Source organism: Streptomyces sp. 8N706 (genome assembly GCF_052245415.1).
GTDB lineage: Bacteria > Actinomycetota > Actinomycetes > Streptomycetales > Streptomycetaceae > Streptomyces.
Map to the genome: position 1 here is coordinate 1 of NZ_JBQQBW010000020.1, position 56,447 is coordinate 56,447.

Genomic DNA, 56,447 nt, shown 5'->3' on the forward strand with positions numbered 1-56,447 from the left:
GGCGTGCACACCGTCTCCGCCACCTGCGGCGGCAGAACGATCACCGGCGGCCGCTTCCGGGTCGTGCCGCCGCGCGGCGGCGGGGCCGCGCTCCCGGGCACGGGAGCCACACCTGACCGCAGGACGGAAGGCGGCCCGGAGCGCGGCACCGGAACCGCACCCGACAGCAGCCCCGAGGCCGATCCAAGCCGCAGCGCCGCGGCCGTGGCCCCGCTCCCCAGTACCGGGACCGCTGTGCCCGGTCACAGCGGTGCACCGGACCCGGACCACGCCGCCGAAGCCGCGGCCGGCGTCGGCGCCGACCGCGAGACCTCGGTAGCGGTGGCCCTGGGTGGCGGCCTCACGGCGGCGGCCGGGGCGTACCTCGGCTACCGCTGCGTCCGCCGCCGTCCGCGCCACGACGCCTGAGCCCGCGGACGCCGACCGCACCGATGCCCGGGCGACGGTGCTGGTACCTCACCGCGCCGACGCCCCGTCGCAGCACTGGCTGAGCGCACCGACTGCCGACCGCGCCGACGCCCGGGCGGACGGCTCCCGGAGCTCAGCCGCCGGGCGAGCGCGCCGCCAGTACCGCCGGGGCGGTCGAGTGCGGAAGCAGGTCGCACGGCTGTGCAGGAGCCAGGAGCTCCACCCCCACCCCGTCGGCGAAGCGGTACGGCCGGTGGTCCAGCACTCCCGCCAGCGTCCGCCGGACCCGGGACATCTCGGCCCGCACCGTCACCGTCCGGGTCGCGTCGCCGAACAGGTCCCCGGCCAGCTGCGCCGCCGTACGACCCTCCGGGCACCGGGCGAGAAGGAACAGCAGCTCCGCGTGGCGCGGCGTCAGCTCCTGGGTCCAACTGCCCGCTCCTCCCGCCACGGAGACCGTCCACCCCCGGGGCTGCCGCAGATCGAGCACGACCCGGCTCGACTCCGGGCACTGCTCCGGGCCGTCCGATCCGGGCGCGTCGACCCGTACGAGCCAGCCGTCGGGCAGCGGCTCCACCGTGCACATGCCGAGCGAGGGGAGCCAGTTCCGGCCCGGCCGGAAGACCTTGGGCAGCGGCACGCGGTCCACCGGGGGCATCCCCGTGACAGCCGCCGTCCAGCCGTTGCGGTCGACCACGACCGCCCGCCCCCCGATCCGGCACAGCATCGGTGCGGCCACCGCGCGCAGGCGTTCGACCGAGGTCAGATGGCGTTCCCGGAGCTCGCCCTCGGCGAGCCGGGCCACGGCGGTGACCAGGGCCATGGTCGCGGGGTGGACCGTGGCGGCGGGGCCGCTCACGTCGACCACGCCGAGCAGTCGCCCGTCCCGGGGATCGTGCAGCGGCGCCGCGGCGCAGGTCCAGGACTGGTGGGAGCGGACGTAGTGCTCGGCGGAGTACACCTGGACCGGCCGGCGGGCCACCAGTGCGGTGCCCACGGCGTTGGTGCCGACCGACTCCTCGGCCCAGCAGGCTCCCGGTTCGAAGCCGATCCCGTCGGCCTTCCTCCGCACCGCCTTGTTGCCGTCCCGCCACAGCACGGTGCCGTCGGCGTCGGTGACGACCATGATGTGCTGGGCGGCGTCGGCGACCGTGACGAGGCCCTCGCGCAGGGTCGGCAGGATGGTGGAGAGCGGTGAGGACTGCCGCCGCTGCTCGATCTCGTCCAGTGCGAGTAACCGGGTGCGCGCGCCCTGCTCGGGGTCCACGCCCAGCCGCAGTGTCCGCTTCCAGGACTCGCCGATCACCGGGCGAGGGGAGGCGGGTGGCCGGAGCCCGGCCAGTGCTGCCGCGCGTACTCCACTGAGCAGACGGGCGGCCTGGCGGGCGTCCACGGCCGCGAGCTGGGCCACGTCCAGCGGTTCCTTGGTCACGGTGTCGGTCTCCGAAAGCGACTGGTCCGATGGGCCGGCCTTCCCCCATGGTGCCGTTGAAAGCCGTAGTCCAGAAGGTACTTGGCTTTATTGGTGCAACGCGCCGCAACGTTTGTCCGCGGCCGTCCGTTGGCCGCAGAGTGATGTGCACGCCGCTGGATGCGCACCCTGTGCCGCTGAGGTGGCGTTCCCGGACGAGGGTGGTGCCGTGTCGGCGCAGCACCACCCTCGGCTCGGACGGGCGTTCCCGCGGGCCTCAGACCGGTACCCGCGCACGCTCCACGATCGACGCCAGGTCCAGGGTGTGCGGGAGCGTGCCGAAGGCCCCTCCCCGGTCGCGGCCGAGCCGTGAGGCGCAGAAGGCGTCGGCGACCTCCGGCGGCGCGAACCGCAGGAGCAGCGAGCCCTGCAGGGTGAGCGCCATCCGCTCGACGAGCCGCCGGGCCCGCGCCTCGATGCCGTTCAGATCGGCGAGTTCGGTCAGCACGTCCTTGATCGCGGCGTCCAGGCGGTGATCGGCGCCCCGTCCGCGGCCGACCTCGACGAGAAAGGCGTTCAGCGCGGCCGGTTCCCGCTGGAGGGCGCGGAGGACGTCGAGTGCCTGGACATTTCCGGCGCCCTCCCAGATGGAGTTCAGCGGCGACTCGCGCAGCAGCCGGGCCATCCCCCAGTCCTCGACATAGCCATTGCCGCCCAGGCACTCCAGCGCCTCGGCCACCAGCGGCGGGCAGCGCTTCGTGACCCAGAACTTGGCGGTCGGGACCGCCAGCCGCAGCAGATTCCGCTCGTCCTCGTCGCCGCCCTCCGCCGCGTCGTACGCCGCCGCCAGCCGCAGGGCCAGCGTCGTCGCGGCCTCCGACTCCAGGGCCAGATCAGCCAGGACGTTGCGCATCAGCGGCTTGTCGATGAGCGGGCCCCCGAAGGCACTGCGGTACGCGGCGTGGTGCACGGCCTGGGCGACCGCCTGCCGCATCTGTGCCGCCGACCCCGTCACACAGTCCAGGCGGGTCGCGGCGACCATCCCGATGATGGTGGCCACACCGCGGCCCTCCTCCCCGACCCGGCGCGCCCACGTCGTCCCGTCGAACTCCACTTCGGCCGAGGCGTTGGAGCGGTTGCCGAGCTTGTTCTTGAGCCGCTGGATCAGGAACGTGTTGCGGATGCCGTCGGGGAGGACGCGGGGCAGGAGGAAGCAGGTGAGGCCCCCGCTGCCGCCTCTGGCGGCCGAGGCCTGGGCCAGGACGAGGAAGCCGTCGGACATGGGCGCCGAGCAGAACCACTTGTGCCCGGTGAGGAGGTACTCGCCCTCGGCGTCCAGCGGCTCCGCGCGGGTCGTGTTCGCCCTGACGTCCGAACCCCCTTGCTTCTCCGTCATGCCCATGCCGAACAGCGCGCCCGGTTTCTCGTCCCGAGGCAGCAGCTCCGGCTCGTACACCCGGGAGGTCAGCCGGGGCTCCCAGACGGCGGCCAGCTCGGGGTCGGCCCGAAGCGCCGGGACGGCGGCATGGGTCATCGACACCGGGCAGCCGTGCCCCGACTCGGTCTGGGTCCAGACGAGGAACCCGGCGGTGCGCCGCAGGTGACCGTACGGCCGCGTCCAGGCGTCGGTCAGCCCTGAGGAGATGGCATGGCCGAGCAGCCGGTTCCAGGCGGGGTGGAACTCCACCTCGTCGATGCGGCGGCCGTAGCGGTCGTGCGTCCGGAGCACCGGTGGATGCTCATTGGCCTGGGTGCCCCACTTCTGTCCCTGGGAGGAGCCCGCCGCGCGTCCGAGCTGGCTCAGCTCCCGCCGCACCTCCTCGAGGTGCTCGGCGCCGGTGTGGCGGGCCACGCCCTCCGAGAGAGCCCGGTCCGCGGCGAAAACGTCGTACCCGACCAGGGGCGGAGCCTGGTTGGTCACGGTGTGTGTCGAGGCTGCCATGACAGATACGTTAAGGAGGTGCCAGCAGCAGAGTCATCCCCCAAGCGGTCCACGGGCCGCCTCCGCAGGGCCCGGGCGCTCTACCCCCATGTGCCGAAGCGCAAGGTGGCCTGGCTGCTGCTCAAGGACACCGTGAACTCCTGCGTGGAGTACCGCATCGTCGGGCTGGCCGCCGAGGCGGCCTTCTTCACCCTGCTGTCGCTGCCGCCGCTGTTGCTCGCCCTGATCGGCCTCCTCGGCTACCTCGACTCCTGGATCGGCACCGAGACGATCGACAACATCCGGCAGAACATCCTCACCGCCTCGGGCACGGTGCTGTCCGACCGGGGTGTGGAGGAGATCGCCCGGCCGCTGCTCAACGACGTCACCCGCGGCGGCCGGCCCGATGTGATCTCGCTCGGCTTCGCCTTCGCCCTCTGGTCCGGCTCCCGGGCGGTGAACGTCTTCATCGACACGATCACCGTGATGTACGGGCTGGACGGCAAGCGGGGGATCGTCAAGACCCGGCTGCTGGCGTTTGTGCTGTACGTGGTCGCGCTGGTCATCGGAGCGGTGGCGCTGCCGTTGATGGTGGCGGGCCCGGACGCGGTCATGGACGTGCTGCCCTGGAGCGGGGCGCTCGTACGCATCCTGTACTGGCCGGTCGTGCTCGTGCTCTCGGTGGTTTTCCTGACCACGCTCTACCACGTGTCCGTACCGGTCCGTTCGCCGTGGGAGGAGGACATTCCGGGTGCGCTCGTCGCCCTGACGATGTGGGTGATCGGCAGCTTCCTGCTCCGCATCTACCTCATCAACACGGTGGAGGGCCCGACCATCTACGGCTCGCTGGCGGCACCCGTCGCCGTGCTGCTGTGGATCGGTGTCTCCGCCTTCGCGGTGCTGGTCGGGGCCGCGGTCAACGCCGCGCTCGACCGGGTGTGGCCATCGGTCGCGACGGCGGCGGCGCGCGAGGAGAACGCCCGGGCGCGCGAGGCGGCGGCCGCGGAACTGATAGCGGCCGCCGCCCAGCGCGCCGTCCGCACCCGCGGGGACGACGGGGACGACGGGGACGACGGGGACGACGGGGACGAGGCCGGGGAATGGGACGAGGCCGAGGACGGTCCGGACACGGAGCCGCCGTCGGAGTATCCCGAGCGGTGGGCCCAGTTCCTGCCTCTCGAGGATGTGCGCTCGCGTCTGCACCTCAAGCGGCAACGGGACGAGCGCGGCGGGGGCGGGAGGGAGCCGGGGGAGGCCGACGGCGGGCAGGAGCCCAGTGCGAACGGGCACGAGCCCGGGGAGAGCGCGGGCGGGGCGGAGCCCGCGGAGTGCGAGGACGGACACCGGGCCCGAGGCCGCCACTGAGGCCGGGCCGGGCCGCTCCTCAGAGGCCGGGCCGGCCGACCGGGAGCCGGGCCGCCGCTCACCACGGGGCGAGGCCGCCTACCACGGGGCACCGCCCCTCACCGCGGACCGCTGCCCCTCACCATGGGCCGCCGCCCTTCACCGCGGGCCCGGCCCGGAGAGACTGGACCCGCCGCTCATCGGTTCACAGCTCCGGCCGCCACGGGACGACCGTGAAGTCCCCGCTCTCCACCTTCTCGTACGGCGCGGAGCTCACGCACTTGGGCAGATCCTTCGCCTCGCGCGGGTCACCCGTGGCGGCCCAGCTGTAGCCGAGGCGGTCCTTCCTGCCCTGGTCGTGGACGGTGAAACCGACCCGCTTGCCCTTCAGTCCCCGGCAGATCGCTCCTGGTGACGATGCCGGTGGCGACCGCGACCCTGCCGCCGGATATCAGGCAGTCGATCCTTCCCTCGGCGAAGGCGCCCTGGTCCCCCAGGTAGTGGCTGAAGCGGAAGGTGCCGCGCGCGTGCTCGGGCTTCCCGTGGGCGTCGAAGGAGAAGTGGATGTCGTCCCCGGCGGACCGGTAGAGCTTCGCGGCCCCGGTCAGGCTCGGCTCCTTCAGCGGCCAGGAGGTGTCACCGGAGTCCGCGGAGGCGACCGCCGGTCCGGTGGCCACGGTGGCCATCAGCAGTGCGGCTCCCACCGCGGCGGCACGGGTACGAGCAGAGGTGAAACGGCTCATGACAGCCCCTCAGGCGTCTGAAGTGAGGTCGTTCGACCGGTGTGTCCGGACGGGAACCAGCCTCCCGTGGGACCGCGGGGGCCGCGTCGCGCCGCGGAACGATCACACTCCGCCGTTTGGCGGGAACCGTCCACCACGCGGCTGAGACCTCCGGAGTACGAACCGTGCGACCGCGGGCTGACACTCCCGTCCGGCGTGCGGCCCGGCGCGTTCGACGGCGTCGTGTACGGCGGACCGGCCCGCGTGCCCGCAGAAATGGGTTGGCACGGCAGGACACGGTCGGCTGAGGATCCGCACCATGCCAGCCGCGACAGCTGGTTGCGGGAGTTCTTCGTGAGGTGGATGGTTTCCCCTCCGAAGTGTTCCCATGAGCCTGTTGTATTCAGCAGAAGCTCACCGAGCTCTTCGGCAGGCGAGTCCGATCTGACGTTCCACCGTAGGGAGAGCCTCGGCGGCAGCTTTTATCCGCGCCGGCGCGGACTCATGGGAATACGGTGGTGAGGTTCCGGATCCGGGGGTCACCAGGCCCAGTTCGTAGGCCGCGATCACCGCTTGGGCGCGGTCGCGCAGATTCATCTTTGCAAAAAGGCGGTTGATGTGCGTCTTGACCGTGTGATCCGTGATGGTGAGCCGTTCCGTGATCTCGGCATTGGACAGGCCCTGTGCGATGAGGATCAGGACCTCCACCTCGCGGGGCGTGAGTTGCGTGATATCGGGGACGGGCACGTGGTGTCGTCGCTGATGGGCGAACTCCGCTATAAGTCGCTTGGTGATCTCGGGGGCCAGCATCGCTTTTCCCTCGGCGACCACCCGTACCGCGTCGAGCAGTTCGGGGAAGGTGGCGTCCTTGAGGAGGAAGCCGCTGGCTCCTGCGGCGAGCGCGTCGAAGACGTACTTGTCCAGATCGAAGGTAGTGAGCATCAGGGCCTTGGTGGCGCCGTCGGCCTCGGCGAGGATGGTGCGGGCAGCCTGAATTCCGTCGAGCTTGGGCATACGGATGTCCAATAGGGCTACGTCGGGGCGGTGTTCGGCCGCGAGCCTGATGGCCTCCTCGCCGTCGGCCGCCTCGCCCACCACCTCGATGTCGTCCTGCGTTGACAGCAGGTTCGCGAAACCGGCCCGCACCACTGCCTGGTCGTCGGCCACGATGGCCCGTATCGTCACTTGGCTACACCTCTCGCGCATCGTCAGGCGCCCGACGCGGCGGACGTTGCTCACCAGCATGATCTGCCAAGCCGGACGGCGTTGCCTGCACCGGGAGATCCGCCTCGATGAGAAAACCGCCGTCCGGGCCGGGCCCGCTGGTCAGCCGGCCGCCGAGCACGGTCGCGCGTTCCCGCATGCCCCCCAGACCGTGTCCCGTTCCGTTCGCCGCGCCGGCTGGGCCCGGGCCGTCGTCGAGAATCCGCAGGCCGACCCGGTCCTGCCGGTAGGCGAGGTCCACGACCACACATGCGCCCGGCGCGTGGCGGCGGGCGTTGGTCAGCGCCTCCTGGACAATGCGGTAGACGGACAGCTCCACGGACGACGACAGGGCGGGGCGGGGCCCCTCGGTGCGCAATTCCACCTTTCCGCCGGTGGAACGGTGTGTTTCCAGAAGATCGTCAAGTGAGCCCAGCGTGGGCTGCGGCGCGACCGAGGCTTCCTCGTTCGCGTCCTTGCGCAGGACGTTGAGCAGATGTCGCAGCTCGGTCAGGGCCGAGCGGGCGGAGCCGGCGATCTGCTGAAAGCTCTCACGGGCCTGCGGGGACAGGCCGGGTGTGGTGTACGTGGCGCTCTCGGCCTGAACGGCCATCACCGACACCGCATGGGCCACGATGTCGTGCAGCTCACGCGCTATGGCAACCCGCTCCGCCTCCACCGCCTGCCGACGCTCCATGGCGATCAACTGCCGCTGCGCGGCTTCCCGCTCGCGCCGTGACTCCTCGCGGCTGCGCACCGCGTCGCCCGAACAGACTGTCGCTACGACCGCGACCGACACCACGAACGCCTCGGTGAAGTACGACAGCGATCCGTCGGAGCCGATGGCGGGTGCGCTGCCACCGAGGTCGTACACGCCGAGGGCGATGTGCCCGACGTTGACCAGCAAGGACCCGACGACCCCGGCGGCCGCGAGGAGTACGGGGTGCATCACGCGGTGACGGGCCAGCCCATACATGCCGACGATCCCTGCGACGGCCACAGAAAGCAGCAGTTCGGAGCGGAAGAGGAAGTTCAGCAGCGCGGCCGCGACGACGATCAGGCCGAGCCACGGATACCTGTGGCGCCACACAACGGGGACGACCACGACGGGGAGGGTGGCCAGGACCGTCGCGGAGGTGATCCGGGTGCTGATGACCTCGGAGGCAGCAATGCACACCAGTGCCACACCACTGACGTACGGGTAGGCGGGCGAGCGGAGCCATGGGGGACGCATGCTCTCAATTGTTCGCCCAAACGAGTCCTGCTCACGTCACCGCAGGGGTTGATACCGGGTCCTCCTCTCATACCAGTGGTTGACCCCGGTCATCGCAGCCACGTTTGACGACCCCGTGTATCTCCCTTCGCAGACTGCTGAGTGTCACGACGCGTGGGGGGATCGCATGAATGGACAGGGGCTGCTCGAAGCGGCATCGGCTGTGGACGCCATCACTCGGCGGCGCCGGTCGCCGGTGAGGCGCACATCGCCACGGTGGGCGGCCATCGGTTGGACCGCGTGCTCGACGTTCGCGCTCCTCCTGGCCATCGTCTCGACACTCGGCCCGCACCGGGTGTGGGGGGCGACGGCGGCTGTCGGATACGGCGTTGCCGCGCTCCTGGCGTACCGACGGCCTCGCTCCTGGGACAGTGCAAGCGCGTTCGCGGCCGTCGCCGGATCGGTCGCAGCGCCCTTGTTCCTCCTCGTGGCCCAGGGAGCGGCACAACTTGAGGTCGACGTCGTCGAGCGCTCCGGTGAGCTGCTGCTGGAGGCGGGGAGCCCGTATGTCGAAGTTCCCCTGGGCCTCGAGGACTACAACCCCTACCTGCCCGGCATGGCGATCTTCGGCGTGCCGTATGCGCTCTGGGGTGACGGAGCACTCACCGATGCGCGCCCGTGGTTCGCCGCGGTCTTCCTGGTATCCATGGCCGCCGCGGCCCGTATCGAGGGTCCCCGGCGGCCGCGATCCTCGGCCCGAAGCCATGGCCTGCTGAGGCTCGCCGCTTTTCCGGCGGTAGCCCTGCCCCTGGCGGTCGGCGGTATCGACCTGCCGGTGATCGGCCTGATGTGCTTGGGCCTGGCGCTCGCCTGCCGGGGCTCGGCGGGGCGCGCGGGGCTGGCCGTGGGCGCCGCGGCTGCGCTGAAGTGGACGGCCTGGCCACTGCTGCCAGTGGTCCTGGTCCTGGTGGCGGCGACCCGGGGCGGGCGGTGCGCCTTGCGCAGCGCCGGAGCGGCCGCCGCCGTGCTTGTCCTGGCCGTGATGCCGGTCCTTGCGGCCCACCCCCACGCCTTCGTCGAGCACCTCGTCCTCTTCCCGCTGGGTGAGGGCGACGCCCCCTCCCCGTCGGCGAGCCCGCTGCCGGGACACCTGCTGGCCACTTACGTTCCCGGTGGCTCGGCGCTCGCTCTGGCGGCGCTGGCCGCCGCGGCCCTCGCGATGGGCATCACCGTGCTCGTACACCCGCCGAGGACCGTCATCGCGGCCGCGGACCGGCTGGCCCTGGGACTGGGCCTCGCCATGTGCCTGGCTCCCGCCACGCGCTTCGGATACGTCGTCTACCCGCTACTGCTGGCCGGTTGGTTCCGTCTGACCCATCGCCACCTGTCCGAGCCGGGAGGTTCGATGCACACCTCGTCGCGATACCGGACGGGGACGGTGCCCACACCCGCCTGACCGGGCTGCTGGGGGGCGGGTGATGCGCCCGGGCCGCGGTGGCTGGCGTGTGGCGTGGCCACCGCGGCGCCGGCGGATCGAACCGCCGTCCTCAGCGCGATGTCATGGTCGGAGCTCGCAGCCGCCAGCGCCGGAGAACGTCGCGTCCGATTTCCGCCGGTCGCCGGTCCCGTGATGCCGGAGACTGGAGGGGTGATGGACGAGGACACCAGGTACGAGGCGGTGCGCGGCCGCGATGCCCGCTTCGACGGGGAGTTCTTCTTCGCCGTGGCGACCACCGGCATCTACTGCCGTCCGAGCTGCCCCGCGGTGACCCCGAAGCGTCGGAACGTTCGCTTCTTCCCCACGGCGGCCGCCGCACAGCGCTCCGGCTTCCGGGCCTGCCGGCGGTGCCGCCCGGACGCGGTGCCGGGCTCCGCCGAGTGGAACGTACGAGCCGACCTGGTCGGGCGCGCCGTACGGCTCATCGGCGACGGCGTCGTCGACCGCGAGGGGGTGGCGGGTCTGGCCGTACGGCTCGGTTACAGCGCCCACCAGCTTAAGAGGCAGCTCACGGCCGAGCTGGGCGCGGGGCCGATTGCCCTGGCACGCGCCCAGCGGGCCCACACCGCCCGCGTGCTGCTCGAGACCACCGACCTCCCGGTCACGGAGATCGCCTTCGCTGCGGGCTTCGCCAGCGTCCGGCAGTTCAACGAAACGATCCGCGACATCTACGCGGCCTCCCCCAGCCGGCTGAGGAAGGCGTCCGGCCGCGCCCCCGCACGCGGCACGACACCGCTCAGGACGAAGCCGTACGGGGGCAGCGCGCCCGCCCCCGCGGAGTCCCGGGTGGGGCCGTCCGCCGGTGGCGGACCTGCCACCGAGCAGGCCGGGGCCGAGTCGTACGGGGGCCACGGGCCCGCTCCCGCGCCCGGCCGGGCATCGCCGTGTGCGGGTGGCGGACCCGCCGCCGAGCGGCGCGCTCGGGCGGCGGCCGACCACGCCGCCCAGCTGGGTATCCCGCTGCGGCTCGCCCACCGCGGGCCCTATGCCGCGCGGGAGATCTTCGAATTTCTGTCCGCGCGGACGGTCCCGGGCGTCGAGGAGATGCTGGGCGAGCCCGGAAACCGCCTCTACCGCCGTACGCTCGCCCTCCCGCACGGCGTCGGCATCGCCGAAGTCGCCGAGCGGGCCGGACCGGGGGACCGGCGGTCCGGCCGCCGGACCGCCGGCTCGGACCGGGCGGGCGGCAGCAGGGACGCCGTACGACGCCGATCGGAGGACGACGCGCCGCGGGACGCCTCCCGCGGGCCGTCCGCCGACGGGGGCTGGCTGGAGTGCCGGCTCCAGCTGGGCGATCCGCGCGACCTCACCACAGCCGTGCAGCGGCTGCGGCGGCTGTTCGATCTCGACGCCGACCCCTACGCCGTCACCGAGCGCCTCGGCGGCGACCCCGTCCTCGGGCCGCTCGTACGGGCGCGCCCGGGACTGCGGTCACCGGGGGCTGCCGATCCGCACGAGATGGCCGTACGGACGGTGCTCGGGGAGCGGCCGTGGCCGGACGGGGAAGGGAGGCGGGCCACGGGCGCGCTCGTCGAGTCGTACGGAAAGCCGCTCGCCGCTCCCGACGGAGGGCTCACCCATCTCTTCCCCCGGGCCGAGCAGCTCGCCGGGGCGCCCCTCGACGAGCTCGGAGTGTCCGGCCCCCGCCGCCGCGCGCTGCGTACTCTCGCCGCCGCGCTCGCGGACCGTAGCATCCGGCTCGACCCGGGGGCGGACCGCGACGCCGCCGAACAGTCCCTGCTCGCCCTGCCCGGGATCGGCGCGGCGACAGCGGCGCTCATCAGGATGCGGGCGCTCGGCGACCCGGATGTCCTGGTGCCGCACGGGATCGCCGTAGCATCCGAGCCGTCCGGGTCACCCCAGCCGTACGGGCCACCTGGACCGTACGAGCCACCTGGACCGTACGAGCCACCTGGACCGTACGGGCCACCCGCGCCGTACGGGCTGCCCGGAGCGTCCGGGCCCGACCGCCGCGGCGGGGTGGATCCCCGCGCCGCCGAGAGCTGGCGGCCCTGGCGCTCCTACGCCCTGCACCATCTGCTGCTCGCCGCCGCCCCGACCACGGAGACCGATGGACCATGACGCTCTACACCACACTGGACAGCCCGCTCGGTGAACTGCTGCTGACCGGTGAGGAGTCGGTCACCGCGCCCGGCGGCACCGCACTCGCTTCGCTGACCGTGCCGGGGCAGAAGGGCGGCGCCGGGCCCGGCCCGGACCGGCGGCGCGAGCCTGCCGCGTTCGCGGAGGCCGAGCGGCAGCTGAAGGCCTACTTCGCCGGTCAACTCCGCTCCTTCGAGCTGGAGCTCAGCGCTCGGGGTACCCCTTTCCGCGAGCGGGGGTGGGCGGCGCTCGACTCCGTCCCGTACGGCACCACCACCAGCTACGGCAGCATCGCCGCGCGGATCGGGGCCCCGCGTGCCGCCGTCCGGGCGATCGGCGGGGCCATCGGGGCGAACCCGCTGCTGATCGTCCGCCCCTGCCACCGTGTCATCGGGGCCGACGGGACGCTCACCGGCTACGCGGGCGGCCTCGACCGTAAGCGGACGCTGCTCGCTCTCGAAGGGGCGCCGGCGTTGTAGCCGCTGTCACGCCGCGTCGAGGCCCCAGCTGAGGATCTTGCGCGGGTGGATCCTGATGACCTGCTCGCTCACGAACGCGCCGAGGTCGTGCGGCTCGGTGAGAAGCTCGGCGTCGCCCCGGATGTCCACCCCGCGCACCACCCAGGGGTCGATGCCGGCGATATCGTCGACGACCAGGGCGACCTTGGGGTTCGACTGCAGATTGCGCCACTTCTTGGAGGTGCCGAGGGAGTATCCGCCGATCAGGATCGTGCCGTCGTCCTGCGGGAAGAACCCCACGGGATTGGCCTGCGGCTGCCCCTTCGGGTCGACGGTGGCGAGCCGCCCGATGCGCTGGGTCCGCAGGTAGGCGCGCTCGGCTTCGCTGAATTCGGTCATGAGTCCAGCGTGACACCGCTGTCTCCCCGACCGCATCGTGCGAGGGGCCTACGAGGGACTACGAGGGAACCAGCCCGAGGTGTACGGGTTCTCAGCCTCCGGGCTCCGGCGTGCGCGCCCCGGGGGAGCGAGCCCGGCCCCGCACGGCAGCTCCCGCCCGCGGCCGGGGGCTCAGCCGGAGATGACGGCACCCGTCCAGGCGCCCACCACCAGCAGGCAGGCGAAGAGTTCGATCAGTACGCCCAGGCCGATCGCCCGCATCGCCGTACGGGTCGAGGCCCATGCGGCGCCATGGCTGCCGAGCCGGATGCGTTCGGCACCGTAGACGCCGGCCACGAAACCGAGGGGTGCGCCCAGCACCGGCACCACGAAGAAGCCGGCGACCCCCGCGGTGCCGCCGATGTAGAGGGTGCGCCAGGGCACCCCGGAGTCCTTCATATGACGGGCGGGGAGCAGCAACTTGAGCGTCTGGTTGAGCAGCAGCAGGGCTGTCGCTCCCATCAGCAGCCACCAGGCAACGGCCGTCTTCTCGGTGAGCGACCACCACAGCACTCCCGACCAGACGACCGGCGGCCCCGGTGCCCCGGGGACCAGCACGCCCAGCAGGCCGAGCAGCATCAGCAGCCCGACCGCGACCAGCTGCCAGGTCCCCATGGGCCCAGAGTGCCGGAAGCCACGCCGGTGCGCTTCCCGGTGGTGCCCTCCGCGGTGGCGGTGGCCTGCTGACCTGGGTCGCAGCAGGTCAGCGGGAGCGCGGGGCCGGAGCGGGCCGGGTCGGCAAGGCCGGCTGGGCCGACTGCCGCACCGGGTCCCGGCCCGCCCCCGCGCGGCTGCCGGGCTGTCGTCGCCGGACACCCGGCCGCGTACGAATGCCGGGCGGCCGTCAGGGGGTCACGAAGGCGGGCCCGACCGGGGTCTGTGCCAAGTTGCCTTCCCGAACGGGCGTGCACGTGGACAATTGAGGGATGAGTCAGCCCGGGGAGCGGTACGGCCACGAGGACGACTGGTGGCGGGAGTTGTACGACGAGGATCCACCGGATACGGGCCCCGCTCCCGCCGGGGACTCGCTGGACGACCGCTTCGACTCGGCGTCCCGCACGGTCGGCTCGCCGCCGGGCGGCCCCGTGCCGGACCCCTCGGAGCGCGGCCCGTACGCGGCCGGTTCCGCGGATCTCCCGCAGCGTGCCGCGGAGGAGGGCGAGTGGTGGCAGGGCTCCCCGTCGTTGCCCGATGCCGGCAAGCCTGCCGGACCGGCCCCCGAGGAGTGGCCGGAACCGACCTGGCCGCCACCGGGCGGCAGGGCTCCGGCCGGCGACGCCGGCCGGCCCCGGCCCGGACAGGAGCGATTCCCCTCGCCCCCGCCGTCCGCCGGACCGCGTCCGTCACCGGACGAGTCGTGGCCGACCGCCGGGCCGGAGTCACCACCGCACGGGCCCCCGCACTCCGCCCGGCCGGAGCCACCACTGCATGGACCCCTGCCCTCCGCCCGATCGCGGCAGGCCCCGGATGAGCCGTCGCCTGCCCGGCCCTCGGCGCCCGCCCGGCCCTCACCGCCCGGGCGCGGTCCTGACGACGATGAGCCGGCGTCGGTGTACGCGGACGAGCCCACGGCGCTGCCTGCGGCCGATCCGGGTGATCTCGACGACCTCGTACCGGACACCGTGCTCGACGGCGCCCGGTACGGCTCCCTCGCGCTGCGGGCCGTCTCCACCCGGGGTCAGTCCGCCCGCCATCGCGGTGAGCCCCGCCGCGACGCCCTGCTCACCGCCCGGTTCGGGAGCGGTGACCGGGCGCTGCTGCTGGTCGCCGTCGCCACGGGTACCCGGGCCGCCGAGGGCGCGCACCGAGCCGCGGGCGACGCCTGCCGCTGGATCGGTGCCGCCGTCGGCCGCAGTCACGCCCGGCTCGCCGAGGACATACGGGCCGGGCGGCGCGGCGCCCTGAAGGCGGGGCTGCACCGGCTCACCGACCGGTCGTACGGCCGCCTCCGCGCCCGCGCCGGCGAGTTGGGGCTCGCCCCGGCCGACTACAGCGCGACCCTGCGCTGTCTGCTGCTCCCGGCCGACCCCGCGTGCCGTGTCCGGGTGTTCTTCGGGGTGGGCGAGGGCGGGCTGTTCCGGCTGCGGGAAGGCGCCTGGCAGGACATCGAGCCCGCCGTACGGGAGGCGGACACCCGCGGCGGCCCCGTCGTCGGCTACGGATCCGCCGCGCCCGAGCAGCCCGACGCCGGGGACCGGCTCACCGTCGATCTGGGCGTGGTGGCCTCACCGCCGTCCGGCGGACCGGCCCCGGGAGAGCCCGCACCGGCTGCGGAGCCGTTCCGTTTCCGGGCCTCCGTCGCCTGCCCGGGGGACACCCTCCTGCTCTGCAGCGCGGGTCTGGCCGCTCCGCTGCGCGGTGAGCCCGCGCTCGCCGGGCTGCTGGCCGAACGGTGGGCTCCGGACTGCCCGCCCGGCCTGCCGGCCTTCCTCGCCGACCTCCAGCTGCGGGCCCAGGGGTACGGCGACGATCGCACGGCTGCCGCCGTCTGGGAGGCGTAACCGCTCCGCCCGTGCATTGATGGGACGAGGGCTGGACGAGGACCCCCGACCGGACGCGAAGGGTGTGCGCAGACATGGCCAAGCAGACTGTGGCGGAGCAACTCGTCGACATCCTCGCGAGAGCCGGGGTGCGCAGGCTCTACGGCATCGTCGGTGACAGCCTCAACCCGGTCGTGGACGCCGTCCGCCGGCACCCCGCCGTCGACTGGATCCAGGTCCGCCACGAGGAGACCGCGGCCTTCGCCGCCGGTGCCGAGGCTCAGCTCACCGGCAGGCTCGCCGCCTGCGCCGGGTCCAGCGGCCCGGGAAACCTGCACCTCATCAACGGTCTCTACGACGCGCACCGTTCGATGGCTCCCGTGCTCGCCATCGCCTCGCACATCCCCAGTACCGAGATCGGCACGAGTTACTTCCAGGAGACCCACCCCGACCACCTCTTCCGCGACTGCAGCCACTACTGCGAGCTGATCTCCAACGTCCAACAGATGCCCCGTGTGGTGCAGACGGCGGTCCAGCACGCGATCGGGCGCAGCGGCGTCAGCGTGCTCTCCCTCCCCGGTGACATCGCCGGCCGGCAGGCCCCGGACAGGCCGATCGAGCACGCCCTGGTCACCTCGCGGCCGACCGTACGCCCCGGTGACGCGGAGATCGACGAGCTGGCCCGGATGGTGGACGACGCGAAGACCGTCACGCTGTTCTGCGGCAGCGGGACGGCCGGTGCCCACGCCGAGGTCATGCGGTTCGCGGAGCGGGTGAAGTCCCCGGTGGGCCACGCACTGCGTGGCAAGGAGTGGATCCAGTTCGACAACCCGTACGACGTCGGGATGAGCGGGCTGCTGGGCTACGGGGCGGCGTACGAGGCCACCAACGAGTGCGATCTGCTGATGCTGCTGGGCACCGACTTCCCCTACAACGCCTTCCTGCCGACGGACAAGAAGATCGTGCAGGTGGACGTGCGGCCCGAGCATCTCGGCCGGCGTTCCCAGCTCGACCTCGCGGTCTGGGGCGACGTCCGGGAGACGCTGCGCAGTCTCACCCCGAAGGTGACGGTGAAGACGGACCGCAGGTTCCTCGACAGGATGCTCAAGAAGCATGCCGACGCACTCGAAGGGGTCGTCAAGGCCTACACCCGCAAGGTGGAGAAGCACGTCCCGATCCATCCCGAGTACGTGGCCTCGGTGCTGGACGACGAGGCCGCCCCGGACGCGGTCTTCACCGTGGACACGGGGATGAACAACGTCTGGGCGGCGCGCTATCTCACCCCCAACGGCACCCGTCGGGTGATCGGTTCCTTCACCCACGGCTCGATGGCCAACGCCCTGCCGCAGGCGATCGGCGCGCAGTTCCTCGACCGCAGGCGCCAGGTCATCGCGATGGCGGGCGACGGCGGGTTCTCGATGCTGATGGGCGACTTCCTCACCCTGGTGCAGTACGACCTGCCGGTGAAGGTCGTACTGTTCAACAACTCCGCGCTCAGCATGGTGGAGCTGGAGATGATGGTGGCCGGCCTCCCCGCGTACGGCACCGGCAACCGCAATCCGGACTTCGCCGGGGTGGCGAACGCCGCGGGGGCGTACGGCATCCGTGTCGAGAAACCGAAGCAGCTCCACGGCGCGCTCAGGGATGCCTTCAAGCACAAGGGCCCGGCGCTGGTGGACATCGTCACGGATCCGAACGCACTCTCCATCCCGCCGAAGATCAGCGCGGAGATGGTGGCGGGCTTCGCGGTCTCGGCCAGCAAGATCGTGCTCGAGGGCGGGGTCGGCCGGATGGCGCAGATGGCCCGCTCCAACCTGCGGAACATTCCCCGACCCTGACGGCCCGGCGGCGGGACGCTGCGCCGTACGGGTGGAACACGTGCCCGAGTGGAATGCCCGCTCGCCCGCCACGGAATGTCCCACCGTGTCGACTGTTGCGCCGCGGGGGACCGCGGCGACCGTCCTCCCCTGATGCCCGGCACCGTTCTCCCGGCGGTGCCGGGCGTTGCCTCGTGGTGGCCCACTTCGCCCCGCACCGCCCGATGAGGTCCGTCGGTCCGACTCAGCCGAACTGCTGCTCGAGGTCCTTGAGTTTCCGCTCCAGGGAGTCGAGCCGGGGGAGCGCCAGGGTGTCGTCCTCGGCGGTGAGATCGACCGTCCGCGGGCGGGCGGAACGGCCGCCGGCCTCGCCCTCACCGCCGTTCATGGCCTGCAGGGACGGACGTGAGTGCACGGGCAGCGTCACCTGCTCGACTATGGCAGGTTCCGCGATCTGAGGGGCGGCCGCGGCCGTGCCCCGCGCCTCCACCTGGCGTCCGCCGCGGCTCCGGATGCTCAGCCGCTGCTGCCGGCTGATCGCCCGGTAGTGCGCCCGCTCCCGCTTCTCCTGCTCGCGCCGCCGCCTGCGGTTCTCCTCCTTCTGCCGACGGTCCTCGCGGACCTCCTCCACCGCCTCGTCCAGGGTCCGTACCCCCTCCAGCAGCATCAGCGACCAGGCACCGAAGGTCTCCCGGGGGGCCCGCAGCCAGCGGACGATACGGATCTGCGGCAGCGGCCGCGGTACGAGTCCCTGCTCGCGCAGTGCCGCCCTGCGCGTCTGCTTCAGCGCCCGGTCGAAGAGGACCGCCGCGGACAGGGACATCCCGGCGAAGAAGTGCGGGGCGCCCGCATGGTCGATACCGCGGGGCGCGTGCACCCAGTTGAACCAGGCGGCGGCACCCGCGAACGTCCACACCAGCAGCCGGGAGCCGAGCGCCGCGTCGCCGTGGCTCGCCTCGCGGACGGCGAGGACGGAGCAGAACATCGCCGCGCCGTCGAGCCCGAACGGGACGAGGTACTCCCAGCCGCCGGAGAGATTGAGGTTCTCCTGCCCGAAGCCGACCAGCCCGTGGAAGGAGAGCGCGGCGGCGACGGCCGCGCAGCAGAACAGCAGGACGTAGGAGGCGGTGCCGTACACCGCCTCCTTGCGGCGGCGGCGCTCCTCGCTGCGCTCCCAGCTGTCGGCCGGCGCCGTGCTGTCCTTGCCGGCGAGCCGGCCGCGGGTGACGACCACCACCGCCCCCAGCATGCCGACGAGCAGCAGCGCGCCCGGAAGCAGCCAGCTCAGCGATATGTCGGTCATTCTCATCAGGGGCCCCTTGCCTCGCTCCCGCCACTCCCGTGCCGTGCGGCACGTATCGGCGCCATCTTGGCGGAATCCGCCCTTGCCCCAAGAGGTTTCGGGCCAAGAGGGCGCCAATGGAGGCCCGTGGCATACGGATAGGGCGAAACAGCTCGAACTCCCTTACGGAGAAGGGGTGTTACGTTCGAGAGCGAGCCCCGGACGAGTGCTTCGGATCCCGTCAGCTTGCGGTGAGCCGGGCGACACGATCCGCGTCACAGGTGCGCGGGCACGTCACGCAGGTGTCCTCGGGCCGCAGCGTGTAGAAGAGGCAGCAGCTCGCCCGGTCACGGGTCGTCAGCGCCTCGCCGCACGGGCCGGTCAGCTTCCGGAACGCCGAACCCCCGGTGTACGGCAGGGTGGAGCCGGGCAGCAGCCGCTCCAGCTCGCTCATCGCCCGTGGCTCCTCGCCGAGGAGATGGCCGACGTACCACAGGCCTTCGACGATCTCATCGGTCGCCATGGCCCACAGGGCCCGCCGGCCGCGGCGCATCCGCGGCCGGAAGCCGTCGAGCACCGGAGCCAGGTGCTCGGCCACCGCTTCGCGCACCTCCGCGCGCAGGGCCGCCTCGTCGGGCACGACCCGGGCGTTCGGCAGTGCGGCCGCCGGGTCGTCCGGCAGACAGGCGAAGTCCCGGACCCGGACGGTCATCCGGCCCGCGGTGCGCTGGTAGGACACCTGGCCCACCGGCACCCGGGGCACGCGGCGGAGCAGGAACCAGGGCACGGTGAACAGAAGACAGGCCGGCCAGGCGTACCGGTGCAGCCCGAAGCCGGCGACGACATCGGGGCGGGCCCGCTGTCCGTAGTCCCGGCGGACCTGGGTGTCGTCCCAGGCGAGGAAGGTGTCGAGGGCCGGTCCGCCGGCGGCGAGCTCGGTGGCCGTGACCCAGCCGCCGCCGGAGCGTGGTGGCTCCTCGGTCACGCGCAGCCCGGGGAACACCTCGGCCAGCCGGGCGTAGGCCGTGGCGACGGGGGAGGAGGCAAGGGCCGGTACAGCCGGTGCGACGGACATGCGGGGACCACCGAATCGCGATCGTTAGCAGGTAAGCCTTACCTTACCCGATCTCAACGAGGTGTGACCGTGGCCCCGTCCCGCCTATGGTTCTCGGAAACGTCAGGAGGACCCTTATGGAGCAGGCCGGAGCCGAGGCCGCCGCGCCGCGCCTGCGTGAGCGCGCGGCGGAGCCGGAATTCCCGCTGCCCAGGGCGGGTTCACCCGTCCGTGCGCCCGGGGGACCCGCCGGGAGGCAGGCGGCCCGGGGTGAGCACGGTCACAGTGAGCCCCCGGCGCCGGGGTGCTCCCCGCCGCGCCGGCTCCCGCAGCGCCACTCCGTACGCGGTCAGGTCCTCGACGCGCTGCGCGGCGCGCTGGTGAGTGGCGAGCTGGTCCCCGGCGAGGTGTACTCCGCGCCCGCCCTCGCCGAGCGGTTCGGTGTGTCGGCGACCCCCGTACGGGAGGCGATGCAGCAGCTCGTCGCCGAGGGCGCCGTCGAGACCGTCCCCAACCGCGGTTTCCGGGTGGCCCGGCGCAGCGCGCGCGACCTCGCCGAGCTCGCCGAGGTCCGGGCCCTGCTGGAGGTGCCGGTCATGCTCGCGCTGGCCCGTACGACACCGCCGGAGATCTGGGAGGGGCTGCGTCCGCTCGCGGCCGAGACCGTCGCCGCCGCGGCGCGCGGTGACCGCGTCGGCTACGCCGAGTCCGACCGCGCCTTCCACCACGCCCTGCTCTCCCTGACCGGCAACCGCCAACTCGCCCTGGTGGGCGACGAACTGCACCGCCGGGCGCAGGGACCGGTGGGGGACGGTTCGATCGTCCGCACGGCAGATCTGCCGGCCGACGCGGCCGAGCACACCGCGCTGCTCGACGCGCTGGCCGCCCAGGACCTCGCCGTCGTCGAGCAACTGGTCCGCGAGCACTCGGCCGGGGCGCGCCGCAGGCGCTGATGCCGCCCTGCACCCTCTCCCGTGGGGAGCGGTCGGCGCTTGCTGATTCAACTGTCGGATCGGCCAATGGCCGTAGTTCTTCTTGTACGAATCCGATGTTGCTCGATCTTTTGCAGTCCCCCAGGATCCCCGAAACCCCGCCGACGGGCGGGGTGCGACGGGATCCTCAGGAGGAGCCATGGGTCGAATGGCCGATAGGCCGCCGACCTCACCAGCATGGGCACGCTCACGGTGCGGGGACCTGCCGCGTATGGGGGCATTCCCGTCCCGCCGTCCCTGACTGGCCTGCGGCACGGCTTTGCGGATATCCTCAAAACTGGAATGGATATCCAGGAGGTGCGTGTGACCAAGACCTTGATCGACGTGGATGAGCAGCTGCTGGCCGACGCCGCCGAGGTACTGGGTACCACCACGAAGAAGGACACGGTCAACACCGCGCTGCGAGAAATACTGGCCGCCAAGCGCAGGGCTCTGGCTCTCGCCGGACTGGCGGCCAGGGCCGACGCGGGAGAGTTCGACGAACTGCTCGACAAGAAGACCTACCGCCGGTGAACGCGGCGCGCTACCTGATCGACACCAGCGCACTCGTGCGAGTCCTGAAGCAACCGGCGCGCGACCAGTGGGAGAAACCCCTCTCCGAGGCCCTCATCGCCGTGTGTCCCGTCACCGAGCTCGAATTCCTCTACAGCGCGCGCTCCGCGGAGGACCGCGAGGAGATCGTCGAGGACCTCAGGGCACTGTTCGGCTGGGTCCCCGTGGACGACCGGGCTTACACCAGGGCCTGGGCAGTGCAGCGGGAGTTGACTGCTCTGGGCCGCCACCGCTCCGCCGGGCCTGTCGATCTCGTCGTCGCCGCGACCGCCGAGCTCCAGGGCCTCACCCTGCTCCACTACGACCGGGACTTCGAGACGATTTCCGGGGCCACGGGCCAGGCGACCCAGTGGCTGATGCCTTCGGGGTCGCTCTAAGGCCTGTCGTCAAACGGCCTCCTACCGCGGGAGGCCCACCATGCGTGACGTACCTTGACTTCTGCTGTGATGGTCAGGGCACGCAGGGGCCAAGTCTCAGGGGGACGCGTGGCGGTCGGACAGGTGGTCCGTCGAGGTGTTCGGCTCGGCGTGCGCATCGGACTTGTGCCGGCGATCATCTTCGGCTCCGTATGGCTCATTGCCGCCGCGATGTGGCTCATCACCGGAACGCACCAAGGTGCCCTGCAGGGTCTCATGCATGGCATGACCGCGGTAGGTGGAAGTATGGGGGTCGGCGTCCTGCTCGGTGCCGTGACCGGTGGTGCACTTGCGCTGTCACCGGAGTGGCTTGCCGCTCGGGCCCCGCTGCGGGGACTGCTTGCCGGAGCCATCGCAAGCACGATGTTTTCCACGGACATGCAGAACTCGACTACGCCCAGGGCCTGCTCTACACCGAGGCAGGCCACCACAAGGCGGCTGTGCCGTTCCTACGCGCCGCCCTCGCCCATCAGGACCGCACGTACGGCCGGAACCGTGCCCTGTACCGCCTCACCCTCGCTCGCAGCCTGGTGCAGGCGGGAGAGGCAGACGAGGGTGCCTGCGAGGCAGTCGGCAGCCTTGAGCACTTGACCGAGGTGGAGTCCGGCCGAGTCGTGCGCCGCCTGGTCGAGGTGCGCGGGCTGCTCGAGGGCATCGACGCTGCGAGCGCTCGGGAGTCCGTAGACGCACTGACCGAGTACGTCCGATGAAAGGCAGGTCCATGGCCGAGGTGACGTATCAGCGATGGGACAGGGCCGGAGCGGGCGAGCAGCTCGAGGTGTTTCTCCCGGCCTACGAGGAGGTGTACGTCGACCCGCCGCGCTCCGCCCGGCACCTCGCCTCAGATGCGGGCGGAGAGTCCTGCGGATGCGATCACCCTGTCCGACCCGCGTCCACGGCGCGGCTGAAACGCGGAGGGCTCCTGCCGAATTCAGCAGGAGCCCTTTTCTGTACGGGTGCTGAACGCGCTGCCGTTACCAGCTGCCGTCACCAGCTCTCTCGGTCTCGAACGGCTCCGGCCCGGCCGGGGAATTCAGCCGGTGGCGCGACCACCGTCTCAGAGGATGAGGCGGACAGTGAGCTGCGTGTCCGTCGGGTTGAGGAGTTCGGCGTGGATATCGCCGCGAGCCGTCCGGTAGGCCTTCGTGCCTCCGGTGATCGCCAGATTGATGTCGCCGGGGCCGGCATTGGTGACGGAGATCAGCCCCTGCGCGGTGAGCTGTCCCCGGGGCAAGGTGAGGGTGACCACACACTGTTGGTCGAACTCGTCATTCGGGGCGGTCCGGGTCAGTGTGCAGACCCCGCCCTCGGTGCCGACCTTGGTGCTCCCACGGTAGAGGTCCGCGCTGGTGACGAACTCGTCCCCCTGGCTGGGGCCGGGGTCGCCCACGTCGACGTAGGAAAACTGAGTCTGTTTCGCGACCAGCTGGAAGATGAATGTGCTGGCTTTCGTGGACGGTGTCGCGGCCGGTGCCGAGGAGGCACCTGCGAGAACGGCGGCGAGAGCGGTGGCCGTGCCCAGGCCGAGAAGTTTGAGATGGCGCATGGTGTGTCTCCGAATCAAGTGTCCGGTAGCCCCTGCCAGTTCGGGGGCCGATCCTCACCCAGGATGAGGTGGCTTACGCAATTCAGTGACCGCCATCCAGGTGAATATGGTGAATCATCACCTTCGCGAGTGAATGGTTCACTTGACGACGAGACCTCCCACTCGATATTGAGCCAATTGGCCGGTTGCTGAACCGCCGCGCGCAGTCGGCGCGGCGGATTCAGGCCCGTCGCGGTGGCCGAGGAGGCAGGGGGAACAGCCCGGCTGCCATGTCCCGGGAGTCAAGGAGGGCAGGCCCGTGACCGGGGTTGCCGGTCGGGGATGCTGTGCGGCGTGCCAGCAGGTCGCTGCGGCGATGTGGCCCGCGGCTCAGATCGATGTCCGCCCAGCTGCCCCGACGGAGGCCGGTCTTCCCGGCAGCGGCACGGCATCCGCAGCCGCAGTCGCAGCCGGTTGGCGGGCCCCGGGCGTTACGCCGCCGGTTCGGCGGCCAGTTGGGCGGCCAGCCAGGTCGGGACGCCGCCCAGCAGGCGGACCAGGCGGGCCGCCTCCGCGCGCAGGCGGGTGGCCTCCGGTTCCGGTTCGGCGTCCGCCAGGGCCGCCAGCGCCGGGGCCGTGCCGATCAGATAGCCGAGCTCCTCCCGGATACGGAGCGACTCGGAGAAGCCGTGCCGGGCCTCGGCCAGATCACCGTCGCGCAGCGCCAGCCCGGCCAGATGCCGCCAGGTGAAGGAGCACAGCAGCAGGTCACCGCCCGCGGTGGCGCCCGCGTGGGCGCGGCGGTAGGCCGCGCGGGCGGACTGCGGGCTGTCGGCGATGTGCTCGGCGATCAGTCCGCGCCGGAAGTCCAGCAGCGGGCGCCCCGGGGCGTTCGGAGCCAGCAGTGCCGCGGCGCGCCCGAGTGCCGCACGTGCCTCGTCGGCCCGGTCGCGCACCCCGAGCACCGTCGCCGCGTACGCCAGATGCCCTCGCTCGCAGGCCGCCGCGCCCCGCTCGTCGTCGCTGCTCACGACCGCTTCCGCGGCCCGTAGCGCCTCCTCGGCCGCGGCCCAGCCGGACGCGGTGAACATGCACCGTTCGACCAGGAGGACGGCGCGCTGGAGCGCCGCGGACGGGTCGTCGGCGGCGTACGGGGCGAGCAGCGCCGCGGCGTCGTCCCAGCAGCCGCGCGACCGGAGCCGCCACACCGCCACCCGGCGGGGGTCGTGGAGGTCCTCCGCCCCGGCCGACTCCGGCCGTTCCGAATGTGACATGGCGGTATCCGCCACATTCCCTCCCCTTGCGCGCCGTCGAGCCGGAAGCCGTTGCCGCATCTCAGCACGGATTCCGGTGCCGAGCCAAGAGGGGCGGGTGAACGGATTCACAAACGGCCCGGGAGGAAGCGGGGTTTCAGCTGAATCCCGCAGCGTGGGGTTCAGCCCGTCCGCAGGGTGGGTTCAGCTCATCCGCAGGGCCAGGAAGAAGTCCAGCTTGTCCTCCAGCCGGGCCAGGTCACGGCCCGTCAGCTGTTCGATCCTCCCCACCCGGTACCGCAGCGTGTTGACATGCAGATGCAGCCGTGCGGCGCAGCGGGTCCACGAGCCGTCGCAGTCCAGGAACGCCTCCAGCGTCGGGATCAGCTCGGCGCGGTGCCGGCGGTCGTAGTCGTGCAACGGATCCAGCAGCCGCGCGGTGAAGGCCCGGCGTACGTCGTCGGGCACGAAGGGCAGCAGCAGGACGTGCGAGGCCAGCTCGTGATGGCCCGCCGCGCACACCCGTCCCGCCCGCGCCGCCGCAACCCGGCGGGCGTGCCGGGCCTCCTCCAGCGCGCCGCGCAGGCCCTCGGCGGAGTGCACGGCCGCGCTGAAGCCCATCGTCAGCCGCCCGTCGCCGTCCAGGCCGCGGGAGAGCGGCTCGTCGACCGCCGCCAGCAGCTCGTCGGCGTGGATCCCGGCCACCGTCCCCTCGCTCCCGCCCTCGCCCTCGCTCTCGGCGACGGGCGGCAGCGGCACCAGCGCGATCGCCTCGTCACCGGTGTGCGCCACCGCGATCCGGTCCGACGGCTCGGTGCTGTCCGCCCGCGGATCGACGAGTATCTCCTCCAGCAGCGCCTGGGCGACCGGCCCGCCCTCGATGCCGGCGCCGTCCCACTCGACCCGGCCCACCACCACCTGCCAGTGCGGTGCGCTGCCCAGCCCCGGCAGCAGTACGGGCGCGGCGACCCGCAGCCGGGCCGCGACCTCGGCCGGCGGGGCGCCCGCCTGCACCAGCTCCAGCACCTCCTGGGCCAGCCTGCGCCGTACCGTACGGGCCGCGTCCCGGCGGTCCCGCTCGACCGCGATCAGCTGGGTGACACCGTGCAGCAGGTCGAGCCGCTCGGCCGGCCAGTCCCCGGCGTCCGCCTCCACGGCCAGCAGCCAGTCCGAGAGCACGGTCTCGCGTACGTCCCGGGGGCGCGCCGCGCCGCGACCCGCTCCGGCGGCAGGGCGGTCCCCTCCGCTGCGGATGGGGAAGAGCGAGTACGTCGCGCCCTGGGCGAGCAGCCGGTGGGGACCGCGCCGGCCGCCGCGCGTGGCCGCCAGATGCTCGCCCGCCAGTGAGGCGCACACCGAGGCCGGCAGCCCCGGGCCGGCGCCGTCCCGGCCGGAGCCGGCGATCCGCCGCCCGGTGGGGGAGAGCACCCACGCGCGTAGATCGAGATCGCTGCCGAGCAGATCGAGCACCACCTCGGGGCCGCCGCCCGAGGGCCCGGAGGTCATCAGCCGACGGTGCCGGTCCACCACCGCCGCCAGGTCGCCGGCGCGCTCACCGGAGACCTGCCGCACCACATGCTCGGTGATGACGGCGAAGGCCACCTCCTCGTCCACCGCGAACAGCGGCAGCCGGTGGCGGGCACAGGCCGCCACCAGGTCCTCGGGGACGGACCCCAGCTCGGCCTCGCCCGCCGCGAGCCCCGCGACTCCGGCCTGGACGAGGATGCGTACGAAGCGCTCGGAGTCCTCCGGCCCACGGCGCCAGGCGAGGCCGGTGAGCACCAGTTCACCGCCGGACAGATAGCGGCTCGGGTCCCGCAGATCGGTGGTCATCACACCGCGCACCGTGCGGTCCAGTTCCCTCTCACCGCCGAGCAGCCGCAGGCCGAGGGTGCCGGTCTCCAGCAGTGCGCGCAGCCGCATCGTCGCCGCCGTTCCGTTTCTGAGCCCGTCTTTCGTTCGAATCTACAAGACGCGTCCCCTGGCCAGCCAACTGCTTCATGTTTTCGGTGACTGCACCCATCGGGGCGTACCTCGGTGTACTGGGTCCGAGGCGCGTGAACAGGACATGGGGGAAGCCGGCGAGCCCGCGGACCTCTCCGCCGGGCCGTCGACCGATTCCGGGAAGAGAGCCGCTCATGGACTTCCTTCGCCCCGCCGGCTGGGAGGAGGCGCTCGCCGCCAAGGCCGAGCACCCTGCCGCCGTGCCCATCGCGGGCGGCACCGACGTGATGGTCGAGATCAACTTCGACCAGCGCCGGCCCGAGCAACTGCTCGACCTCGCCCGCATCCCGGAGCTGCGGGAGTGGGAGGTCGGCGAGGAGACCGTCCGGCTCGGCGCCTCCGTCCCGTACACCATGATCATGGAGCATCTGCGGGCCGAGCTCCCGGGCCTGGCCCTCGCCTCCCACACCGTCGGCTCGCCGCAGATCCGCAACCGCGGCAGCGTCGGCGGCAACCTGGGCGCTGCGTCCCCGGCCGGTGACGCACACCCGGCGCTGCTCGCCGCCGGAGCCGAGGTCGAGGCCGTGTCGGTCCGCGGCACCCGCCTCATCCCGGTGGAGGAGTTCTACACCGGCGTCAAGCGCAACGCCCTCGCACCGGACGAGCTCATCAGGGCCGTCCACATCAAGAAGGCCGACGGCCCGCAGCAGTTCTCCAAGGTCGGCACGCGCAACGCGATGGTCATCGCGGTCTGCGCCTTCGGCCTCGCCCTGCACCCGGCGACCCGCACCGTGAAGACCGGTATCGGCTCCGCCGCACCCACCCCGGTACGCGCCCGCGCGGCCGAGGACTTCCTCAACGCGGCGCTCGCCGAGGACGGCCTCTGGGAGAGCGGCGGGGCCATCACCCCCGCCATCGCCCGGGAGTTCGCCGAGCTGTGCTCCGGCGCCTGCAACCCCATCGACGATGTGCGCGGCAGCGCCGCGTACCGGCGTCACGCGGTCGGCGTCATGGCCCGCCGCACGCTCGGCTGGACCTGGGACGCCTATCGCGGCGTCTCCCGCGGCGACGAAGGAGGCACACCGTGCGCGTGAACCTCACGGTCAACGGCCGTCCCCAGAAGGCCGACGACGTCTGGGAGGGCGAGTCGCTGCTGTACGTCCTGCGGGAGCGGCTGGGCCTTCCCGGCTCCAAGAACGCGTGCGAGCAGGGTGAGTGCGGCTCCTGCACGGTCCGCCTCGACGGCGTCCCCGTCTGCGCCTGCCTCGTCGCCGCCGGCCAGGCCGAGGGCCGCGAGGTCGTCACCGTCGAGGGCCTCGCCGACCACGCCCGGCAGCGCGCTGCCGCCCCTGAGGCACCGGCCGGACTCGCCCCCGTCCAGCAGGCGTTCATCGACGCGGGAGCGGTCCAGTGCGGCTTCTGCACCCCGGGCCTGCTGGTCGCCGCCGACGAGCTGCTGGAGCGCAACGCCGAGCCCTCCGACGCGGACATCCGCGAGGCGCTGTCGGGCAATCTCTGCCGCTGCACGGGCTACGAGAAGATCCTCGACGCGGTACGCCTCGCGGCCGCCCGCGGCGCGGCCGTGCCGTCCGGGGAGGGGGCCTGAGATGGGCTCCCGGACGACCAGGACATCCGTACCCTCGCGTACTCCCACCACGCTCACCCAGGGCAGCACCACCAAGGGCGGCATCACCGAGTCCACGCTGCGCCCCGACGGGACGCTCAAGGTGAACGGCGAGTTCGCGTACGCATCGGACCTGTGGCACGAGGACATGCTGTGGGGCGTCACCCTCCGCAGCCCGCACGCCCACGCCGAGATCCGCTCGGTCGATGTCTCCGAGGCCCTGGCGCAGGCCGGCGTTCACGCCGTGCTCACCTACGACGACCTCCCCACCGCCGTCCGGCACTACGGCCTGGAGATCCGGGATACCCCCGTACTGGCCCACGGCCGGGTCCGCCACCACGGCGAGCCGGTGGCCGTCGTCGCCGCCGACCACCCGGAGACCGCGCGCCGCGCCGCCGCCAAGATCAAGGTCGACTACGTCCTCCTGCCGGTCGTCACCGACGAGGCGAGCGCTACGGCCGAGGACGCGCCCGTGCTGCACCCCGGCCGCGACGACAACCACGCCCGCCACGTCCCGCACCCCAACGTGCTCCACCGGCAGCCGATCGTCCGCGGCGACGTGGCGGCGGCCCGGGCCCGGGCGGATGTGATCGTCACCGGCGAGTACGAGGTCGGCATGCAGGACCAGGCCTTCCTCGGACCGGAGTCCGGCCTCGCCGTGCCCGCCGAGGACGGCGGTGTCGACCTCTACATCGCCACCCAGTGGCTCCACGCCGATCTGCGGCAGATCGCCCCCGTCCTCGGCCTGCCCGAGGACAAGGTGCGGATGACGCTCTCCGGCGTCGGCGGCGCCTTCGGCGGCCGTGAGGATCTGTCGATGCAGATCCACTCCTGCCTGCTGGCGCTGCGCACCGGCAGACCGGTCAAGATCGTCTACAACCGCTTCGAGTCGTTCTTCGGGCACGTCCACCGCCACCCCGCCAAGCTCCGCTACGAGCACGGCGCCACCCGTGACGGCAAGCTCACCCATATGACCTGCCGGATCGTGCTGGACGGCGGTGCGTACGCCTCCTCGTCCCCGGCCGTCGTCGGGAACGCCTCCTCCCTGTCCGCCGGCCCGTATGTGATCGACAACGTCGACATCGAGGCCCTCGCCCTCTACACCAACAACCCGCCCTGCGGGGCGATGCGCGGCTTCGGCGCGGTCCAGGCCTGCTTCGCCTACGAGGCCCAGATGGACCGGCTCGCGGCGGAGCTGGACATGGACCCGGTCCGGTTCCGCCGGCTCAATGCGATGTCACAGGGCACGATCATGCCGACCGGCCAGCCGGTCGACTCCCCGGCACCCGTCGCCGAACTCCTGCGCCGCGTCCAGGCGATGCCGATGCCCCCGGAGAGGCAGTGGGAGTCCGCGGGCCCGGGCGGTTCCGCCACGGACGTCCGGGCGCTGCCCGGCGGCCTGTCCAACACCACCCACGGCGAGGGCGTCGTCCGGGGCGTCGGCTACGCCGTCGGCATCAAGAACGTCGGCTTCTCCGAGGGCTTCGACGACTACTCCACGGCGCGGGTGCGCCTGGAGGTCGTGGCAGGCGAGCCGGTCGCCCTGGTGCACACCGCGATGGCCGAGGTCGGCCAGGGCGGCGTCACCGTGCACGCCCAGATCGCCCGGACCGAGCTCGGCGTCACCCAGGTGACCATCCACCCGGCCGACACCCGGGTCGGGTCCGCCGGCTCCACCTCCGCCTCCCGCCAGACCTACGTCACGGGCGGCGCGGTCAAGCACGCCTGCGAGGCCGTCCGCGAACGCGTGCTGGAGCTCGGCCGGCGGAAGTTCGGCTCGTACCACCCCGCCTGGGCCACCGCCGAACTCCTGCTGGAGGGCGGCAAGGTCGTCACCGACGGAGGAGAGGCCCTCGCCGCCCTCGCCGATGTCCTGGAGGGCGAGATCATCGACATCGAACGGGAATGGCGCCACCGCCCGACCGAGCCGTTCGACCCGCACACCGGCCAGGGCAACGGCCACGTCCAGTACTCCTTCGCCGCCCACCGCGCCGTCGTCGAGGTCGACACCGAACTGGGACTGGTCAAGGTCGTCGAGCTGGCCTGCGCCCAGGATGTCGGCAAGGCGCTCAACCCCCTGTCGGTGGTCGGCCAGATCCAGGGCGGTACGACCCAGGGCCTCGGCCTCGCCGTCATGGAGGAGATCGTCGTGTCCGACGACGGGCGCGTACGCAACCCGTCCTTCACCGACTATCTGATCCCGACCATCCTCGACACCCCGACCATCCCGGTCGACGTCCTCGAACTGGCCGACGACCACGCGCCGTACGGTCTCCGGGGCGCCGGCGAGGCGCCGACCCTGTCCTCCACCCCGGCCGTGGTGGCCGCCATCCGCCAGGCCACCGGTCTGGCCCTGACCCGCGTACCGGTACGCCCCGAGCACCTCACCGGTAGCTGACCGGCACCCTGAAGGAGAGGTGATCGCCATGCTGGACCTCGCCGAAGAGCTCAGCCGGTGGTGCGAGCGGGGGTGCGACTTCGCCGTCGCCACCGTCGTGGCCACGCACGGCAGCGCGCCACGGCAGCCCGGCGCCTCCCTCGCGGTCGGCGCCGACTCCACGGCGATCGGCTCCGTCTCCGGTGGCTGCGTGGAGGGCGCGGTCTACGACCTGTGCCAACGGGCCCTGGAGACGGGCGAGTCCGTGCTCGAGCGCTTCGGCCACAGCGACGAGGACGCCTTCGCCGTGGGCCTGACCTGCGGGGGCGTCATCGACATCCTCATCACCCCCGTCCGGGCGACGGGCTCCCCGGCGGCCGGCACCGACCGGGAGACCCTCGCCGCCGCGCTGGCCGCCGCGGCGGCAGGCGAGGCGACGGCGGTCGTGCGCCTCGTCGAGGGCCCCGCGGAGCTGACGGGCCGATGGCTGCACGTACGGCCGGGCGGCTCGTACTCCGGCACCCTGGGCGGCCCCCCGGAGCTGGACCGTACGGCCGCCGCCGAGGCCGGTGCGCTCCTCGGCGCGGGCCGCACCGGGACGGTCGCACTCGGCGCCGACGGCAGCCGCTGCGGACAGCCGGTGCTCCTGCTCGTCGAGTCCAGCGTCCCGCCGCCGCGAATGATCGTCTTCGGCGCGGTCGACTTCGCCGCCGCCCTGGTCCGGATGGGCAAACTCCTCGGCTACCACGTCAGCGTGTGCGACGCGCGCCCCGTCTTCGCCACCGCGCGGCGCTTCCCCGAGGCCGACGAGGTCGTCGCGGACTGGCCGCACCGCTACCTCGACGCGCAGGAGCTGGACGGCCGGACGGTCCTGTGCGTGCTCACCCACGACGCGAAGTTCGACGTACCCCTCCTCGCACGGGCCCTGAAGCTCCCCGTCGCCTACATCGGCGCCATGGGCTCCCGCCGCACGCACCTCGACCGCCTCGACCGGCTCCGCCATGCCGGTGTCACCGACGCCGAACTGGCCCGGCTCCGCTCGCCGATCGGCCTCGACCTCGGCGCCCGTACACCCGAGGAGACGGCGCTGTCGATCGCCGCGGAGATCGTCGCCGACCTCCACGGCGGCACGGGCGCACCCCTCACGGGGGCGGACACCCCGATCCACCGTGACGCGCCGCCGCCGGTGGGCCGTATCGGCTCGGTGGCATAGCCAGGTGACGATCCGACGCGGGAGCCGGCATGGGCCCGGTGACCGCCCGCGTCGTCAACCGCGGGCGCTACGGCCCCCGTCCGACGCCCGCAGGGCGATGGCGGTGACGAGCAGCCCGTCCCGGGCCAGCCAGCGGCCGGTGAAGCCCGTCAGCGGCGTGCCGTCGGGGCGGGCTCCCGGACGCAGGAGCCGCGCCGAGAACGTGCCCGATGACTCGGTGTCGTCGTCGAAAGCGATCTCCGCGTCATGGAAGTCGATCTCCTGCCAGGTCATCGGGAACCACGCCTTGTAGACGGACTCCTTGGCGCTGAACAGCAGCCGGCCCCGGTGCACCGGGCCGTCCGCCGCCGGGTCCTGCACCCACAGGGACTCGGGCGGCAGCGCGATCGCCTCCAGGACCCCCTCGGGCAGCGGCCCGTTGGGCTCCGCGTCGATACCTATCGCCAGGACGTCGTCCGCCCGGGCCAGCGCCGCCGCACGATACCCCTTGCAGTGGGTCATGCTCCCCACCACGCCCGCGGGCCACTGGGGCACATTGCGCACCCCCGGCAGCACGGGCGCGGCCGGGAGCCCGAGCCCGGCGAGCGCGCGCCGCGCACACGCCCGTACGGTCGCGAACTCCGCCCTGCGCGTCTGCACCGCGGACGCCACCAGGGCCGCCTCCTGCGGATACAGCTCCGCCTCCGCCTCGTCGTCGAACGCCTCGGCGCAGACGACGGCCTCCGGGACCAACTCGCCGATCACGCGCGGTCCGTCCTGCGGGCCGGGACGCCCTCCTCGACGGGGGGCTCTTCCGTGAACGGCGCGATCAGCCGCAACAGGCCCCGAGGATGGCCGCGTTTGCGCCACTCGCGCGGATAGCCGATCGAGACCTCCTCGAAGCGGACCCCGTCGTACCAGGTGGTGCGCGGGATGTGCAGATGCCCGTAGACGACCGCCGCGGTGTTGAACCGGGTGTGCCAGTCGGCCGTCAGCTCGGTGCCGCACCACTGGGCGAACTCCGGATACCACAGGATCTGCGTGGGCTCCCGCACCAGGGGGAAGTGGTTGACGAGCACGAGCGGCACCGCCGGGTCGTGCGCGGCCAGCCGGCGTTCGGTCTCCGCCACCCGGGCCCGGCACCAGGCGGCCCGGCCGGGGTGGGGGTCGGGGTGCAGCAGGAACTCATCCGTGCACACCACGCCCGCCTCGTACGCACGCGCCAGTGACTCCTCCTCCGTCGAGGTGCCGGGCGCCCGGAAGGTGTAGTCGTAGAGCACGAAGAGCGGAGCGACGGCGACCGGGCCGCCCGGGCCGTCCCATACGGGGTACGGGTCCTCCGGTGTCACCACGCCCAGGCTCCGGCACAGCTCCACCAGATGCCGGTAGCGCTCCTCGCCGCGCAGCTGGACGGGATCCTCGCGCGGGGTCCACAACTCGTGGTTGCCGGGCGCCCAGATCACCTTGGCGAACCGATCGGCCAGAAGGCGCAGCGCGCGCTCGATGTCCTCGGTCTGTTCGGCCACGTCCCCGGCCACGATCAGCCAGTCGCCGTCGGTTCCGGGCCGCAGCGACTCCGTGATGGGCCAGTTCTCGGCCACCCCGACGTGCAGGTCGCTCACCGCGAGCAGCCGGCGCTCGTCAGCCCCGGGCGGCGCGGGTCCGGGGTCGGACGTGGAGGGTTCAGGTGCAATCGGCGACATCGACGTCCCAACTGGTCGGCGGGTCCTGACGGTGACGGATCGTGCGTTCGGTCCACCCGTGGGGGGTGCTGTTCGACGGTGCTGAGCGTGATACTGCGGTGGACCCACCGGAGCGGTGTCCGCGGCGCGCTGCCGGCCTGCCGGAAGAGGCCGCGGCCCGTGGTGGCGCCGGGCCGCTGCCGTCATCAGACCAGAAATGACGTGCCGTTCCCCGCCAATAGGGTAATTGTGTGGGCGGATTGGGTCGCGGACGGTCCCCGGCCGCACCGCATCACCGGGCCCCGCCGCACCGCATCACCGGTCGCCGGCCGCGACCCGCGCGCCGCTGAGGGCGGTCCCCGGGCCCTCAGCACGGGGCACCGGCCCAGGGACCGGTGTGGGGCCGGGCATCACGGGAGCTGCTCGCCCCACCAGCGGCCTGCTGACCAGGCGAGCGCGTAGCCCGCGCTGTTGAGGGCGCAGTGCAGTGCCACGGGTGGGATCAGGCTGCCGGAGCGGCGGCGGAGTTCGCAGAAGAGCACGCCGACGAGGGCGGTACCTGCGACCGCCGCCGTGACGGACAGGGCGACACCGGTGGAACCGGTGCCGAAGGCGGCCTCGGCGGCCGCGTTCGAGCTGGTGAGCCCGCGAGCCGGCACCACGTGCCAGAGCCCGAACAGTACGGAGGAGACGGCGGTGGCCCAGACGTGGCCCCGCCGTCGCTCGACCAGGGCCCACAGCACACCGCGGAACGCGATCTCCTCGAGCAGCACGGTGCCCAGCGGCACGCGGACCAGCACGCGGAACACCAGCTCTCCCGGGGACAGGTTGGCGGCACGCTCGTCCAGGAAGGCCTCCCGGGTGACCGGCACGGCCAGCCCCACCAGGTAGACCGCCAGGACGGCTGCGGCCAGGACCAGTCCCCACCGCAGACCGCGGCGGGCCGCGGCCGCACCGAGTCCCAGGTCGGCCCAGGTGAGTCCGGACCGCCGGGCGATCAGCAGGAGGACGGCGGCGGTGGCGGCACAGAGGGGCACGTAAGCGCCGGCCGGGAGCCGGTTGACCAGTACCTGCACGGCCGCGAGCACCGCGATGACCAGAGTGATCCGCATGATCCCTCCAGCATCGCCGACCCGGGAGGCCGGTCGGCCGCACAACGCGCCCGGCGGTGGTGCGCCGACTCCCCTGGAGGCCGGTGGCGAGCCCCGCCCAAGGAGCGAGGCTTTGAGTCCTCCGCGCACCGGCTGCTCAGAGCCAGTCGCGGTGTTTGAAGATGACGTACAGGCTCACACAGACCACGGCCATCAGCATGAGCGCGAAGGGGTAGCCGAACACCCAGTGCAGTTCCGGCATGTGGTCGAAGTTCATGCCGTAGATCGTGCCGACCAGGGTCGGGGCGAAGAGGATGGCCGCCCAGGCCGAGATCTTCTTGATCTCTTCGTTCTGTTCGAAGCCCGCTTCCGCGAGGGCTCGCATCTCGGCGTTCTGCTGCTGTCCGACCAGGGTGGCGTTGACCGTCAGGATGTCCGCCAGGGCCTGGCGGAAGCTGTCCACGCGCTCGCTGGTGTGGGTGACGTGGTCGGCGACGTCGCGCAGATAGCGTTGCAGCTCCTCGTCGGTGCGGTACTTGGCGAAGCCCGCCATGAGGCCGTTGAGCATCCCGACGAGCGGCCGTGTCGCCCGCTGGAACTCGACCATCTCGCGGGCGAGTTCGTAGATCCGGCGGGACACCTCGGGCGCCCCGAGGAAGACTTCGGTCTCGATCTCGTCCAAGTCGTTCTGCACCCCCGCGACGACCGGTAGGTAGCCGTCGACCACCGCGTCGAGGATCGCGTACAGCACGGCTTCCGGACCGAGGCTCAGCAGTTCGGGTGTCTCCTCCATGCGGCGGCGGACGGCCGAGAGGTCCGGTGCCGCACCGTGCCGGACGGTGATGACGAAGTCCGCGCCGACGAAGACATGCAGCTCGCCGAAGTCGATGTCCTCGGGATCGTCCAGATAGCGGGCCGCGCGCAGGACGACGAAGAGGGTGTCGCCGTACCGCTCCAGCTTCGGACGCTGATGCGCCTCGAGGGCGTCCTCCACCGCCAGCGGGTGGAGATCGAACTCCTCGGCGAGGGAGAGCAGCTCGGCCTCGGTCGGCCGGTAGAGCCCGATCCACGCCATGCCGTCCTGCTGGTCACGCAGCTCGCGATACGTCTCGGCCAGCGAGGAGGGGGTGCTCACCCGGACGCCGTCGCGGTAGAGCGCGGCATGGACCACGCTGCCCCCGTTGGGAGCAGCCTCGGCGGCGGAGCCTGCCGCGGCCTGAGCCGGTGCGGAAGCGGGCGCGGAGGCGTTTCCCGGCCGGGAGGCGGAAGGGCGGAGCCAGGAGTGCTTCCGCACGGGGAGCAGGGGGCGGGGACGGCGCTCTGACATGGGTGTCCCTTCGGTGGGAAGCGGTCGGCCGAGATCGGGGGCACACCGCACGCACCGCTCCCGGGCCGCGCATCGCCCGGCAGGGCCTAGCGCAGGGACGGGCCGGTGCCTCGCGGCGTACGACTGGGTGGCTCGCTGCTCATCACAGCCCCACCTCCTGTCCTCGCACGCATGTCACTGGACCACCGTGCAGGATATACGCCGCGAAAGCCGCGGGCGAATGGCGCCAGTGGCCGGGCGGCCGTCCGCGCGGGCAGCCGGGCCCGGCAGCACAATGGAACGAGAGAGCGGAACGGGAGATCGTGCCCGCCGCCCGGGAGGCGATGACGTGGCCTACATCGTCGTGAGCGCGCTGAGCCACACAGGGCTGCTGCGCGACCGCAACGAGGACAGCCTTGTCGTCGGGCCCTGGACCCTGTGCAGCACCGTCACCGAGAGCCCGCAGACCCTGCTGTTCCCGCTCGGTACCCCGCTGGTCGTCGCGGTCGCCGACGGGCTCGGCGGCCACCCGGCGGGCGAGGTGGCCAGCGCGATGGTGGTCCGCAGACTGTCGCGCGTCGGCCCGGTTCTCGACAGCGAGGAGGCCGTCCGGGACGCGCTGGAGGACTGCAACCGGGCGGTGTACGCGGCCGCCGACGACGACCCCGACCTGATCATGATGGGGACGACGGTCGCGGGCGTCGTACTGACCCAGGACAAGGCGATCGTCTTCAACGTCGGCGACAGCCGGGTCTACGAGGCAGGGGAGGAGGAACTGCGGGAGGTCAGCCATGACGACAATCCGCCCCTGGCCCCCGGCGAGCGGACCACGCCCGTCGTCACGCAGACCCTGGGCGGCACCCCGGACTTCAGCCCCATCGATCCGCATGTGTCCAGCTCGGAACTGTCCGTCGGCACCCACCACCTCGTGTGCACCGACGGCCTGACCGATCCCGTGCCCGACCCGGAGCTCGAAGGGGTTCTCCGCCTGCATACGGACGGCAGGGCCGCCTTCGAGCTGTGGAGGGCGGCCATGGACTCCGGCGGGCCCGACAACATCACACTCGCCGTCATCCGCATCGGCGAGTAGCCCCGAGGACCGAGATCGAGGACAGAACCGGTCCGCAACCTTCCCCGGCCCGGCAGCCATGACCGTACGCGTCGATGGACACGTCGCCGGAACCCGGCGCGTCGACCGGGGCCGCCGTGACGCGGCTGCCCTGGTGGTGGAGCCGTTCGAACCGCTGGCACGGGCACAGCGCGCGGAGATCGGGACGGCCGGCGCCCGGCTGCTGGACGTCGCCGTACCCGAGAGCGCACAGGACCCGCGGTTCGTCCCGCCCCGAGCCGGGCGGGTGCCCGTCACGGCAGCGGGCCCGCGCGGTGGGTGCCTGTCACGGCAGCAGGCCCGCGCGGCGGGCCGTCACCACCGCCTCCAGGCGGGTACGGGCGCCCAGCTTGCGCATCGCCGAGCGCAGATAGCCCTTCACGGTCTCCGGGCGCAGCCCCAGCCGTTGCGCAGCCCCCGCGTTCGTCGTGCCCGCGGCCACGCAGGAGAGCACATCGAGCTCCCGCGGGGTGAGCCGGACGGCCGGGGCCCGGTCGGCCCGGGAGCGCGGATGGCCGTCGGCCGCGGTGGCCAGCCGGCCGCAGACGCCGAGGATCTGCTCGCGCAGCGCGGGATCGGCCACGCGCTGCGCCAGCGCCCGGAGGTCGCCGTGCGCCGCACGCACCTCCTCCCATGCGACCGGCCCTTCGCCGCCCCCGTCCGCGCGGGGGTGTACGGCCAGCAGCCGCTGGGCCTCGTCCCGGACGGCCAGCGCCTGTTCCAGCTCGCGGGCCGCCTCCACCGCCGCTGCCAGCGTGCGGTCGCCGAGGGACAGCCGCTCGCGCAGCGCCCCGTACAGCACGCCCCGCACCCGGCGCCGTACGACCACGGGCACCGCCAGGACGGCCCGCAGGCCCTCCGCCGCCACCGCCGCGTCGTACTCATGGCTGATCGTGCGGGAGGCGCGGTAGTCGGCCACCGCCAGGGGCCGGGTCAGGGCGAGGGACTTGCCGCCCAGCCCATTGCCCGTCGCCACCGTCAGCCCGCGCAGCGACTCCGTCTCCGTGCCGGTCAGCTGGCGGATCCGCAACCACCGGCCGTCCTCCAGCAGCCCCCCGAACGCGACCGGAAGGCCGCTGGTGCGGCGCAGGCTGAGCAGCGCCGCTCCGACCTCGACTGCTTCGCCCGTCTGCGCCACGGCCAACCCCTTCACCCCCGTCCGGGGGTAGTGAGACCCAGGTCACTGATTACACGATGCTAGTCAGTGGTCCGGCAATGAGGAGGACACATGGGCGCAACCAGTGCGACGGATGAGTTCCGGGAGGCCCGGGACTTTCTGCTGCGGCACCGGGAGGACTACGAGGCGGCGTACGCCGGGTTCCGCTGGCCGCGGCCGGAGCGGTTCAACTGGGCGCTGGACTGGTTCGACCGGATCGCGGAGGGCGACGACCGTCCCGCTCTGCACATCGTCGAGGAGGACGGCTCGGAGACCCGCCTCACCTTCGCCGAGATGTCCGCCCGGTCGGACCGGGTGGCGAACTGGCTGCGCGCGCAGGGAGTACGGGCCGGCGACCGGATCGTCGTCATGCTCGGAAACCAGGCCGAACTGTGGGAAACCGCCCTCGCGGCAATGAAGCTACGGGCGGTGGTCATCCCCGCGACCCCGCTCCTCGGGCCGCTCGACCTGACGGACCGGATCGAACGCGGCCGGGCCCGGCACGTGGTCGTACGGGCCGAGGACACCGCCAAGTTCGACGAGGTGCCCGGCGACTACACCCGGATCGCCGTCGGCCCCGGTGTCCCGGGCTGGCTCCCCTACGAGGACGCGTACGCGAGCTCCGCGGCCTTCGAACCCGACGGGCCCACCCGCGCCACCGATCCCCTGATGCTCTACTTCACCTCCGGCACGACCGCCCGGCCCAAACTCGTCGAACACACCCATCTCTCCTATCCCGTCGGCCATCTGGCGACGATGTACTGGATCGGGCTGCGGCCCGGGGACGTGCATCTCAACATCTCCTCGCCGGGCTGGGCCAAGCACGCCTGGAGCAATCTCTTCGCCCCCTGGAATGCCGGGGCGACCGTCTTCATCCACAACTACACGCGCTTCGACGCCGGCCGGCTGATGGCGGAGATGGACCGCGCCGGGGTCACCAGCTTCTGCGCCCCGCCCACCGTGTGGCGGATGCTCATCCAGGCCGATCTCACCCAGCTGCGCACACCGCCGCGCGAGGCCGTTGCCGCCGGTGAACCGCTCAACCCGGAGGTGATCGAGCGGGTCCGGGAGGCGTGGGGCGTCACCATCCGGGACGGCTTCGGCCAGACCGAGACCGCCGTGCAGATCGCCAACACCCCGGGCCAGCCCATGAAGACCGGTTCCATGGGGCGGCCGACCCCGGGCTTCACCGTCACCCTGCTGGACCCGGCCACCGGTGCGCCGGGCACCGAGGGGGAGATCTGCCTCGACCTCTCCTCGCGCCCGGTGGGTCTGATGACCGGCTACCACGGCGATCCGGAGCGTACCGACGAGGCGATGGCGGGCGGCCTCTACCGCACCGGCGACATCGGATCCCGCGACGAGGAGGGCTACATCACCTACGTCGGGCGCGCCGACGACGTCTTCAAGGCCTCCGACTACAAGATCTCGCCCTTCGAGCTGGAGAGCGCGCTGCTGGAGCACGAGGCGGTCGCCGAGGCCGCTGTCGTACCGGCCCCCGATCCTTTGCGGGCGGCCGTGCCCAAGGCGTACATCGTGCTCGCCGAGGGCTGGGAGCCAGGTCCCGGGACCGCGAAGGCCCTGTTCGCGCATTCCCGGGAGACGCTGGCGCCGTACAAGCGCATCCGCCGGATCGAGTTCGCCGAACTGCCCAAGACGGTTTCCGGCAAGATCCGCCGGATCGAGCTGCGTGAGCGTACTGCCCAGGGAAGCACCGCCGAATACCGCGAAGGGGACCACACATGACCGAGCTCTCCTACACCAGCGGCACCGGCACCGGTCCGCTGACGGGCGACACCATCGGCGTCAACCTGGACCGCGCCATCGCGGCGCACCCCGGCCGCGAGGCCCTGGTCGACGTCGCCTCCGGACAGCGCTGGACCTACGCCGAGTTCGGCCGGGCCGTCGACGACGTGGCGCTCGGTCTGCTCGCCAAGGGAGTCCGCAAGGGCGACCGGGTCGGCATCTGGGCCCTCAACTGCCCCGAGTGGGTCCTCGTCCAGTACGCCACCGCGCGCATCGGCGCAATCATGGTCAACATCAACCCGGCGTACCGGATGCACGAACTGGAGTATGTGCTGCGGCAGGCCGGTATCGAGGTGCTGGTCTCCTCCACCACGTACCGGACCAGCGACTACCGGCGGATGGTCGAGCAGGTCCGCGCCGACTGCCCCGCGCTGCGCGATGTCATCTACATCGGCGATCCGACCTGGCAGGGACTCCTGTCCGCGGGCGCGAAGGTCCCGCGCGAACGGCTGGCCTCCCGTGCCGCCGAGCTCAGCTGCGACGACCCGGTCAACATCCAGTACACCTCGGGCACCACCGGCTTCCCCAAGGGCGCCACCCTCTCCCACCACAACATCCTCAACAACGGCTACTGGGTGGGGGAGATGGTCGGCTACACCGAGCGCGACCGGATCTGTCTGCCCGTGCCCTTCTACCACTGCTTCGGCATGGTCATGGGCAATCTGGCCGCCACCAGCCACGCCTCCTGCATCGTCATCCCGGGGCCCGCCTTCGACCCGGAGGCCGCACTGAGCGCCGTCGAGCGCGAACGCTGCACCTCGCTCTACGGCGTACCCACGATGTTCATCGCCGAGCTCGGACTGCCCGACTTCGCGACCTATGACCTGTCCTCGCTGCGCACCGGGATCATGGCCGGGTCCCCGTGCCCGGTCGAGGTGATGAAGCGGGTCATCGCCGAGATGCACATGGCGGAGGTGTCCATCTGCTACGGCATGACGGAGACCTCGCCGGTGTCCACCCAGACCCGGCGCGAGGACGATCTGGACCGGCGCACCGGGACCGTGGGCCGGGTGCTGCCGCACATCGAGGTGAAGATCGTCGACCCGGCGACCGGGCTGACCGTACCGCGCGGTGAGCCGGGCGAACTGTGCACCCGGGGCTACTCGGTGATGCTCGGCTACTGGGAGGAGCCGGAGAAGACGGCCGAGTCGATCGACGCGGGCCGGTGGATGCACACCGGTGATCTCGCGGTGATGCGGGAGGACGGCTATGTGCAGATCGTCGGCCGTATCAAGGACATGATCATCCGTGGTGGTGAGAACGTCTATCCGCGCGAGATCGAGGAGTTCCTCCACCGCCACCCGAAGATCGCCGATGTGCAGGTGGTGGGTGTGCCGGACGAGAAGTACGGCGAGGAGATCCTGGCCTGTGTCATCCTCCGCGACCCGGCACAGACCCTCGACCTCGACGAAATCGACCGCTACTGCCGGGGGCGGCTCGCCCACTTCAAGGTCCCGCGCCATCTGCGCATCCTCGACGCCTTCCCCATGACGGTCAGCGGCAAGGTCCGCAAGATCGAACTGCGGGAGCGGTTCGCCGAGCGGCTCACCCGGGCATGAGACTCACCCGGACGTGACGGGGCCCTGCTCACGCACCCATGCGGACGAGGTCGTCCGCCGCGTCGTTGACCGGCTGCGGCGTACCCGTGAGGTCCATGACGAACAGCGGGAGATGCAACTCGTCGGCGCGGCAGCGGGCGTCGCGGCGGTAGCCGGCGAGGGAGAAGAAGACACTCTCCGCGGAGTCGCTGAGGCCGTTGAGCCACAGGCATTCGACATCGCGGAGGGTGGAGGGCCGGGTGGTGGGATCCACCTGGGCGACGACGCCCCTGCCCCGCACGGCGACCCCGGACGTGCGCCGGTCCTCGGCCTCCAGCACCTCCTGGAAGCCCAGCCACCGCAGATACTGCGCCGCCGCGGACACCGCGTCCCGGCTCGTACGGATCGTCACCGGCCGGAACGCGGGCCGCAGTACGGCCGAGGAGTGCGCCTGCGTACGGGCCGGGGCGGCGCCCGGCCCGGCGGTGCCCGTGGTGGTGTCCTGCGCCGGCGCCGTGGACGCGGACCTGCCCTGCTGACGTGCGACCGCGAGACGCAGGACGCAGCCACAGGGGCAGCCCAACTCCGGGTGCGGCCACTGGTCCTCCCTGTCGCAGGACCGGCAGCGGACCGTCACCCAGGCCTCCTCCCACGTGTGGTGGCCCATCGGCTCGGCGGGTGTGTCCGGCCGTACGCGCAGGATCACCGGAGCCCCGCAGGCGCAGGGGAAGGTGGGCGGAGTGTAGGAGTGCTCGCGGCGGCACGCCGGGCAGTGCACCGGCACGCTCTCTGCCATGGTTGGCTCCAGCACGGTTCTGTAGGGGGGTTGTCCGCTCCATCGTCCACGAAGCGTGCGGCGTTGGGGAGAGAGTCTGCTCATTTGTTCGCAGCCCCGACATCCGCGGCCCCGCTGCGGCTCCACGGCCAGGAGGAGGCGCAGGCCGGTGGCGCTACCGTGGTGAGCATGGTCCGATTGAGGGTGGAGTTCACGACCGAGCCGTTCGACCTCGACGAGGCGCCGCCTCATGCGGTGGTCGCGCGGGAGGTCGTCCAGGCCGCCGAGCTGGACGCCGTCGACGTCGGCCCGTTCGGCAACACCGCGGAGGGCGCCTCCGACGCCGTGCTGACCACGGTCGACGCGCTGCTGCGCAAATCCCTGGAGGCGGGAGCCACCCGGGTCACGCTCCAGGTCAATGTGGTCGGGGAGGGCGAGGCGTGACCGGGCCCGCGGACCACCCGTTCGTCGAGGCGGTCAAGCCGCTCGTCGACGCCCTGGGCGGGGAGATGGTGGCCCCGGAGCTGGCCCGCGGCGACGATGTCGTGCTGGCCTGGGAGGGGCAGGACGTGCTGGCCGTACGGCTGCCCCATCTGTCCGACTCCCTCGACCACATCCTGGCCGAGCTGGAGCGCCGTCACGGTGTGCCGCTCTCCCAGCTGGACCGGAGGACGAAGCAGTCCGTCGTCCGGACACTGGAGGCGCGCGGTGCGTTCTCCGTACGGCACGGCGTGGAGACCGTGGCCGGCGCGCTGGGGGTCAGCCGCTTCACCGTCTACAACTACCTGAACCGGGAGAACGCCCCGAAGGGCGGCCGCTGACGCCACTCATGGCCTGTCTTTCGCGAGATTGCTTCAACAAAATGTTGACGCGATATCGGGGGAGGGCGTTAGCTGGGCTTGCCCGACTCATCCCGCGGAGGCAGCACCGTGACCTCGACCTCTTCGAGCCCTTCGACGCCTTCGGCCCCGTCACCGGGGCTCGCGCGGTTCAACACCTCGGAGGACGGCGCGGCGCGAGCCGCACTGCACGAGGTGTGCGCCAGTACGGCGTGGGGGAGCGCGGTGCTCGCCCGGCGCCCGTACGCCACGGTCGACGCGCTGCTCGACGCGAGCGACGCCGCCATGGCCGCTCTCAGCACCGAGGACCTGGCCGAGGCCATGGCGGGCCATCCGCCCATCGGACAGCCCCGACCGGGTGACCCCGCCTCCTCCCGGGAGCAGAGCGGGATGGCCGCGGCCACCGCGGAACTCGGAGCGGAGATGCTCCGGCTGAACCTGGCCTACCAGGAGAGGTTCGGGCATGTCTTCCTGATCTGCGCGACCGGTCTCACCGGCGAGCAGATGCGCGACGCGGCCCGGGCCCGGATCGGCAACACGCCGGAACGGGAGCGCGAGATCGTCCGGGACCAGCTGGGCAGGATCAACCGCATCCGGCTGGCCCGCCTCGCAGACGAAGGATCCCCGGCATGAGCAACGGCAGCACCGCCTCGGTGTCCACCCACATCCTGGACACCAGCATCGGACGCCCGGCCGGGGGAGTCGCCGTCCGGCTGTCCGTCCGGGGGGCCGGGACGAGCGGCGGCGACGCCGGCTGGTCCGCCCACGGGACCTCCAGGACGGATGACGACGGGCGCTGCAAGGACCTTCCGGCCCTGCCGGAGGGGACGAGCCACGCGCGGCTCTTCTTCGACGTCGGGCCGTACTTCGCGCGCCGGGACAGCCACGACCGGCCGGCCGGGGGCCGGCAGGAAGCTCCCCGCGCACCGGCCGGCGGAGCCTTCTTCCCGGAGGTGGCGATCGTCTTCGCCGTCGAACCGGGCGAGCACTACCACGTACCGCTGCTGCTCAACCCGTTCGGCTACTCCGTATACCGAGGGAGCTAGCACCGACATGTCACCTTCTCAGCCGCCCGCCCGCCCGGTGGTCCTGGGCCGGAACCAGTACGGCAAGGCCGAGACCCGCGTCGTCAGGATCGAGCGGGACGGCGCCACCCACCACATCAAGGACCTCAACGTCTCCGTCGCCCTCTCCGGCGACATGGACGAGGTGCACACCTCCGGCAGCAACGCCAACGTGCTGCCGACCGACACCACCAAGAACACCGTGTTCGCCTTCGCCAAGGAGCACGGCATCGAGTCGGCCGAGCGGTTCGGCATCCATCTGGCCCGTCACTTCGTGACCGGCCAGGAGCCGATCCGGCGTGCGCGTATCCGCATCGAGGAGTACGCGTGGGACCGGATCGGGACCTCCGGTGCCGGGTCCGGCCCCAGCGGTCCCGAGGAGACCGGGCACTCCTTCGTCCGCAACGGCCGGGAGACCCGCACCACGCAGATCACCTTCGACGGCTCGGCCTGGGAGGTCGTCTCCGGCCTCCAGGACCTCACGGTGCTGAACTCCACCGACTCGGAGTTCTGGGGCTATGCGAAGGACCGGTACACCACGCTGAAGGAGGCATACGACCGTGTCCTCGCCACGGACGTCCACGCCCGCTGGCGCTACGGCTGGACGGACGAGGACGAGCCGATGCCCGACTGGGACACCTCGTACGCGTGCTCCCGCGAGCATCTGCTCCAGGCCTTCGCCGGGACCTACAGCCTCTCGCTCCAGCAGACCCTGTACGAGATGGGTTCCCGGGTCATCACCGGCCGTGCGGAGATCGACGAGATCAGGCTCTCCCTCCCGAACAAGCACCACTTCCTGGTGGACCTCGAGCCGTTCGGGCTGAAGAACGACACCGCCGACGGGGCCGTCTACTTCGCGGCGGACCGCCCCTACGGCCTGATCGAGGCCACCGTCCTGCGCGACGGCGCCGAGGCCCGGATCCCGGACGACCTGACCAACCCCTAGGGCGCGTGTGCCGCCCAGCGCGACCGGAACGAGGAACAGCCATGGCAGCACCGCGCATCGTCATCGAGAACTGCGCCATCGCCACCGTGGACGCGCACGACACCGAGTACGCCACGGGTCATGTGATCGTCGCCGGGAAGCGCATCGAGTCGGTGGGCGCCGGGCAGGCCCCCGCCGGCCTCGGGAACGTCGTCCGGCGCGTCGACGGCACCGGCCATCTGGTGACCCCGGGTCTGGTCAACACCCATCACCACTTCTACCAGTGGCTCACCCGCGGACTCGCCCAGGACTCCCACCTCTTCGACTGGCTGGTCGCGCTCTACCCCACGTGGGCGCGCATCGACGAGCAGATGGTTCACGCAGCCGCCCGCGGCTCACTCGCCATGATGGTCCGCGGCGGTGTCACCACCACCATGGACCACCACTACGTCTTCCCCCGGGGCGCCGGGGACCTGCTCGGTGCCGAGATCCGCGCCGCACGGGAGATGGGCGTACGGTTCAGCCCCACCCGCGGCTCCATGGACCGCGGCACCTCCGACGGCGGCCTGCCACCGGACTTCGCCGTCGAGACCACCGAGGCCGCACTGATCGCCACCGAGGAGGCGATCGACACGTACCACGACCCCTCCTTCGACTCGATGCTCCGCATCGGTGTCGCCCCCTGCTCGCCGTTCTCCGTCTCCACCGAACTGCTGCGCGAGGCCGCCGTGCTGGCCCGCCGCAAGGGTGTACGGCTGCACACCCACGGCTCGGAGACGGTGGAGGAGGACCAGTTCTGCAAAGAGCTGTTCGGGATGGGTCCCACCGACTACTTCGAGTCCACCGGCTGGCTCGGCGAGGACGTATGGATGGCGCACTGCGTCCATATGCACGACTCCGATATCGACGCCTTCGCCCGCACCGGTACCGGCGTCGCGCACTGCCCGTCCTCCAACGCCCGCCTGGCGGCCGGTACCGCCCGCGTCCCGGACATGCTCCGGGCCGGGGTGCCGGTCGGCCTCGGCGTGGACGGCACCGCCTCCAACGAGTCCGGCGAGCTGCACACCGAGCTGCGCAACGCCCTCCTCGTCCACCGCCTCGCCGGGGGCGAGAAGGCCATGAACGCCCGTCAGGCGCTGCGTCTGGGCACCTACGGCGGCGCCCAAGTCCTCGGCCGTCAGAAGGAGATCGGCTCCCTGGAAGCCGGGAAGCTCGCCGACCTGGCGCTGTGGAGGCTCGACGGCATCGGCCACTCCTCGATCGCCGACCCGGTCGCGGCCCTCGTCCTGGGCGCCGCCGCTCCGCTGACCCTGCTGCTCATCAACGGTGAACCCGTCGTCGAGGACGGCCGTCTCACCACTGCCGACGAGGAGGCCATCGCCCGCGACGCCCGGGACGAGGCCCGGCGGCTCGCACGGATCGTGGCGGGCTGACGCGCCGCACGCGTGCACCCGCCGGACACGCGGACCCGCTGGACACGCGGACCCGCTGGACACGCGAAAAAGCGGTCAGGCCCCGGTACGGCCGGTCGGCCGGGGCGTAGCGGGGCCTGACGCCGCGTCGGCGTCTCAGTCGAGCAGCTCGTACGCCGGCAGGGTGAGGAATTCGGCGTAGTCCTCGTCCAGCGAGACCCTGAGCAGCAGATCATGGGCTTCGTTCCACTTGCCCGCCGCGAAGGCCTCCTCGCCGGTCTCCTCCCGGATCGCGGCCAGTTCCTCGGCGGCGACCTTGCGGGCGAGCTCCGGAGTCGCCCGCTCGCCGTTCTCGAAGACCACACCCGCGTTGATCCACTGCCAGATCTGGGAGCGGGAGATCTCCGCGGTGGCGGCGTCCTCCATCAGATTGAAGATGGCGACGGCTCCCAGGCCGCGCAGCCAGGCTTCGATGTAACGGATGCCCACCTGCACGGCATTGCGCAGTCCCGCGGAGGTCGGCCTCGCGTCGAGCGAGGCGATGTCCGTGAGCCGGTCCGCGGTGACCTGGACGTCCTCGCGCAACCGGTCCTTCTGGTGGGGCCGGTCGCCGAGGACCGCGTCGAAGGAGGCGCGGGCGACCGGTACGAGGTCCGGGTGCGCGACCCACGAGCCGTCGAAACCGTCGCCCGCCTCGCGGTCCTTGTCGGCCTTGACCTTCTCGAAGGCCACCGCGTTGACCCCGGGATCCTTGCGGGAGGGGATGAACGCGGCCATCCCGCCGATCGCGTGCGCGCCCCGCTTGTGGCACGTACGGACCAGGAGCTCGGTGTAGGCGCGCATGAAGGGAGCCGTCATGGTCACCGCGTTGCGGTCCGGGAGGACGAACCGGGCCCCGCCGTCACGGAAGTTCTTGACGATGGAGAACAGGTAGTCCCACCGGCCCGCGTTGAGCCCGGAGGCGTGGTCGCGCAGCTCGTAGAGGATCTCCTCCATCTCGAAGGCGGCGGTGATCGTCTCGATCAGCACGGTGGCCCGGACGGTGCCCTGGGGGATGCCTACGTAGTCCTGCGCGAAGACGAAGATTTCGTTCCAGAGGCGGGCCTCGAGGTGCGACTCCGTCTTCGGAAGGTAGAAGTACGGGCCCGTGCCGAGCTCCGTCAGGCGCCTGGCGTTGTGGAAGAAGTAGAGCCCGAAGTCGACGAGGGCACCGGGCACGGCGCGCCCGTCCACCCGGAGATGGCGCTCGTCCAGATGCCACCCGCGGGGCCGCACCACCACGGTGGCGAGCTCCTCGGCGGGCTTCAGGGCGTACGTCTTGCCCCGGGGGTCGGTGAAGTCGATGCGCCGCTCAGAGGCGTCGATCAGATTGAGCTGGCCGAGAACGACGTTCTCCCAGGTGGGGGCCGAGGCGTCCTCGAAGTCGGCCAGCCAGACCCGGGCGCCCGAATTCAGGGCGTTGATGGTCATCTTGCGGTCCGTGGGCCCGGTGATCTCCACGCGCCGGTCGTCGAGCGCCGCCGGCGCCGGGGCGACCTGCCAGTCGCCCTCGCGGATGTGAGCCGTCTCCGGCAGAAAGTCCAGGCTGCTGGTGCGGGCGATCTCCGCACGGCGTTCCCGGCGGCGGGCGAGGAGTTCGTCGCGGCGCGGGGTGAACCGGCGGTGGAGCTCGGCCACGAAGGCGAGTGCCGCGTCGGTCAGAACCTCTCCCTGACGCTCCACGGGCCGGGCCTCGACGACAGCCGCCGACGACGGTGCTGGTGCGGACATGGGTGTCACTCCATTCAGGGGGCGGTGCCCGGAGGCCGCGGGATCGCGAGCGGCACGGGCTGGCGCGGGGAGGCGGCACGGTCGCGGGCGCGCTCCGGGTTCAGGGTTTTTTGCGAAGTGGATAGTAGTTTCCTCATGGTGGAAGTACAAGCTGTGCGGACGTCAGGGCACCCCCGGTGGCCGAACGCGCCGGTACGGTCTTGGTGGTGACCCCCGCCGACGGCCGGGTCCGGCCGAGTCGCCGTGTTCCCTTGCCGGGGCGCATTGCCGTGTTTCAGTCCAGAAGTCTTAGATCCGCCGGGGTGTCGATGTCGTCCGGCGCCGCGATGTCCGAGCAGTCGACGAGGGCGATCTCCTCCTCGTGCTCCCGGAGATACGCCCGCGCCCCCCGGTCGCCGACCGCGCTCGCGATCACCGCCGGCCAGTGGTCGGAGCCGAACAGCACGGGGTGGCCCCGCCGTCCGTCGTACGCCGCCGCGGCCAGGCTCGACCGGGATCCGTACGCGGCCACCACCCGGGCCACCGCGTCCGCGCCGATCCCCGGCTGGTCCACCAGCAGGACGACCACCGCGCGCGCCCCGCTGCCGGACAGTGACTCCAGACCTGCCCGCAGCGAGGAACCCATGCCCTCCGCCCAGCCCGGGTTGTCGACCAGGACGCAGCCCGGTAGCCCGGCCCGGGCCCGTACCGCGTCGGCCGCGGCGCCCAGCACCACATGCAGCGGACCGCAGCCGCCCCTGCGCAGTGCCGCGGCGGCGTGTTCCACCAGCGGCCGTCCCCGGTGGTCCAGCAGCGCCTTGGGGCGGCCGCCCAGCCGCCGCCCACCGCCCGCTGCCAGCAGGAGTCCGGCGACCGGGGCGCCGCCGTACGGGTCCGGGGCTGAAGCTGCCATATGCCTTGCATACCGCAGCGGACGGCCCGGCCTTCAACCTCGTGGGCTGAATTTCGCCCTCCGTGTGGCGCTCGGTGCGGAGAGTGGCGTTAACTGATCCGCGGCCTCTCGCGTCGGGGGAAGCGCATCCCGGGGCCGACGGCAGCGCTGACGAGGGGGCGACATCGGATGCGAGGCATGGGAGCGGTCCGCGGCACGCCGACGGGCACCGCGGCGGTGGAGGGTGCCGTAGCAGTGGAGCAGAGACCCGTGGCAGGCAGCGGCCAGGGAGCGGGGACCGAGGACCCGCGGGTGGCCGGTCTGGGCGCGGCCGTCTCCCGGCTGCGCCGGGAACTCGCCTGCCATCCCGCGGATCTGTGCGACCGCGGCGTGGCCGAGGACGAACTGGCCGCCCTCGACGCGATGGTGCGCGCCGGGACCCCGGAGGTGCCGCGGCTGCGGCGCTCCCTGCTGCTCGTCACCGGCGCGCTGGGCTCGGTGAGCGCACTGGCCCCGGCCCTGGCCGATATGCGGCGGAAGATCGACGCCTTCGGAGACCTGCCGCGCCCGCGCTCAGGCGGGTGAGCGCGCCCGTCTACGCCGAACCGGTGCCGGTGCCGGTGCTGGCGAGTGCGACCGACAGCTCGGCCGCGACCTCCTGGAGCAGGGGCACGATCTTCTCGGTCGCCGCCTCGGTCACTCGCCCCGCCGGCCCCGAGATCGAGATCGCGGCGGCCGTCGGGGAGTTCGGTACGGAGACGGCCAGGCACCGTACCCCGATCTCCTGCTCGTTGTCGTCGACCGCGTACCCGGCCTCACGGACCTGCTCCAGCGCCTCGAGGAAGCCCTCGGGCGTGGTGATCGTCTTCTCGGTCGCGGCCGGCATGCCCGTACGCCCCAGCAGGGCCCGCACCTCGTCGTCGGCGGCGTCCGCCAGCAGCGCCTTGCCGACTCCGGTCGAATGCGGGAGCACCCGGCGGCCGACCTCCGTGAACATCCGCATCGAGTGGCGCGAGGGCACCTGCGCCACGTACACCACTTCATCCCCGTCGAGCAGCGCCATATTGGCGGTCTCGCCGGTCTCCTCGACCAGTCGGGCCAGATAGGGCCGGGCCCAGGTGCCGAGCAGCCGGGACGCGCTCTCACCGAGGCGGATCAGCCGCGGGCCGAGGGCATAGCGCCGGTTCGGCTGCTGCCGTACATATCCGCTGGCCACCAGAGTCCGCATCAGCCGGTGGATGGTGGGAAGCGGCAGCCCGCTGCTGCTGGAGAGCTCGCTGAGTCCGACCTCACCACCGGCGTCGGCCATCCGCTCGAGCAGGTCGAAGGCCCGCTCGAGGGACTGGACACCACCCGTGGTCGCGGACTTGGCGGCTGCGGAGGTGCTGTCGCTGGACGGCGGCACGGCGCATTCCTTTCGGGGCGGGCGGCTCGCGGCGGGCGGCCTTTCGAGGCGGACAAGCCGACCACCGCGGGGCGGATGCCGCGGGCACGACCGGCAAGAGGGCAGCCTACCGGGCCCCCTCGGGCTCCACATCGGCCCTGGCTCTGCGTTCTCGCCGGTCACCGACCGTCTGTCGCCGTGACCGACCGCCCCCTGGGTGGTCCACTGATCCCGAAGGGGTCTTGACCGGTGACGGCACGGAGTGAACACTCCGTTCAACAGAACCTTCAACAGAACGTTGAATTTCGTGCGCTGCGGCGGTCCGGTGTCCGGGCTTCCGAGCGGATGGTCCGCTGCCGTGACGAGCGTGAGGAGGAGCCTGGATGTCCGAGGAGGCCGCTGGGTCCGGTGTGACGTCGGTCCTGCGCTCGCGGCGCGTCATCACCCCCGGGGGAACGCGCGCCGCGGCCGTGGCCGTCGCCGGCGGGAGGATCGCGTCCGTGCTGCCGTACGACGCCGTGCCCCCCGCCGGCGCACGGCTGGAGGACTTCGGTGACGACATCCTGCTCCCTGGCCTCGTTGACACGCATGTCCACGTCAACGATCCGGGCCGCACCGAGTGGGAGGGGTTCTCCACCGCCACCCGGGCGGCCGCGGCCGGAGGCGTCACCACCCTTGTCGACATGCCGCTCAACAGCGTCCCGCCGACCACCACGGTCGAACACCTCCGTCTCAAGCGGACCGTCGCGCGCGGCACGGCCCGTGTCGACGTTGGCTTCTGGGGCGGCGCCGTCCCCGGGAACGTGAAGGACCTGCGGCCGCTGCACGACGCCGGTGTCTTCGGCTTCAAGTGCTTTCTGCTGCACTCCGGCGTCGAGGAGTTCCCCCCGCTCGCTCCCGGCGAGCTGGAGGAGGCCATGGCCGAGATCGCGGGCTTCGACGGCATGCTGATCGTCCACGCCGAGGACCCGCACCTCATCGAGGGAGCGCCCCGGCGGGCCGGCCGTCGTTACGCCGACTTCCTCGCCTCCCGCCCGCGCGAGGCCGAGAACACCGCCATCGAAGGGCTGATCCTGCTCGCCAAGCGGTTCGGCGCCCGGGTCCACGTACTGCATCTGTCCTCGGGCGAGGCGCTTCCGCTGATCGCCGCCGCCCGGAGCGAGGGCGTACGGATCAGCGTCGAGACCTGCCCGCACTTCCTCACCCTCACCGCCGAGGAGATCCCGGACGGCGCCACCGAGTTCAAGTGCTGTCCGCCCATCCGCGAGGCCGCCAACCAGGACGCACTGTGGCAGGGCCTCGCCGACGGGACGATCGACTGCGTCGTCTCCGACCACTCGCCGTGCACCCCCGGCCTCAAGCGCTTCGACACCGGCGACTTCGCCCAGGCCTGGGGCGGTATCTCGTCCCTGCAGCTCGGACTGCCCGCGGTCTGGACCGAGGCGCGCCGTCGCGGCCGGAGCATCGAGGACGTCGTCCGCTGGATGTCCACCGCCCCCGCCGAGCTGGCCGGGCTGGAGCGGAAGGGTGCCATCGAGGCGGGCCGCGACGCCGACTTCGCGGTACTCGCCCCCGAGGAGACCTTCACCGTGGACCCCGCGCGGCTCCATCACCGCAACCAGGTCACCGCCTACGCCGGCCGCACCCTGTACGGCGTCGTACGGTCCACCTGGCTGCGCGGCCGGCGGATCGCCGGCCACGGCACCCCCGCCGAACCCACCGGACGACTTCTCGAAAGGCAGCGATCGGTATGACCGCGGACCAGCGTGCATCGGCGGAGGCGCCTCGTTTCACCGGTGACGCCCGCCCGTACGGCGGCGGCGACCCGTACGCCGACTACCGCACCGCCGACCTCCCCTTCACCCGTCTCGTCGACCTCGCCGACCGCCGTCTCGGCGCGAGTGTCATCGCTGCCAACGACGAGTTCTTCGCCGAGCGCGAGAACCTCCTCACGCCCGGGCCCGCCCACTTCGACCCGGAGCGCTTCGGACACAAGGGCAAGATCATGGACGGCTGGGAGACGCGGCGGCGGCGCGGCGCGGGCGCCGGGCAGCCCCATCCGGCGGGGGACGACCACGACTGGGCCCTCGTACGCCTCGGCGCCCCCGGTGTCATCCGCGGCATCGTCGTCGACACCGCCCACTTCCGGGGCAACTACCCGCAGGCCGTGAGCATCGAGGGGACGGCCGTCCACGGTCCGGCCTCACCGGAGGACCTGCTCGCGGGGGAGGTGAAGTGGACCGGACTCGTGCCCCGTACGGCCATCGGCGGCCACGCGGCGAACGGCTTCACCGTCGATGTCGAACAGCGCTTCACTCACCTGCGCATCAAGCAGCATCCGGACGGCGGCATCGCGCGGCTGCGCGTTTACGGCGAGGTCGCCCCCGACCCGGTGTGGCTGGCCGCGCTCGGCACCTTCGACGTGGTGGCGCTGGAGAACGGCGGCGCTGTGGAGGACGCCTCCGACCGCTTCTACTCCCAGCCCGCCAACACCATCCGGCCGGGGCGCCCGAGGAGGATGGACGAGGGGTGGGAGACCCGCCGCCGCCGGGACACCGGCCACGACTGGGTGCGCTACGCCCTCGCGGGGCAGGCCGAGATTCGGGCGGTCGAGATCGACACCGGCTCTCTGAAGGGCAACGCGGCGGGCTGGGCGGCTCTTTACGGCTTCGACGCCGTCAACGCCTTTGACGCCCACGGCGGCGCCGGCCCGTCCGACCACTCCGCCGAGGGGTGGACGGAGATCCTGCCCCGCACCCGCCTCCAGCCCGACACGGTGCACCGGTTCGTCCTCGACCCGGCCGCCCCGCCCGCCACGCACGTCAGGATCGACATCTTCCCCGACGGCGGCATCGCGCGGCTGCGGCTGCACGGCTCCCTGACGGCCGAGGGTGCGCAGCGTCTGGCGGCTCGTCACCGGGAGCTCGGCGGCTGACGCCGTCTCATATGAACTCCCGGAAAATATCGGGTACTTGGCGTTGACATGACATGCTCTACGCGCGTCATGCTAGGTGCCATGCGAATCCCCCCACGCTTCGCCGGAATCGGCGCCCTCGGCGCCCTCGCTTCGGCCCTCCTCATCGCAGGGCCGGTTCTCACCTCCTCCGCGTCGGCGGCTCCCGAGTCGCCGGTCGCGCACGCGTCGGTCGCGCGCTCCGCGGTCGAGCGCTCCGTGATGTCCGCGGCCGCGGTCGGTGAGATCTGCTCCTCGCAGCTGCCCTCCCAGGCGCACGACACCCTGGACCTCATCGAGGCGGGCGGCCCCTACCCGTACCCGCAGGACGGCACCGTCTTCCAGAACCGGGAAGGCATCCTGCCCGACCAGAGCACCGGCTACTACCACGAGTACACGGTCAAGACCCCGGGATCGCCCGACCGCGGCGCCCGGCGCATCGTCACCGGCGATGCCGGCCAGGAGGACTACTACACCGCAGATCACTACCGCTCGTTCGACCGCGTCGAGTTCGGCTGCTGAGCCACCACTTCACCCCTGCCCGGGGCCGGATCCCGACCCGGCCCCGGGCAGGGGCGTGAGGTGCTGACGGGGCGCCGGCCGAGCGTACCGTCGCGCGGCTGCCCTCCTCCCGGTACGCTGAGGATCCGCCGGACAGCCACCCCGCTGCGGTGTCGTCACCGGACCGACGGGGTGATCACCGAGAGTTTCTGGGGGGCATGTGACGACCGAACCGCATGTGCTGGTCGATCTCGCCGCGCTCGGGGAGGAGTTCACCCGGGACCCGTATCCATTCTATGCCGCGTTGCGGGCACGTGGCCCCGTGCACCGGATCCGGATGCCCGAAGGGACCGACGCCTGGCTGGTCGTGGGATACGAGGAGGGGCGGGCCGCGCTCGCCGACCCCCGGCTCTCCAAGGACTGGGACAACGTCTCGGACACCGTCGGGCTGTCCCGTGTCCCCACGGGTGCGCACATGCTGAACGCCGATCCGCCGCACCACACCCGGCTGCGGAAGCTGGTCGCCAAGGAGTTCACGCCGCGGCGTGTCGAGGCGCTGGCGCCGGGCGTCCAGCGGATCACCGACGAGCTGCTGGACGCGATGCTGGCCGAGCCCGGCGGCCGGGCCGATCTCGTGAAGTCGCTCGCCTTCCCGCTGCCGATGTCCGTGATCTGCGAGCTGGTCGGCGTGCCGTTCCTGGACCGGGCATCGTTCCGGCGCTGGTCCGACGACGCGTTGACCTCCCCCGATCTGGACACGCGCAGAGAGGCAACGGCGGCCGCTTCCGAGTACCTCACCGGTCTGCTGGAGCAGAAGCGGCAGCGCCCCGGCGAGGACCTGTTGAGCGCGTTGATCCGCACCACCGATGAGGACGGTGACCGGCTCTCCGCGGAAGAACTGCTCGGCACGGTCTGGCTGTTGCTGGTCGCCGGACACGAGACCACCGTCAATCTCATCTCCAGCGGTGTGCTGGCCCTGCTTCGGCACCCGGAGCAACTGGCCGCGCTGCGCGCCGACTTCTCCTTGATCGACAACGCGGTCGAGGAGATGCTGCGCTACGACGGCCCGGTCGAGACACCGACGTACCGGTTCACCACCGAGCCCGTGGACATCGGCGGCACTGTCGTTCCGGGCGGTGGTGAACTCGTCCTCGTCGCCGTCGCCGACGCGGACCGCGACCCCTTACGCTTCCCGGCTCCCGAGCGTTTCGACATCCGCCGTGACGCGCGGGGTCATCTGGCTTTCGGCCACGGCATCCACTACTGCCTGGGCGCCCCGCTCGCCCGGCTGGAGGCGCGGATCGCGATCCGTACGCTGCTGGAGCGCTGTCCGGACCTCGCCCTGGACGTCCACCCCGCGGCCCTGACGTGGCGGCCGGGCCTGCTGATCCGCGGCCCCCAGCAGCTGCCGCTCCGCTGGACAACCGACAGGCAGAAGGCAAATTCGGTGCCCACGGGCGAGTGAACGGCGCCTGGGTACCCCCATTGGGGCCACAGCTGCCATGCGGTCGTGCCCGAGCGGGGTGAGGTCAGGTGTGGTGCCCGCAGGGGAGTGAACGGTGCCTGGGCACCACCCTTTGAGGCCACACCCGTCATACGGTCATGACCGAGCGGGGTCGGGTTCCGCCCTCTGCCCAGCAGTGATCCACCCCTGGATCCGGTCGACCGCCGCCATGGCGCCGAATGCCAGCAGGCGGATCAGCTCCGCGTCGGTGCGTCCGGTGCGCCAGGCGGTGACGTCCTCGTCCGTGATCCGGTACGGGCCTAGGGCGGCCAGCAGCGCCAGCCGAGCGCCCGGCCGGTCGCCGGGGGCCAGGGCGCCGAGGGGCGCCTCCAGCGCGTCACTGCCCAGAGGCGGGTGCGAGCCGTCCCACCGGCCGACCGCGGCGAGTACGGCCGCCCGGGCGGATGCGCTCAGCAGAGTGCCACCGGCGGCCGCGACCGCCTCGAGTGCCGCGTAGGCGGGGCCGATGGGAGTGTCACCGGCCCAGCACGGTACCGGCCCGGCCGGAGTACGGGGAAGCAGGTCCAGGCTCTCCCCGGAACGCGGTTTGCCGGACCCGGTGCGTTCCAGCTTCCCGCCGACGAGGCGCCGCAGCTGGGGTGAGGACTGCAGCGGGGCGAGCAACAGCTCCTCGTCCAACTGGGCCGTCACCATGCGGTTGATGAAGTGGGTCACCAGCACGGTCCCCAGGTACTCGGCGGCCGCCTCGGGCGGATACGGGGGCGAGACCAGCTCCGGGGCTCCCGGCGACCGGGTGGCCCGGGCCCAGTCGGCGAGCCGGGCCTGCTCCGGCGCCGCCACCGGATCGCCCACGCGTACGGCCTCGGCGATCCGGTGGTCCCCGGCGGCGTGGGCGAGGATCGTGTGCGCGTCCACGCAGAACGGGCAGCGGTTGGCCACGGACACCGCCGTGGCGACGATTTCCTTGTCCGCGCGGGGCGCTGAGCCCGCCAGTTCCGCCTCCCTCAACAGTGCCCAGGTGGCGGCCAGGACGTCGGGGGCCGGGGACAGGCTCATCAGCGGTCCGTCGTCGAGAACGAAGTCGGCTTCCATCTGCGCGTATACGGCGGCCACCGTTCCGGTGGCGGCCTCCATGGTCACGGGAGTGGTGTAGCGATAGGGCCTGGGCATGCGAACGATCTCCCCTCCGGGGTGGATGAGCGCTTCATCGCAACTCCAAGTTGCGATAGCTTGAGCGTGTCATGAAGTCAGTCGCTAACGCAACGGGGAGTTGCAATGCAGTCCGCATCCCGTCCCGACCGCGCCCGGCCCGTCGGCCGGGGGGCGAAGGTGCGCGCGGCCGTTCTCAGCGCGGCGCTCGAGGAGCTGTCCGCGGCCGGGTACGCCGCGCTGACCGTGGAGAACGTGGCGCGGCGCGCCGGAGTCCACAAGACGACGATCTACCGGCGCTGGAAGGACCGCGACACCCTGGTCGTTGACGCGCTCGGCGACCGCATCGCGATGGACATCCCCGTCCCCGACACTCAGGCCCTGGCGACGGACCTGCGGGAGCTCGCGCGCTCGCTCGTGGGCTG

50 protein-coding genes and 2 pseudogenes (1 of these 52 running past the window's edge) are annotated in these 56,447 nt (G+C 72.2%); 30 read left to right on the plus strand and 22 right to left on the minus strand.

Annotated elements, in window-relative coordinates; translation table 11 throughout:
• Window positions 1–408, plus strand: a pseudogene (locus ACTWQE_RS10490) (hypothetical protein); the annotation flags it as partial.
• A 133-nt stretch (window positions 409–541) separates the two neighbouring features.
• Here the strand turns inward: ACTWQE_RS10490 and ACTWQE_RS10495 are convergent.
• The gene (locus ACTWQE_RS10495) at window positions 542–1,840 is read right to left on the minus strand and encodes a GAF domain-containing protein (protein WP_443328587.1); all 1,299 of its coding nucleotides are present in this window, start codon (window positions 1,838–1,840) and stop codon (window positions 542–544) included.
• A gap of 256 nt (window positions 1,841–2,096) precedes the next feature.
• Window positions 2,097–3,761 (minus strand): acyl-CoA dehydrogenase family protein, encoded by a 1,665-nt coding sequence (locus ACTWQE_RS10500; RefSeq protein WP_443328588.1) that lies wholly within the window; start codon window positions 3,759–3,761, stop codon window positions 2,097–2,099.
• A gap of 18 nt (window positions 3,762–3,779) precedes the next feature.
• Here ACTWQE_RS10500 and ACTWQE_RS10505 point away from each other — a divergent pair, with 18 nt between their 5' ends.
• Window positions 3,780–5,105, plus strand: coding sequence for a YihY/virulence factor BrkB family protein (locus ACTWQE_RS10505; RefSeq protein ID WP_443328589.1), 1,326 nt, complete (start codon window positions 3,780–3,782; stop codon window positions 5,103–5,105).
• Window positions 5,106–5,289: 184 nt separating this feature from the next.
• Here ACTWQE_RS10505 and ACTWQE_RS10510 read toward each other — a convergent pair.
• The 3 genes and pseudogenes from ACTWQE_RS10510 to ACTWQE_RS10520 all read right to left on the minus strand — a co-directional run bounded on the left by ACTWQE_RS10510 (window position 5,290) and on the right by ACTWQE_RS10520 (window position 8,243).
• A pseudogene (locus ACTWQE_RS10510) lies at window positions 5,290–5,827 on the minus strand (hypothetical protein).
• A gap of 393 nt (window positions 5,828–6,220) precedes the next feature.
• A complete protein-coding gene (locus ACTWQE_RS10515; RefSeq protein WP_443328590.1) occupies window positions 6,221–6,991 on the minus strand; it encodes a response regulator in 771 nt (256 codons plus the stop codon).
• Window positions 6,992–6,995: 4 nt separating this feature from the next.
• Window positions 6,996–8,243 (minus strand): sensor histidine kinase, encoded by a 1,248-nt coding sequence (locus ACTWQE_RS10520; protein ID WP_443328591.1) that lies wholly within the window; start codon window positions 8,241–8,243, stop codon window positions 6,996–6,998.
• A 166-nt stretch (window positions 8,244–8,409) separates the two neighbouring features.
• Here ACTWQE_RS10520 and ACTWQE_RS10525 point away from each other — a divergent pair, with 166 nt between their 5' ends.
• The 3 genes from ACTWQE_RS10525 (at window position 8,410) to ACTWQE_RS10535 (ending at window position 12,302) form a co-directional block, all read left to right on the plus strand.
• Window positions 8,410–9,678: a glycosyltransferase 87 family protein gene (locus tag ACTWQE_RS10525; RefSeq protein ID WP_443328592.1), complete on the plus strand. Its 1,269-nt coding sequence runs from the start codon at window positions 8,410–8,412 to the stop codon at window positions 9,676–9,678.
• A gap of 195 nt (window positions 9,679–9,873) precedes the next feature.
• On the plus strand, window positions 9,874–11,802 hold the full coding sequence (locus tag ACTWQE_RS10530; RefSeq protein WP_443328593.1) for an AlkA N-terminal domain-containing protein: 1,929 nt from the start codon (window positions 9,874–9,876) through the stop codon (window positions 11,800–11,802).
• Entirely contained in the window at window positions 11,799–12,302 is a 504-nt protein-coding gene (locus tag ACTWQE_RS10535) for a methylated-DNA--[protein]-cysteine S-methyltransferase (protein ID WP_443328594.1), read from the plus strand. Before ACTWQE_RS10530 ends, ACTWQE_RS10535 begins: the two co-directional genes overlap by 4 nt.
• Window positions 12,303–12,308: 6 nt before the next feature.
• Here ACTWQE_RS10535 and ACTWQE_RS10540 read toward each other — a convergent pair whose 3' ends face one another.
• Window positions 12,309–12,680, minus strand: coding sequence for a PPOX class F420-dependent oxidoreductase (locus ACTWQE_RS10540; protein WP_443328595.1), 372 nt, complete (start codon window positions 12,678–12,680; stop codon window positions 12,309–12,311).
• A 171-nt stretch (window positions 12,681–12,851) separates the two neighbouring features.
• On the minus strand, window positions 12,852–13,334 hold the full coding sequence (locus ACTWQE_RS10545) for a DUF456 domain-containing protein (RefSeq protein ID WP_443328596.1): 483 nt from the start codon (window positions 13,332–13,334) through the stop codon (window positions 12,852–12,854).
• A 311-nt stretch (window positions 13,335–13,645) separates the two neighbouring features.
• Between ACTWQE_RS10545 and ACTWQE_RS10550 the strand changes: the two genes are divergently transcribed.
• The gene (locus ACTWQE_RS10550; RefSeq protein ID WP_443328597.1) at window positions 13,646–15,220 is read left to right on the plus strand and encodes a protein phosphatase 2C domain-containing protein; all 1,575 of its coding nucleotides are present in this window, start codon (window positions 13,646–13,648) and stop codon (window positions 15,218–15,220) included.
• A gap of 74 nt (window positions 15,221–15,294) precedes the next feature.
• A complete protein-coding gene (locus ACTWQE_RS10555; protein ID WP_443328598.1) occupies window positions 15,295–17,037 on the plus strand; it encodes a pyruvate dehydrogenase in 1,743 nt (580 codons plus the stop codon).
• A gap of 223 nt (window positions 17,038–17,260) precedes the next feature.
• On the opposite strand, the gene ACTWQE_RS10560 is transcribed toward ACTWQE_RS10555, so the two are convergent.
• Entirely contained in the window at window positions 17,261–18,325 is a 1,065-nt protein-coding gene (locus tag ACTWQE_RS10560; RefSeq protein WP_443328599.1) for a DUF2637 domain-containing protein, read from the minus strand.
• Window positions 18,326–18,539: 214 nt separating this feature from the next.
• The gene (locus ACTWQE_RS10565; RefSeq protein ID WP_443328600.1) at window positions 18,540–19,373 is read right to left on the minus strand and encodes a (2Fe-2S)-binding protein; all 834 of its coding nucleotides are present in this window, start codon (window positions 19,371–19,373) and stop codon (window positions 18,540–18,542) included.
• Window positions 19,374–19,489: 116 nt separating this feature from the next.
• Between ACTWQE_RS10565 and ACTWQE_RS10570 the strand changes: the two genes are divergently transcribed.
• The 4 genes from ACTWQE_RS10570 (at window position 19,490) to ACTWQE_RS10585 (ending at window position 22,022) form a co-directional block, all read left to right on the plus strand.
• Window positions 19,490–20,305, plus strand: a complete 816-nt coding sequence (locus tag ACTWQE_RS10570; RefSeq protein ID WP_443328601.1) for a GntR family transcriptional regulator — start codon at window positions 19,490–19,492, stop codon at window positions 20,303–20,305.
• A 342-nt stretch (window positions 20,306–20,647) separates the two neighbouring features.
• A complete protein-coding gene (locus ACTWQE_RS10575) occupies window positions 20,648–20,857 on the plus strand; it encodes a type II toxin-antitoxin system VapB family antitoxin (RefSeq protein ID WP_443328602.1) in 210 nt (69 codons plus the stop codon).
• Window positions 20,854–21,273 carry a PIN domain nuclease gene (locus ACTWQE_RS10580; RefSeq protein ID WP_443328603.1) on the plus strand — a complete coding sequence of 140 codons (420 nt, stop codon included), beginning with the start codon at window positions 20,854–20,856 and terminating at the stop codon, window positions 21,271–21,273. The genes ACTWQE_RS10575 and ACTWQE_RS10580 overlap by 4 nt, the downstream gene beginning before the upstream one ends.
• A gap of 344 nt (window positions 21,274–21,617) precedes the next feature.
• Window positions 21,618–22,022 carry a hypothetical protein gene (locus ACTWQE_RS10585; RefSeq protein WP_443328604.1) on the plus strand — a complete coding sequence of 135 codons (405 nt, stop codon included), beginning with the start codon at window positions 21,618–21,620 and terminating at the stop codon, window positions 22,020–22,022.
• A gap of 347 nt (window positions 22,023–22,369) precedes the next feature.
• Here the strand turns inward: ACTWQE_RS10585 and ACTWQE_RS10590 are convergent, their stop codons facing one another.
• The 3 genes from ACTWQE_RS10590 to ACTWQE_RS10600 form a co-directional block, all read right to left on the minus strand.
• Window positions 22,370–22,858: an allene oxide cyclase barrel-like domain-containing protein gene (locus ACTWQE_RS10590; RefSeq protein WP_443328605.1), complete on the minus strand. Its 489-nt coding sequence runs from the start codon at window positions 22,856–22,858 to the stop codon at window positions 22,370–22,372.
• Between the two features lie 470 nt (window positions 22,859–23,328).
• Entirely contained in the window at window positions 23,329–24,111 is a 783-nt protein-coding gene (locus ACTWQE_RS10595) for a hypothetical protein (RefSeq protein ID WP_443328606.1), read from the minus strand.
• A gap of 183 nt (window positions 24,112–24,294) precedes the next feature.
• Window positions 24,295–26,013 (minus strand): PucR family transcriptional regulator, encoded by a 1,719-nt coding sequence (locus ACTWQE_RS10600; RefSeq protein ID WP_443328607.1) that lies wholly within the window; start codon window positions 26,011–26,013, stop codon window positions 24,295–24,297.
• A gap of 215 nt (window positions 26,014–26,228) precedes the next feature.
• Between ACTWQE_RS10600 and ACTWQE_RS10605 the strand changes: the two genes are divergently transcribed.
• Genes ACTWQE_RS10605 through ACTWQE_RS10620 form a run of 4 tightly spaced genes read left to right on the plus strand, consistent with a single transcriptional unit; the run spans window position 26,229 to window position 31,248 of the window.
• Window positions 26,229–27,128: an FAD binding domain-containing protein gene (locus ACTWQE_RS10605; protein ID WP_443328608.1), complete on the plus strand. Its 900-nt coding sequence runs from the start codon at window positions 26,229–26,231 to the stop codon at window positions 27,126–27,128.
• Window positions 27,119–27,640: a (2Fe-2S)-binding protein gene (locus ACTWQE_RS10610; protein ID WP_443328609.1), complete on the plus strand. Its 522-nt coding sequence runs from the start codon at window positions 27,119–27,121 to the stop codon at window positions 27,638–27,640. Before ACTWQE_RS10605 ends, ACTWQE_RS10610 begins: the two co-directional genes overlap by 10 nt.
• Window position 27,641: 1 nt before the next feature.
• A complete protein-coding gene (pucD, locus tag ACTWQE_RS10615; RefSeq protein WP_443328610.1) occupies window positions 27,642–30,056 on the plus strand; it encodes a xanthine dehydrogenase subunit D in 2,415 nt (804 codons plus the stop codon).
• Between the two features lie 28 nt (window positions 30,057–30,084).
• On the plus strand, window positions 30,085–31,248 hold the full coding sequence (locus ACTWQE_RS10620) for an XdhC family protein (RefSeq protein WP_443328651.1): 1,164 nt from the start codon (window positions 30,085–30,087) through the stop codon (window positions 31,246–31,248).
• 54 nt (window positions 31,249–31,302) lie between these two features.
• On the opposite strand, the gene ACTWQE_RS10625 is transcribed toward ACTWQE_RS10620, so the two are convergent.
• The 4 genes from ACTWQE_RS10625 to ACTWQE_RS10640 all read right to left on the minus strand — a co-directional run bounded on the left by ACTWQE_RS10625 (window position 31,303) and on the right by ACTWQE_RS10640 (window position 35,327).
• Window positions 31,303–31,992: a 4'-phosphopantetheinyl transferase family protein gene (locus ACTWQE_RS10625; RefSeq protein ID WP_443328611.1), complete on the minus strand. Its 690-nt coding sequence runs from the start codon at window positions 31,990–31,992 to the stop codon at window positions 31,303–31,305.
• A complete protein-coding gene (locus ACTWQE_RS10630) occupies window positions 31,989–32,930 on the minus strand; it encodes a metallophosphoesterase family protein (RefSeq protein ID WP_443328612.1) in 942 nt (313 codons plus the stop codon). The genes ACTWQE_RS10625 and ACTWQE_RS10630 overlap by 4 nt, the downstream gene beginning before the upstream one ends.
• A 389-nt stretch (window positions 32,931–33,319) precedes the next feature.
• Window positions 33,320–34,021, minus strand: a complete 702-nt coding sequence (locus ACTWQE_RS10635; RefSeq protein ID WP_443328613.1) for a lysostaphin resistance A-like protein — start codon at window positions 34,019–34,021, stop codon at window positions 33,320–33,322.
• A gap of 136 nt (window positions 34,022–34,157) precedes the next feature.
• Window positions 34,158–35,327: a magnesium and cobalt transport protein CorA gene (locus ACTWQE_RS10640; protein WP_443328614.1), complete on the minus strand. Its 1,170-nt coding sequence runs from the start codon at window positions 35,325–35,327 to the stop codon at window positions 34,158–34,160.
• A gap of 328 nt (window positions 35,328–35,655) precedes the next feature.
• On the opposite strand from ACTWQE_RS10640, the gene ACTWQE_RS10645 reads away from it, so the two are divergent.
• Complete coding sequence (locus ACTWQE_RS10645) at window positions 35,656–36,396, plus strand: PP2C family protein-serine/threonine phosphatase (protein WP_443328615.1); 741 nt, start codon at window positions 35,656–35,658, stop codon at window positions 36,394–36,396.
• A gap of 304 nt (window positions 36,397–36,700) precedes the next feature.
• Here the strand turns inward: ACTWQE_RS10645 and ACTWQE_RS10650 are convergent, their stop codons facing one another.
• Window positions 36,701–37,552, minus strand: coding sequence for a response regulator transcription factor (locus tag ACTWQE_RS10650; RefSeq protein WP_443328616.1), 852 nt, complete (start codon window positions 37,550–37,552; stop codon window positions 36,701–36,703).
• A gap of 90 nt (window positions 37,553–37,642) precedes the next feature.
• On the opposite strand from ACTWQE_RS10650, the gene ACTWQE_RS10655 reads away from it, so the two are divergent.
• Both ACTWQE_RS10655 and ACTWQE_RS10660 read left to right on the plus strand, forming a co-directional pair.
• Window positions 37,643–39,316 (plus strand): AMP-binding protein, encoded by a 1,674-nt coding sequence (locus tag ACTWQE_RS10655; RefSeq protein ID WP_443328617.1) that lies wholly within the window; start codon window positions 37,643–37,645, stop codon window positions 39,314–39,316.
• Complete coding sequence (locus ACTWQE_RS10660) at window positions 39,313–40,935, plus strand: AMP-binding protein (RefSeq protein WP_443328618.1); 1,623 nt, start codon at window positions 39,313–39,315, stop codon at window positions 40,933–40,935. Before ACTWQE_RS10655 ends, ACTWQE_RS10660 begins: the two co-directional genes overlap by 4 nt.
• Window positions 40,936–40,963: 28 nt before the next feature.
• Here the strand turns inward: ACTWQE_RS10660 and ACTWQE_RS10665 are convergent, their stop codons facing one another.
• Window positions 40,964–41,710, minus strand: coding sequence for a hypothetical protein (locus ACTWQE_RS10665; protein ID WP_443328619.1), 747 nt, complete (start codon window positions 41,708–41,710; stop codon window positions 40,964–40,966).
• 168 nt (window positions 41,711–41,878) lie between these two features.
• Between ACTWQE_RS10665 and ACTWQE_RS10670 the strand changes: the two genes are divergently transcribed.
• The 6 genes from ACTWQE_RS10670 (at window position 41,879) to ACTWQE_RS10695 (ending at window position 45,950) form a co-directional block, all read left to right on the plus strand.
• Window positions 41,879–42,133: a hypothetical protein gene (locus ACTWQE_RS10670; RefSeq protein ID WP_443328620.1), complete on the plus strand. Its 255-nt coding sequence runs from the start codon at window positions 41,879–41,881 to the stop codon at window positions 42,131–42,133.
• Window positions 42,130–42,510 carry a helix-turn-helix domain-containing protein gene (locus tag ACTWQE_RS10675; protein WP_443328621.1) on the plus strand — a complete coding sequence of 127 codons (381 nt, stop codon included), beginning with the start codon at window positions 42,130–42,132 and terminating at the stop codon, window positions 42,508–42,510. Before ACTWQE_RS10670 ends, ACTWQE_RS10675 begins: the two co-directional genes overlap by 4 nt.
• Window positions 42,511–42,618: 108 nt before the next feature.
• On the plus strand, window positions 42,619–43,161 hold the full coding sequence (uraD, locus tag ACTWQE_RS10680; RefSeq protein WP_443328622.1) for a 2-oxo-4-hydroxy-4-carboxy-5-ureidoimidazoline decarboxylase: 543 nt from the start codon (window positions 42,619–42,621) through the stop codon (window positions 43,159–43,161).
• Window positions 43,158–43,574 carry a hydroxyisourate hydrolase gene (uraH, locus tag ACTWQE_RS10685; RefSeq protein ID WP_443328623.1) on the plus strand — a complete coding sequence of 139 codons (417 nt, stop codon included), beginning with the start codon at window positions 43,158–43,160 and terminating at the stop codon, window positions 43,572–43,574. Before uraD ends, uraH begins: the two co-directional genes overlap by 4 nt.
• A 7-nt stretch (window positions 43,575–43,581) precedes the next feature.
• Window positions 43,582–44,538 (plus strand): factor-independent urate hydroxylase, encoded by a 957-nt coding sequence (gene pucL / locus ACTWQE_RS10690; protein ID WP_443328624.1) that lies wholly within the window; start codon window positions 43,582–43,584, stop codon window positions 44,536–44,538.
• Window positions 44,539–44,579: 41 nt separating this feature from the next.
• Window positions 44,580–45,950, plus strand: coding sequence for an 8-oxoguanine deaminase (locus ACTWQE_RS10695; RefSeq protein ID WP_443328625.1), 1,371 nt, complete (start codon window positions 44,580–44,582; stop codon window positions 45,948–45,950).
• Window positions 45,951–46,085: 135 nt separating this feature from the next.
• Here the strand turns inward: ACTWQE_RS10695 and aceB are convergent, their stop codons facing one another.
• Together aceB and ACTWQE_RS10705 are read right to left on the minus strand one after the other, a co-directional pair.
• On the minus strand, window positions 46,086–47,699 hold the full coding sequence (aceB, locus tag ACTWQE_RS10700) for a malate synthase A (protein WP_443328626.1): 1,614 nt from the start codon (window positions 47,697–47,699) through the stop codon (window positions 46,086–46,088).
• Between the two features lie 274 nt (window positions 47,700–47,973).
• On the minus strand, window positions 47,974–48,591 hold the full coding sequence (locus tag ACTWQE_RS10705) for a nucleotidyltransferase family protein (protein WP_443328627.1): 618 nt from the start codon (window positions 48,589–48,591) through the stop codon (window positions 47,974–47,976).
• Between the two features lie 249 nt (window positions 48,592–48,840).
• Here ACTWQE_RS10705 and ACTWQE_RS10710 point away from each other — a divergent pair, with 249 nt between their 5' ends.
• A complete protein-coding gene (locus tag ACTWQE_RS10710) occupies window positions 48,841–49,155 on the plus strand; it encodes a DUF5955 family protein (RefSeq protein ID WP_443328628.1) in 315 nt (104 codons plus the stop codon).
• A gap of 10 nt (window positions 49,156–49,165) precedes the next feature.
• Here the strand turns inward: ACTWQE_RS10710 and ACTWQE_RS10715 are convergent, their stop codons facing one another.
• Complete coding sequence (locus tag ACTWQE_RS10715; RefSeq protein ID WP_443328629.1) at window positions 49,166–49,975, minus strand: IclR family transcriptional regulator; 810 nt, start codon at window positions 49,973–49,975, stop codon at window positions 49,166–49,168.
• Window positions 49,976–50,337: 362 nt separating this feature from the next.
• Between ACTWQE_RS10715 and allB the strand changes: the two genes are divergently transcribed.
• The 4 genes from allB to ACTWQE_RS10735 all read left to right on the plus strand — a co-directional run bounded on the left by allB (window position 50,338) and on the right by ACTWQE_RS10735 (window position 54,873).
• Window positions 50,338–51,708: an allantoinase AllB gene (gene allB, locus ACTWQE_RS10720; protein ID WP_443328630.1), complete on the plus strand. Its 1,371-nt coding sequence runs from the start codon at window positions 50,338–50,340 to the stop codon at window positions 51,706–51,708.
• Entirely contained in the window at window positions 51,705–52,889 is a 1,185-nt protein-coding gene (gene alc, locus ACTWQE_RS10725) for an allantoicase (protein WP_443328631.1), read from the plus strand. Before allB ends, alc begins: the two co-directional genes overlap by 4 nt.
• Before the next feature lie 81 nt (window positions 52,890–52,970).
• On the plus strand, window positions 52,971–53,429 hold the full coding sequence (locus ACTWQE_RS10730) for a ribonuclease domain-containing protein (RefSeq protein ID WP_443328632.1): 459 nt from the start codon (window positions 52,971–52,973) through the stop codon (window positions 53,427–53,429).
• 199 nt (window positions 53,430–53,628) lie between these two features.
• A complete protein-coding gene (locus ACTWQE_RS10735) occupies window positions 53,629–54,873 on the plus strand; it encodes a cytochrome P450 family protein (RefSeq protein WP_443328633.1) in 1,245 nt (414 codons plus the stop codon).
• Between the two features lie 135 nt (window positions 54,874–55,008).
• On the opposite strand, the gene ACTWQE_RS10740 is transcribed toward ACTWQE_RS10735, so the two are convergent.
• Window positions 55,009–56,043 carry a carboxymuconolactone decarboxylase family protein gene (locus tag ACTWQE_RS10740; RefSeq protein ID WP_443328634.1) on the minus strand — a complete coding sequence of 345 codons (1,035 nt, stop codon included), beginning with the start codon at window positions 56,041–56,043 and terminating at the stop codon, window positions 55,009–55,011.
• 105 nt (window positions 56,044–56,148) lie between these two features.
• Here ACTWQE_RS10740 and ACTWQE_RS10745 point away from each other — a divergent pair, with 105 nt between their 5' ends.
• A protein-coding gene (locus ACTWQE_RS10745; RefSeq protein WP_443328635.1) for a TetR/AcrR family transcriptional regulator crosses the window boundary here: on the plus strand, window positions 56,149–56,447 show its 5' end (the start). Its footprint extends 325 nt past the window's final position; 299 of the gene's 624 nt are visible here — the first part of the coding sequence; its start codon is at window positions 56,149–56,151; its stop codon lies off the right edge, out of view.

Bases quoted from the DNA above. Each gene is read 5' to 3' on its own strand.
- ACTWQE_RS10500 (WP_443328588.1), bottom strand. From the start codon at position 3,761: ATGGCAGCCTCGACACACACCGTGACCAACCAGGCTCCGCCCCTGGTC.
- ACTWQE_RS10520 (WP_443328591.1), bottom strand. From the start codon at position 8,243: ATGCGTCCCCCATGGCTCCGCTCGCCCGCCTACCCGTACGTCAGTGGT.
- ACTWQE_RS10525 (WP_443328592.1), top strand. From the start codon at position 8,410: ATGAATGGACAGGGGCTGCTCGAAGCGGCATCGGCTGTGGACGCCATC.
- ACTWQE_RS10530 (WP_443328593.1), top strand. From the start codon at position 9,874: ATGGACGAGGACACCAGGTACGAGGCGGTGCGCGGCCGCGATGCCCGC.
- ACTWQE_RS10535 (WP_443328594.1), top strand. From the start codon at position 11,799: ATGACGCTCTACACCACACTGGACAGCCCGCTCGGTGAACTGCTGCTG.
- ACTWQE_RS10540 (WP_443328595.1), bottom strand. From the start codon at position 12,680: ATGACCGAATTCAGCGAAGCCGAGCGCGCCTACCTGCGGACCCAGCGC.
- ACTWQE_RS10545 (WP_443328596.1), bottom strand. From the start codon at position 13,334: ATGGGGACCTGGCAGCTGGTCGCGGTCGGGCTGCTGATGCTGCTCGGC.
- ACTWQE_RS10550 (WP_443328597.1), top strand. From the start codon at position 13,646: ATGAGTCAGCCCGGGGAGCGGTACGGCCACGAGGACGACTGGTGGCGG.
- ACTWQE_RS10555 (WP_443328598.1), top strand. From the start codon at position 15,295: ATGGCCAAGCAGACTGTGGCGGAGCAACTCGTCGACATCCTCGCGAGA.
- ACTWQE_RS10560 (WP_443328599.1), bottom strand. From the start codon at position 18,325: ATGAGAATGACCGACATATCGCTGAGCTGGCTGCTTCCGGGCGCGCTG.
- ACTWQE_RS10565 (WP_443328600.1), bottom strand. From the start codon at position 19,373: ATGTCCGTCGCACCGGCTGTACCGGCCCTTGCCTCCTCCCCCGTCGCC.
- ACTWQE_RS10570 (WP_443328601.1), top strand. From the start codon at position 19,490: ATGGAGCAGGCCGGAGCCGAGGCCGCCGCGCCGCGCCTGCGTGAGCGC.
- ACTWQE_RS10590 (WP_443328605.1), bottom strand. From the start codon at position 22,858: ATGCGCCATCTCAAACTTCTCGGCCTGGGCACGGCCACCGCTCTCGCC.
- ACTWQE_RS10595 (WP_443328606.1), bottom strand. From the start codon at position 24,111: ATGTCACATTCGGAACGGCCGGAGTCGGCCGGGGCGGAGGACCTCCAC.
- ACTWQE_RS10600 (WP_443328607.1), bottom strand. From the start codon at position 26,013: ATGCGGCTGCGCGCACTGCTGGAGACCGGCACCCTCGGCCTGCGGCTG.
- ACTWQE_RS10605 (WP_443328608.1), top strand. From the start codon at position 26,229: ATGGACTTCCTTCGCCCCGCCGGCTGGGAGGAGGCGCTCGCCGCCAAG.
- pucD (WP_443328610.1), top strand. From the start codon at position 27,642: ATGGGCTCCCGGACGACCAGGACATCCGTACCCTCGCGTACTCCCACC.
- ACTWQE_RS10620 (WP_443328651.1), top strand. From the start codon at position 30,085: ATGCTGGACCTCGCCGAAGAGCTCAGCCGGTGGTGCGAGCGGGGGTGC.
- ACTWQE_RS10630 (WP_443328612.1), bottom strand. From the start codon at position 32,930: ATGTCGCCGATTGCACCTGAACCCTCCACGTCCGACCCCGGACCCGCG.
- ACTWQE_RS10635 (WP_443328613.1), bottom strand. From the start codon at position 34,021: ATGCGGATCACTCTGGTCATCGCGGTGCTCGCGGCCGTGCAGGTACTG.
- ACTWQE_RS10640 (WP_443328614.1), bottom strand. From the start codon at position 35,327: ATGTCAGAGCGCCGTCCCCGCCCCCTGCTCCCCGTGCGGAAGCACTCC.
- ACTWQE_RS10655 (WP_443328617.1), top strand. From the start codon at position 37,643: ATGGGCGCAACCAGTGCGACGGATGAGTTCCGGGAGGCCCGGGACTTT.
- ACTWQE_RS10660 (WP_443328618.1), top strand. From the start codon at position 39,313: ATGACCGAGCTCTCCTACACCAGCGGCACCGGCACCGGTCCGCTGACG.
- ACTWQE_RS10665 (WP_443328619.1), bottom strand. From the start codon at position 41,710: ATGGCAGAGAGCGTGCCGGTGCACTGCCCGGCGTGCCGCCGCGAGCAC.
- ACTWQE_RS10670 (WP_443328620.1), top strand. From the start codon at position 41,879: ATGGTCCGATTGAGGGTGGAGTTCACGACCGAGCCGTTCGACCTCGAC.
- uraH (WP_443328623.1), top strand. From the start codon at position 43,158: ATGAGCAACGGCAGCACCGCCTCGGTGTCCACCCACATCCTGGACACC.
- pucL (WP_443328624.1), top strand. From the start codon at position 43,582: ATGTCACCTTCTCAGCCGCCCGCCCGCCCGGTGGTCCTGGGCCGGAAC.
- ACTWQE_RS10695 (WP_443328625.1), top strand. From the start codon at position 44,580: ATGGCAGCACCGCGCATCGTCATCGAGAACTGCGCCATCGCCACCGTG.
- aceB (WP_443328626.1), bottom strand. From the start codon at position 47,699: ATGTCCGCACCAGCACCGTCGTCGGCGGCTGTCGTCGAGGCCCGGCCC.
- ACTWQE_RS10705 (WP_443328627.1), bottom strand. From the start codon at position 48,591: ATGGCAGCTTCAGCCCCGGACCCGTACGGCGGCGCCCCGGTCGCCGGA.
- allB (WP_443328630.1), top strand. From the start codon at position 50,338: ATGTCCGAGGAGGCCGCTGGGTCCGGTGTGACGTCGGTCCTGCGCTCG.
- alc (WP_443328631.1), top strand. From the start codon at position 51,705: ATGACCGCGGACCAGCGTGCATCGGCGGAGGCGCCTCGTTTCACCGGT.
- ACTWQE_RS10730 (WP_443328632.1), top strand. From the start codon at position 52,971: ATGCGAATCCCCCCACGCTTCGCCGGAATCGGCGCCCTCGGCGCCCTC.
- ACTWQE_RS10740 (WP_443328634.1), bottom strand. From the start codon at position 56,043: ATGCCCAGGCCCTATCGCTACACCACTCCCGTGACCATGGAGGCCGCC.